This is a genomic window from Bacillus sp. GC_Bacil_1 (genome assembly GCF_026540675.1).
Taxonomy (GTDB): domain Bacteria; phylum Bacillota; class Bacilli; order Bacillales; family Bacillaceae_G; genus Bacillus_A; species Bacillus_A cereus.
The window spans coordinates 288,042-345,712 of sequence record NZ_JALNUG010000002.1; the positions used below are offsets into that span (position 1 = coordinate 288,042).

The following is a 57,671-nucleotide window of genomic DNA, read 5'->3' on the forward strand; positions in this document are numbered from 1 at the left end:
TTTAATTTCTCAACAATTTCCTTTTCCCCTTTTAATGCAACCCCTTCTGAAACTAATTGTGGTAACGACGGTCTCCCTCGATCACAATCCATTTTGAAAAAGGCTTTATATGTTGTAAAATTATGAACAAACACCTCAACAGGCCATCCATTACTATAGAAAGATTCTCTATAACAAGAAGTTAAACTTTGGTCAACTATTACAATATCAAGATCAGATGTTTTTGTCGCTTCTCCTCGTGCAACGCTTCCACCGAGTAAAGCTACATCACAATTCGGAAATTGTGATGTAATTATGCTTTGTGCTGCTTCAATTGGTTTCATAGCCGTTCCTCTTTTCTTATTTCATTTTCTTTTTTTCAGCTCTTTCTCTCGCTTTTTTTATATAGCTTTCTGCATCTGGTGTTTTACATGATGTTGTACCGTGATCAACCTCTACTTTTCCAATTTCACGTGCAATTTCAATCGCTTGTCGCTCTAAGTCTTCATTACGAATTCCTATTGCGATTAAAGCACTATTCATCGCTTCTTTTTTTCTATTTTTTTCATTATGTATATTTTCTTTAATCTCTTCTAAGTATGGAGAGAAGAAATCATCATGTAACGCTTTATTTTTAATCGATATATTTGCTAATAAAGACCAGCCAGCTCTTCCAATCCATTCATCATTAGACTTTGTCCACTCTTTCATTCTTTCTATTGCAATTGGCGAAGTACATATAGATGTCATAAAAACATCCATTAAACAGTAATAATCAACATCCTGAACCCAACTATTAAGCTGTTCTGCTGTTATATTCTTCGGGTCTAAAATATAAGTTGCTAATGTCATCGCGTCCATATTTTTTGTTTCCCACAATTCAACTGCTAAATCGTGATCTTTTTTTATTTTCTTTTTTAACAATTTTAGATTCGCAAAACTAACTCCGAATAATGGCTCTTTCGCTCCGTGGTTTTTATACGTTTTTCGATTTTGTTCTGTTCCATATTCCTCTAGTTGCTGCATTACTTCCTCAAGTAACATATACCCACCTCTTTATCTTTTATGTTGACTGTATATATGTATGTACGATATATTCTACATTACTTTTTATTTTTCCTATATTTATTTTTAAAATACGGTATGTGAAATTTCTAAACATTGCACAGCTATACCATTAAAAAACTGTACATGTTAAACATACAGTTTTTTGATGGTATCAATTTTGCGTAGAATAAGATATAAACTACGAAAGAACTTTTAATGGTCCTCTCAATCACCTATTTTTTCAACTAAATTTTTTACATCTGACCACTCTTCTATTGACCCTGCGTCCGGAAAAACTGTAACTACATTAAAATTCGCACCTTTTTCTTTCCCAATTTGTTTAGCTGCTAATAAATTCGCTGCCGCAGAAGTTCCTATTTTTATACCAGTATCTTTGTAAAAACGTGCCATTTCATACAGGGTATCTTCATATGAATAAGTCCATTGTTTTTCTATCAAATTTTCTTCCTGTTCTATGAAATGTTGTTTCCTTCCTAAGCCGAACCCACCTGATCCAGCATATTTCTTTAAATCATTAGGTGGTTGTTCCGAACCATAAGGCAATTCAGCAGGCATTACTAAATGTAGTTCAACATTTTTTGTATAATTCTTTATTGCTGTATAGACTCCCATTAGAGTTCCACCAGTACCAGCAGATGCTACCCATGCATGTATTGGTTTTCCATTCATTTGTGCAATAATTTCTCGCCCTGTACCTTCTATATGACTTACTAGATTTGCATTATTATAATGTTGGAATAAAAAGTATAATTCTGGCTTTTGTTTGCTAATCTCTATTGTTTTCTCAATTACTGCGTAGAACCCTTTACATTTATCAACTAAGATTACGTTAGCACCATAACGATCAAGTTCATTTAATAGAGATTTACCGGTTCCAGAACTTAAAACTAACGTGCATTGAATCCCTAAATAATTACAAATACACCCAATTGACCTCGCTAAGCTTCCACCACTATACTCTAAAATATTTTGTTTTTTGTCCGCTTCTTGTAAATATTTATTAATCATTCCAAGTGCCGCCCTATCCTTAATTGACCCTGTAGGGTTATGCCATTCACATTTAGCATAGATAGAAAGATCCTTCGTTTCTTCGCATTTTAATTTCATGAGAGGTGTATTTCCAACATGTTTAGAAAACTCTTCAAAATGGTTTACTATCATACTTTTATACCTCCTTCATAAATTATGTTTATTACATTTGTTCTTAGCCAAAATACTTTCTACATTTTAATAACTCTCTCAATAAGATCTTCTTATATAAAAATCCCTACAAACACTGTAGGGATTTATGTCTAAATCATTTTGATACACTCTATTTCATATGAAAATAGTTTCTTTATTCAGATGCATTCATAAGCACAATTCTCCAACCATCTGGATCCTCTATTGTGGTTCCTTTCTCTATCCAATACGGGTTTTCTGGTTCCACCTCATGATAGCCCATATTACTTAATCGATTCACTATCTTTTCAATTTCATCTTTATTAGGCATATAAAAAACTAGTAAATTATCTTTTGTCGGTGCCGGACATGGACTTCCATTAACATGTGTAGTAAACTCCAAATGATACTCTTCATCTGGTAAGCCAAACATAACCCCATCATATCCTTCATGATTGTGAAATTCCCCTATACGTTTTAAACCTAATCCTGTTTCATAAAAACTTATCACTTCTTCAAATTTATCTGTTGGTCTTGCAATTCTAAATTGAACCCAATTCTTCATGCAAATCTCCTCCTTTTCATTTTCCAAAGCTTTATAGTAATTAGTATAGGTTACATATATTCCCTTTAACATCCCTCATTAGTGTGAACTTCCTAAGTTGAAAGACCTATTAGTTAATAAACAATAGGACTTTAGTATAAAATTCATATAAAATTAGTTATATAAATGTAGAGATGAATTACAAGCTATTACGTATGAAATAGTTCTCCTTGCAGGGCCTTTATATACCGATCAGCAGATCTTTGTACAGCTTTATTCGCATCTTCCACCACACCATGAAATGCATTATATAGTCGACTAAATTGGATATCTTTTACCTTCTCTGCCATATCTCTAACTTTATTCGCTGGTAATGGAATGAGATTGGGATAACTATACATAAAACTTACCCATTTTCGATCCGAAACTACTTGTATAATATCACCTGATAACAAAATGCCTTTCCCTTCATTACCGTCTTTCCAATGTATAACAGTTCCCCCCTTAAAATGGCCTCCTAAGCGATGCAATGTAAGTTCTTCCGATAATATCAGATGCTCCCCAGACCAAAATTTAATTTGCTTACTCGGACGAACCACCCACTCTTTATCATCTTCATGAATATAAATAGGTACATTGAATGTTTCCGCCCATTTAACTTGTGTAGAGTAATAATGTGGATGAGAAAGTGCTATTGCTTGAATACCACCTAAATCATATATACGTTGTATCGTTTTATCATCTAAATAACTAATGCAATCCCACATAACATTTAGAGTTTTACTTTGTATTAAAAATGCTGTTTGTCCAATCGCAAATTTAGGTTTAGTAGTAATGCTATACAAACCGCTTTCTTCTTTTATTATTTCGTTTTTGTATAAATTGCTATTTTGCATCGTTTCTAATGTTGTCCATGACTGCCCAATTGGATTAACATATTGTCTTTCCTCATTACAAATTTTACAGCGAGAAGGTGCTTCTTCATTTTCGGGATACTGTACTCCACATGTAGTGCAAATATAATTATCCATATTCCCACTCCTTTTTTCATGTAATTGTTTCTTTACCAATATTTTAATAAAAAACAAAAATATTCGAATCAATAATTGGAACGAAAATGAAATGATACGAAAGTATGATTAGTCTCCTTTCGTTTTAAGACTTTAGCCTAAGTACTATATTTTTCATTTCTTCTTTCTGTGAAAGTTGCATATCGTTTTTAATAGAAATTCCAAGTAAATTAAACTTTTACCCATTAAGTAAGTGAATACACCTTTTCAAAATAAATGAACCTATTCATAGATTTCGTCACACCTTTGACACAGTTGCACTAAGCGATACACATTAGGGGTATAGTATATTTAAAGTAACGATAAAAGAATATTCAATAATTTTATCTTCCTTATCGTTACTAGATTCAATTCGTAACAAATAAAGGAGAGGTTTTAATGGAAATCGTTATTATGCTCTATGATGGAATTACTGCATTAGATGCTATTGGTCCATACGAAGTATTTGCTGCAGAAAGCAACAACAACATAAAATTTGTTGCTAAAACGAAGGGATTAATAAAATTAGATTCGAAAATGGGCTATTTACATGCTGATTACAATTTTAATGAAATTACTTCAGCAGATATTTTTGTTATTCCTGGATGTCGTCCGCCTAACTTTACACAACTTATGAAGGATGAAGAAACTCTTAATTGGATTCTCCAAACACATAAAACGACAAAGTGGACTACAACTGTATGTACGGGCTCCTTAATCTTAGGTGCTACTGGTCTACTAAATGGTGTTAAAGCTACTAGTCATTGGAGCTGTTTTAACTTACTTCGTTCTCTCGGAGCTATTCCAACTGAAGAGAGATTCGTGCGCCATGAAAAAATTATAACAGCTGCTGGTGTATCTGCAGGTATTGATATGGCCCTTCAGTTAATAGCTTGGGAATTTGGAGATGAAAAAAGCAAAGCAGTTCAACTCATGTTAGAATACGACCCTCAGCCTCCCTTTGATACAGGTTCTCCTAAAAAAGCGCATGCATCCTTATTAGAAGATTTAAATTTGATGATTGAAAGTTTAAATAATAAAGTTTAAATTCATCCTATTTTTCAAAACTGCAATTGATATAAAATCTTGCATACTTTTGAGTAAACTTTTTTACACTTGTAAAAAAGTTTTTTTGCATTTCCCTACCTATAATTGCTAATATAGTAGAGTAGAACTTTTATAGAGAGAAGGAAAATTATGCACAATGGAATTCGAATGACAACTTTAGTAAAAAGGGCTATGTTAGTTTGTGCGGGGGTATTATTCACATACGAAGCGGCTTTGGGATCAGTACATACTGCTCTAGCTAGTACAGAGGATGAAGCAAAATCTGTTCAACTTGTAAGTGAGATTCAAACATCTCTTGCTCCGAAAGAAGCTCCTAAACATTATAACGGGCAAGTTAGAAAAGTCGCTTATTTAACATTTGATGATGGTCCTGGAAAATACACAGCTGAGCTTTTAGATATGTTAAAGAAAGAAAATGCAAAAGCAACATTCTTCCTAATTGGTTCAAACGTAAAAGCTTTCCCTGATCTTGTAAAACGCGAAGATGCTGAAGGCCACTACGTTGGGATGCACAGTATGACTCATAACTACAAGAAACTTTACACAGAAGGTCATTACGTAGATGAAATGAAGGAAGACCAAGGCTTAATCGCTGGTGTTTTAGGTAAATCACCAGTATTAACTCGTCCATCTTACGGCTCTATGCCAGGATTAAACGAAGCTCTTCGCAACAAAGTTGTAGAAAATGGCTTAAAAGTTTGGGATTGGACAATTGATTCTTTAGACTGGAAATACAACAAAATGCAAGTTGATGCTGCATCCGCTAAAATTGTAGAGAACGTGTTACATGGTGCTACAAATCCAACAGAAGTTATCCTTATGCATGATATTCATCCACAATCAGTAAAAGCAGTACCTGGAATTATTAAAGGACTGAAAGAAAAAGGATATGAATTAGAAGCATATAATGAGAACGAACATTTCCCATTAAACTTCTGGCATGATAATCGTATGTAATGAAAAGACTTGATTCCCTTTAGCTGGGAATCAAGTCTTTTTGTCGTTTTGGGAATTACTCTTCGTATATTCGACTCAAATTCCCCCTTCTCTAATATCAATAAAAATTCAAAATCACATGTTATACTAAAATTTAGTTTAAATAAGTAGGTGCCATATGATCGTATATACAGTACAAACTGAAGAAGCTTGGAAACAATTTAAGAAACTTGGTTATTTAGAAGGTAATAAAGAATTCATCGATCCAGACGATTTATATTCATATGACTGGATGGTGCGCGTTGCTAAAACAAGATTGCCTCATTACGAAGGTAACTATCCTATTTGGGTCTGGGAAGCAAATAATTACCCAAATCGAAATCATAAAGCTTGGGGTAGAACAAATTCAAAAATGGTAATTTTAACACTAGATGTACCGAAAGAATGGGTACTATGGAGCTATTTTGACTATTGGTGCTGTGCTATGACTGATGGATCAATATATTTACATACAAAAATAAGTGTACTTTAGATGAATGGTATACATATATGGATAAAAAATACGAGATAATATTTGATTTCGATTATTTATTATCTCATCCTGATTGGTGTCTAGATAAAGAGGATTCGTTAGAAAAACAAGGTGTTATCGGCAACATTCCCCTTTCCTTCGTAAAAAAAGTAAGGCGTTTTCGCGCTAAGGAAGATACATCTATTAATGAAATCAGAAGTGATAACTGGGATAGTAGAAAAGAAAACCGTATTAAAAAGATGAATCGAAAATTAAGAAAAAGAATCGAAAAACAAAAAAGATTGCAAAAGCGACTTATACGAAATTAAAACAGATTTATCAAAATATAGTAAGAAATTATGGATTGAATATAAAATTTCAACCCTTTTTATATTATCAACACTTTAGCACATATTAACCATAAGGAGTGATATGTATATGGAGTTTCTCTCATCTGAATATTTGTCTGCCTTGCTTGCCATCATTGTAATCGATTTAGTGTTAGCCGGAGATAATGCCATCGTAATTGGATTAGCAGCAAGAAGATTACCGAAAGACCAACAAAAAAAAGTTATTATATGGGGTACTGTCGGGGCAATCGCTATTAGAGCCCTCGCTACCTTAGTTGTCGTTTGGTTATTAAAAATACCTGGTTTACTCCTAATTGGCGGTATACTTCTTATATGGATCGCTTACAAGTTGATTGCTGAGGGTAAAAATCATGATATTAAAGCCGAAGAAGGATTTTGGTCTGCTATTAAAACCATTATTATCGCTGATGCGTTAATGGGCATTGATAATGTACTCGCTGTTGCAGGAGCTGCCCATGGTAACTTTTCTTTAGTAATCATTGGTCTATTAGTTTCTATTCCTGTAGTCGTATGGGGCAGTACATTGATTTTAAAATGGGTGGATCGTTTTCCTGTCATCATTACGATTGGAGCAGCGGTTTTAGCTTATACTGCTGCAAAAATGATTGTAGATGAGAAATGGTTTGCTGGATTTTTCGAAAGTAACCCTTTCATTAAATGGGCATTTATCATTATTATCATCGTCGGTGTAGTTTTCTTCGGAAAAGCAAAACAAAAAGCAACAGCTAGTTCTGTCTAATAATGATGGTATATTTACAAATAAAAAGCGCTATTCATATGAATAGCGCCTTTTATTATTTAGCTTCCCCTTCCGGAGTCGTTTTTACCTTCGTTTTGTTTTTATCACGATTGTTATAGTTATACTTCGAACGATCTACTGGAGTGAATCCTTCCGGTGTGTAGAATCGTAATAAGTCACCATTTACGACTTGGTCAGAGTATTTTAGTGAGTTTTGAACCATTTGTTCATTTTTCTTTATTTCATCTGTAAATTCTACAGGTTTTCCAGTTGTTGTATCATAGTATTTGCCGTTTAGTGCAGTAACAGTTGGGCTTACGTAGTTACCGTTACGGAACGCAACGACTTGTTTATGCTCTGGTGATAATAAATCTGAACCGAATTGAACATAGTTTTTCGTATCTGTACCTAGTAAGTGTAATAACGTAGGAAGAACGTCAATTTCACCGCCATATTGATGTTGTACGCCACCTTTCACTCCTGGTACACGAACGATTAAAGGTACACGTTGTAACTGTGCATTTTCAAATGAGTTCATTTCTTTACCCATTACTTTTGACATTGCTGCGTTATGATTATCTGAAATACCGTAATGGTCTCCGTACATAACGATAATTGAGTTATCATATAAACCAGATTGTTTCAAGTAATCGATGAAGCCTTTTACAGATTCATCTAAATAGCGTGCTGTTTGGAAGTACGTATCTACTGATGAATCACCTGTTGTTGCTGGTTCAATCGTTGCTTCTGCCTTATCGATTGGATAAGGGAAATGGTTCGATAACGTAATAAACTTCGTATAGAAAGGTTGTTTCAACGTTTGTAATAACGGAATAGATTCATTAAAGAACGGTTTATCTTTTAATCCGTAGTTTACTACGTCTTTTTCATTCATATCGTAGTATGACGCATCAAAGAATTTATTAAAACCAAATGATTTATAAATATCGTCACGGTTCCAGAATGTTTTGTAGTTACCGTGGAATACTGCTGATGTGTATCCTTGTTGTCCTAAAATAGCTGGTGCTGATTGATACGTATTATGAGATTTCGTTGTAAAGACAGAACCTTGCGGTAAACCAAACATTGAATTCTCTAACATAAACTCCGCATCAGATGTTTTCCCTTGTCCTGTTTGATGGAAGAAGTTATCAAAGTATAGTGTATTCGCATCTTTTGTAAATGAGTTTAAGAACGGTGTAACTTCTTGACCATTTAATTTGTAATCAATTAAGAAGTTTTGGAATGACTCTAAATGAATATAAATTACGTTCATTCCCTTTCCTTTACCGAAATACTCAGGATTTGGACTTGCATAAGTTGATGTTAAATAATTTCGTACTTCTGTCATATTATCGCCATCAGCTAATGCTCGTTCTGTCGATGCTTTCGCACTTTGAATTCCATCATAAATTGTGTAGTTGTATGCCCCTAAATATTTCACAATATAATTACGGTCAAACGTTCTTGTTAATAATTCAGGACGGTCAGACTCTGCAAGACCTAAGTTAACACTGAATAATAAAATACCTGCTACAAATACTAGAGATAATTTATGCTTCGCAACACGAATTGGTTTTGGATTTGCAAATTTTGTTGCGACTAACACAATTAATATAATCGTGTCTAAAAAGTATAGTGGATCATAAAGATGTAGCAACGCAAGAATACTACCACCTAAATCTCCAAAGTTATTCGTTTGTGTTAATGTCGGGAACGTAATAAAGTCACTGAAAAAGCGATAGTATACTACGTTTGCGTATAAAAGAATCGACAATAACAAGTTGATAACGATTAACCAAATATAAGATCGTTTCCCTTTTGCAAATAATGCAAGTCCTAAAAATAGAACTGCTGAACTAAGCGGGTTGAAAAACAGCAAGAATTTTTGGATTGTGTTTGAAATTCCTAAATTAAATTCCGTTACATACGCGGCATATGTTTTGAGCCAAAATAAAATAACGGCAAACAGAAAGAATCCAAAATGATTGCTTAACACACTTTTGCTCTTTAATAAGAACTGTTTCATTTCTCCACCTCTTTTAATCATCCAAGGCTTATTTTTTATAAGTCTGTCTCTCTATTCAAATTTTCTTCTTCAAATAGATTATCTTTATTTAACTATATGAAGAATATTAGTAATTATAATTTGAAGCTAGTATTTATTCAACTATTTCTTTTTAAACATTTTGACCTTGGTTTCTATTTAACAAAATAAATTTGTAACATTTCCTGTTTCTCCCAAGATTCATCCACTAATTATGACATCCCATACTATATACCTTTATAAACTCATTCGCAAACTATTCTATCTCCAATTTTGGTACATATTTCACATGACAAAATAATGTTATTTAATTATATCGCTCATCTTACATTTCCCTACTTCAACTAAATCTTAAAGTCATTACATCTCTTCCGTACATGAAAAATCCTCATGTTCATTAATATTATATTTGAATAATTATTCATTTGCCCCACCAGTGGTGTTATGTTTTCTCGACAAAAAAACTCGCTCTAAAAAGAGCGAGTTTTTTCATGATATATTATTGACCTTTGTACATTGCATCTACTTGTTTTTGAAGCTCTTCATTTTCTAAGTACTCATCGTAAGTTGCCTCTTTATCGATTACACCGTTTGGTGTTACTTCGATAATGCGGTTTGCAATTGTTTGTACGAACTGATGGTCATGAGATGTGAATAACATTGTACCTTTGAAAGCAATTAAACCGTTGTTTAATGCAGTGATAGACTCAAGGTCTAAGTGGTTCGTTGGATCGTCAAGTGTGATTACGTTCGCACCACTTAACATCATTTTAGATAACATACAACGAACTTTTTCGCCTCCAGATAATACAGAAACGTTCTTCTTAACTTCTTCACCTGAGAATAACATACGGCCTAAGAAACCACGTAAGAAGCTTTCTGACTCATCTTGTGGAGAGAATTGGCGTAACCAATCAACTAAATTATAGTCACTGTTCTCAAAGTACTTAGAGTTATCTCTTGGGAAGTAAGATTGAGATGTTGTAACACCCCATTTGAATGAACCGCTATCTGGCTCCATTTCACCCATAAGGATTTTAAATAATGTTGTCATCGCGATATCGTTACGACCGATAAATGCAACTTTATCACCTTTATTTAAAGTGAAGTACACATTATCTAACACTTTTTCTCCATCAATTGTTTTAGAAAGGCCTTCAACAGTTAATAAGTCATTTCCTATTTCACGCTCAGGTGTGAAGCCAACGAATGGGTAACGACGTGATGATGGTCTAATATCATCTAATGTAATTTTATCTAATAATTTTTTACGAGAAGTTGCTTGTTTCGCTTTAGATGCGTTTGAGCTAAAGCGTGCAATGAAGTTTTGTAACTCTTTTACTTTCTCTTCTTTTTTCTTATTAGCATCTTGTGTTAATTTTAAAGCTAATTGGCTTGACTCATACCAGAAGTCATAGTTACCAACATAAAGTTGAATTTTACCGAAATCAAGATCAGCCATGTGCGTACATACTTTATTTAAGAAGTGACGGTCATGGGATACAACGATTACTGTATTTTCAAAGTTCATTAAGAAGTTTTCTAACCATTGAATCGCTTTTAAGTCCAAGTGGTTGGTAGGCTCATCTAGTAATAGAATATCAGGTTTACCGAATAATGCTTGAGCAAGTAATACTTTTACTTTCTCTGCACCAGTCAATTCTGATAATTTTTTGTCATGAAGATCTTCACCAATACCAAGACCTTTTAGAAGGATTGCAGCTTCTGACTCAGCTTCCCAACCGTTAAGCTCAGCGAACTCACCTTCAAGTTCTGCAGCACGCATTCCATCTTCATCACTAAAGTCTTCTTTCATGTAAATAGCATTTTTCTCTTGCATTACTTTGTAAAGTTGCGTGTGACCCATAATTACTGTTTCTAATACTGGGAACTCTTCATATTCGAAGTGGTTCTGTTTTAATACTGCTAGACGCTCACCTGGCGTAATATGTATATCACCTGTTGATGGTTCAATTTCTCCAGATAAAATCTTTAGAAATGTTGATTTACCAGCACCGTTTGCTCCGATTAAACCGTAGCAGTTACCTGGCGTGAATTTTATGTTAACATCTTCAAATAATTTGCGATCCGCGAAACGCAAACTAACGTTACTTACTGTAATCATTTGTGTCCTCCTACTAATACCGCTTATTTCAGCGTTTTCTCACCGATTGTCTTAAAAAATCGCATATTACGACTCAATTATTGTAGACTATAGCTATTATATAGTAGAAGCTGGATGAATAGCAACGGTTGATTACTATTCATCCCTTTTCTATCTTGAATAAAATGTACGTTTTTAACGAAATAATATTATATAGAAGCATATTTCATAATGAACAGAGATATGAAAGATGAAAAATTCGCAAAATATAAAGATGTGATGGACAAATTTATTAAATAAGAAGAATCCCCTTTTAAAAGGGGATTCCTTTACTTTCTTTCACTTAATTTTTTCGTATAATTCTTCATTTTATTCGTTAACCCTATTAACGCAGGTATCAATATTGGCATCACAATAATAGCTAATAATAACAGTGCAACACCAACAACAGATGCTACTTGTATAAGCGTCAATACACCTGAAGGGATTAATGCAGCAAATGTACCACCTAAAATAAGTGCCGCTGATAATACGACTCCTCCTATGTGACGAGATGCATTTACAATTTTCGTTGCTGGGTCCCCCTCTAGCTCATTGTATCTCATCATTACGAAAATGCTATAATCCACACCTAAAGCGACTATCATTATAAAACTAAAGAATGGTACATTCCAGCTCAATGACTCTACGTTTAGTATGTGTGTACTAATTTGTTCACTTATACCAAGTGATGCAAAATAAGCTAATATTAAAGATCCAATAATGAAGATTGTATTTAAAAATGACCGTGTAATAACGAGTAATACAACCGCAATTCCAATTAACATAATTGTAGCTGTACGTAAGAAATCTTGGCCCGTTACTTCTTTTAAATCAACGTTTCTTGCTGTTGTACCGCCGATCGCTTTTTTTGTTGATTTTAATTCTGTACCATTTAATGTACCGTCTATCGTTTTATTAATTTCTTCAATGATTGGCATCGCTTCTTTTGAATACGGATTTACGTCTAAAATGATTGTCATTTTAGCAGTCTTTCTATCATGTGACATGTACGTATTCAATGCTTTTTGGAAATCTTCTCCCTCTAAAACTTCTTTTGGAATATAAAATTTCTCAGAGCTTTTTGATTCATTCAATTCTCCTAAATATTTCTGAGCATCCCCTAGTCCGTTACTTACCTTTTCGAGCCCTTCTGTACTTTTAGATAATCCTGATTGTAATTGCCCCATCTGTTCTTGCAAGTCTTTCAGCCCGGTTAATAACTGGCCTTGCCCATCATTTATTTTTGTTAATCCGGTTTGTAACTCAGATGACTTGTTCGCAATTTGTTTAGAACCTGAAGCACCTTCATCTAATCCATTTTTAAGATCAGCTGCTCCTTTTTGTAATTTAGTAACTCCATTGTTCATTTCTTTTAAACCGTTATCCACTTTCAATAACGATTGATTCGCTTCTTTAAATGAGCCCATCGCCGCTTTATGATGCGTTGCGAATTGATTTAATTCATTTGAAAGCACACCTAATTGCTTCTGAGCCTCTTTAGCAATTCCTATCGTTTGTAGTATGTTCGGATCATTTGCTAATTCTGGTTTCGTTTGAATAAAATTGGTCATTAACACTTCAATTTGTTCATAACCTTTTTTCGCACCATCAATTGCTTGAGAAATACTTCCAAAGTATTGATCGTAAGAGCTTAAACCTTTTTCTAACTGTGCATAACCAGCATGAAGTTGTGAAGTTGCATTAGATAAAACATTTATATTTTCATTTACTGAAGTTAATCCACCCTCAATTTGTTGCGCACCTTGTGCTCCGTCATTTATACCACTTGATAGTTGATGTAAAGCTGTTCCTAATGCCGTTACACCGTTTTTCGCTTCGTTTGTTCCATCAATTAACTTTTGAACGTTTGCAAGACTATTTGAGTCTTTACTACCCATTTTATCTTTCGCAGCAGTTAACCCATCATTAATGTCCTTTATACCACCATTGGCATCTCCTAACCCCGTATTTAGTTCTCCAGCTTGTTTATTTATATATAGTTCTTTTATCCTTTCCCCAGTTGGACGCGTCGGTGAATATACTTCTGACACACCTTTCACTTTCAAAATCTTATCAGTTAGTTCATCTAAAGTTTGAAGAGAACTCGCCTCGTCTAACTTGTTATCCGATTGAATGACTAACGTACTTGGTGAAGAAAAACCAGGTGGAAAATGTTCTTCTATTACGTTAATCCCCTTTTTCGATTCATATTTATTATCTACTTCAAATAAATCATTGTAATTTAGTGTGTTAGAATATTTCATTAGGAAAGGAATCGATATCACAAATACAATGATTAAAGCTACGAATGGTCTTACTACTGAGTTTTTCGCAAGAAATCCCCATAAACGACTATCCTCATGACCTTTAAATGTTTTTACTGGATAAAACATTCCTTTTCCTAAAAGCACCATAAAAAATGGATTTAACGTAGTTAATACGAGTAATAATACTGCGACACCAATTGCTACGGCTGAAGTAGACTGATATAATTTAAAACTCGCTAAAGCAAGAGATGCAAAACCAATTAGTACTGCTATCCCACTATATAAAACGGTTTTCCCTGCCGATTTAAACGTTTCTTTCGTAGCTAAAAATGCATTTTCTTGTTTACTTAATTCTTCCTTAAACCTTGTATATAATAAAATGTTATAGTCTGTTCCAACCCCAAACAGGACAACAACTACAAACACTTGTGTAAAGTTAGAAAACGGAAAATTAAATTGATCTACTAGATGGGCAATAATCCCCATTGAAACTAAATATGATACACCCACTGTAAGCAGAGAAACGATTGGAACAATTGGTGAACGAAATACAATGATTAATACAACTAAAATGAAAATGATAGAAATAACTTCTGTCTTTTTCACTCCCTCTTGAGAGGATGTAAGAAAATCACCCGCTATTAAATCACTTCCTGTTAAGTACGTTTTAACTCCCTTCGGTTTAATTTTATTATGAAGCCCATTTGCAATTTTTGATATTTCACCATGTTTTTTATCTACAGAAATTTGCGTTAAAATGGTCGTATTGTCTTTAGATATCAATTGTTTTTCCAAGTCTTTATTATCTAAATGTGAAACAACTTCCTTAATTCCTAATTGCTCTTTTTCATTTTGTAAAGCGTTGATTGTTTTTATTATTTCATCTTTTTGCTCAGTTGTTAAAGCTGCTTTACTTCCACTATTAAAAACAGCTATAACATCATATTTTTCTGTCCCGTCTTTATCCATCTCTCTTATCATTTTGTCAGCGATACTACTTTGCTCTGTATTCGGAATCGTAATATGCCCTTTTTCTTTCACTAATTTATCCATATTAGGCATCGTTACGATCATTGTAATAGTAATAACTATCCATAATAGAAAAGATAAACTTCTCCAATTTTTTAGCTTACTTATTTTAATCATCTCCCGTTTTGAAAGTATAATGTTAGTTCCGGAATGAATATTCATTCCTATTATTTTGAAACTATTTTTAGGAATGAACGTTCATTCCTATCATTCTATTGATTTATTCTATAGACCCTATTAAACTAATCTTTTCTGGAATGAATGTTCATTCCTTTGGTTGCACAAATACCCTCTCCTACTTTCATTTTTTAAATCTATTTAGGAATGAATATTCATTCCTGTCCTTATAAAGCTATAGAATCAAATGATTCTAATAGCATTCCAAGAGCTTTCTTCCAATTCTTTTACTAACTCTTTTGAGTATTCTAATTGCCCTGTTGCAATTACTTTCGTTAATGCTTCTAGCGGCTGATATACAATAATAATTAAAGCAACTGGAGGCAATGGACGAAGAAAACCTTTTGCGATTCCACCTTCAATAATATTCATAAAGAAGCCTATAAAATCGTCAAATATTTTCTTACTTTGTTCATCAAGAAAATAACTGTCACAGTGAGAATTTGTAAATAAAAAAGCGTCCACATTGTTTCTCGCAAATTCAAATAAACGGTTGTACGTATGACTAAACTGTTCACGAATATTTGCTTCAACAGGAAAATCTGTTTTTATCATTTCAGAAAGCTCTAACATACTTTTTGAAAATAATGAGTTAACTAGTGCCTCTTTATTTTCAAAATAGCGATAAATAGTACCCGCACCGACTTTTGCCTTTTCAGCGATCATTGGAATTGTCGTACCATCGTAACCACGCTCTGCAAAAAGTTGCATCGCAGCATCAAAAATATCCTCTTGTTTGTTTTTAGCCATTTTTTCCACCTCTATTTTTAGGAATGAAAATTCATTCCGTTTTTAATTATAAATTACAAGGACTAAAAGTCAAGTGCGTAACTACGTATAGTTGCAATTTTAATCCCTTGTTTGTGAATCAATTTATATCAGCGGTTTTTAGAATACATCGACTTACCGACAAAAACGAGAACCAAAGAGAAAACCGTCCCAAATTTTGTTTGGGACAGCCCCATTTCCTATTTAAAGCTTAAAAGAAATCATAAATAAAAGCTTTACGTACTGGAACTATATTCTCAAATGCTTGTATTTCCTCTTCGCTTCCGCTAATGAATTCTAGTTCATTAAGTTCTAACGGACGCTTGTAGCCAAACATTATTGTAGATAATGCGTTAATATCCAGCTTAATTCCTTTATCTATTGTTTCCTCTTTCATAATTGTTATTTCATGATTCGCAAGCCTCACTGATACGTTGTTCCACGGAGCAAATGCGTCTGTAATGTGTAGAATCACTTCTTGCTGTACATTGTTCCAGCTCAACTCATATTGTTTTAAGAACTGCTCTACATCTACAATTCTTCCCATAAAATATGGTTTTATTTCTGTCTTCACGCGTGGCTCTTGCAATGAATATAGCAACGGTTCGTTTTCACTTACTGTCATTTCAAGTTCTTTAATCATAGAATCATGCTGGCAAATAAAGTTCCACAGACCATTTCGTGCTTCATTATGCAGTGGTACAAATTCTTCTACTGTCATTTTATAGTTTTCTATTTTGTATAACATGTAACCGGCTGCCTTTTTATTTTCATCATAGTAAATCGCTAATGTTAAATCATCATAAACCGCTTGAAACCACCAGTTCTTCTCTCGAACTAACATACCTGAAAAACGTTCTGCAAATGCTTCATAGAGCTTCTCGACTTCTTCTGGATGATTTTCTTTATTGAAACGTTTCACAGTGCCATTTACTTGTTTTTTCATCACTAAATCGCTCTTAGTCATATGACATGTGACTAAATTCGCACAAAGTTCCCAGCCGTATTTACGGTAAAATGAAACCGCAAATGGATGTAACATAGAGACTGTATAGCCATCTTTTTTCATCGTTTGAAGTGAATATTGAAGTAGCTCTTTTACATACCCACTTCTTCTATACTCAGGATACGTCGCTACCCCTGCAACGCCACCCATTTTAAATTTTTCTTTACCTATGTAAATATGAAACGGAATAAGATGTAGTTTTGCTGCTAAGTCTTCCCCTTCCATAATGCCGTATATTTCATGACTTTCCTTCATCTTTGTAAGTTGCTGCTGTAATCGTTCCTCATCTACTTTATATTGAAAAGCGTATTCTGATAAACATAATGCTTCTCTGAACTTATCTTCTTTTAATTGTATGACATTCATATAATTCTCCTCCATTCCCTGTTTGAATTGTATCACAATTCTTTCTATTGTAGTTCGGTAAGTGAAATTAGAAAGACGTTTTAACAAAAAAAGCAGATACATCACGTATCTGCTTTCCATCCTTATTATTTAGCTAACTTTTGAAGTTCATCAAAGAATGTAGGATATGATACACCTACTGCTTCTGCATCTTCAATAATTGTTTTTCCTTCTGCCAGGCAGCCAGCAATCGCAAGCATCATTCCGATGCGATGATCACCATAACTATTTACTGTATTGCCTTTTAGAGCTGATTTTCCGTAAATGATCATGCCGTCATCAGTTGCTTCTATGCGAGCTCCTAGTTTCGTTAACTCAGCAACGACTGTATCAATACGATTTGTTTCTTTTACTTTTAATTCGTGTGCATCTTTAATTACTGTAATTCCTTCCGCTTGCGTTGCCGCTAATGCGATTACAGGAATCTCATCGATTAATTTAGGGATAATATCTCCGCCAATTTCAATTCCTTTTAATGAAGATGTTTCAATTGTAATATTTGCAGCTGGTTCTGATGCCCCTTCGTTAATTAGATTTACAGTGAACGTAGCACCCATTTTCTCTAAAACATCAATAATACCTGTACGAGTTGGATTCATTCCTACATTTTGTAATACTAGTTTACTATTTGGGATGATTGCACCTGCTACTAAGAAAAATGCTGCTGATGATACGTCACCTGGCACTTGAATGTCTGCTGCTGTTAATTTTTGTCCACCTGATAACTTCACTGTTTTCCCTTCGCGAGTTACTTTAACACCAAATGCTTCAAGCATTCTTTCCGTATGGTCGCGTGAAATATGTGGTTCTGTAACAGCTGTTACACCTTCTGCACGAAGACCTGCAAGTAAAATAGCTGACTTTACTTGTGCACTTGCAACAGGAGAAATATATTCAATTGCTTTTAAATCTCCGCCACGTATTGTTAGCGGTGTAAATGTTCCTTCTTCTCTGCCGTCAATGTTTGCACCCATTTGTTTTAATGGGTTTGTTACACGTTTCATCGGTCTTTTTGCGATTGACTCATCACCTTGTACGCAAGAGAAAAATGGTGTGTTAGCTAATATACCTGACATTAATCGAATTGTTGTACCAGAATTACCAACATCTAATACAGCTTTCGGTTCCTGTAAACCTTCTAATCCTTTACCAAATACAGTAACTTCATCACCGTTTTGCGTAATTTCTACTCCCATTTCTTTAAAACATGAAATCGTACTTAAACAGTCTGCACCGGGCAAGAAACCTTTAATTGTTGTTTTCCCTTCTGCAATCGAACCGAACATAACAGCACGGTGTGAAATGGATTTATCACCTGGGATTGTAATATTGCCATTCAATCCGTTATTAACAGGTTGTATTGTTCTTTCTTTCACGTTTTTCACCTTCTCATTTAAATTGTTTCATAAGTTTGGTATTCTTCTTCTCCAAGCGCTAGCTTTGCTTTCATACGATCTTCTTCCCTTTGGAAACTAATACGTAATACCCCAAGCAGTCCTTCACGCGCTTCTAATATTTGCAAGTTCGTAATACTAATTTCCTCGCGCGCTAAAATACTCGTAATATGAGCCAATGCCCCCACCTTATCTAATACATCAACGTATAAGTCGTGATAGGCAGGAATTGCACCACTCTTTCTTACTGGTAAAGAATCACGGTATTCTTTCGCATCTGCAAAATAGTTTTGAATCTCGCCTGCATCTCCGGTAGAAACTGTCTTATATAAACCTTCCATTTCAGAGATCCACTCTTTTAATAATACCATTAAATGCTCTCGATTTTGCTTTACAATATCACTCCACATTTTCGGACTACTAGATGCGATACGTGTAATGTCTTTGAAACCTCCAGCAGCGAGTTGATGAATGAGTGGATTATCTCCTGCATGTTTCTCAACTTGCTTTACTAAACCTGCTGCGATAAGATGCGGGAAATGACTAACAATCCCTGTTACATAATCATGTTCTTCTGTATTTAAAACAAGAAAATGAGATCCTGTTCCTTTTAACCATACTTTAAGGTCTTCCACTTGTTCATTTGGTATATGATTCATCGGTGTTAAAATGTAAAATGCATTTTCAAATAAATGCGCCTTTGCGCTTTCAACTCCCGTTTTATGAGAACCCGCCATCGGATGTCCCCCAATGAAAGAAACTTCCTTTGAAAATAAAGCTTCCGCTTCGTTCATAATAGACCCTTTTGTACTACCAACATCAGTCACTATAACATCTTCTCGTAAACGGAATGACGCAAGTTTGTGTAATAGCTTCTTCGTTTCTTCAACTGGAGAAGCAAAAATAATTAAATGTGCCTCTTCACATGCATGCTGTAAATCAACTGCTACTTCATCTACTACATGTAATTCTTTTGCACGCTCTACTTGCTCTTTAAATATATCGTAACCTGTTATCGTTACATCGTGCTCTTTCTTAATCGCTAATGCGAGAGAGCCTCCGATTAAACCAGTTCCAATTAAAACTACCTTTTTACGCATTTGCCTCATCTCGAGACTTTCTTTTTTTGTTTTCAAAGTGTTGTTTTAACACTGAAATCACTCCTTCATTTTGCTCCCTTGTTCCAACTGTAATACGGACACCATTTGGGAATGGACGAATAATAAACCCTGCATGTGCACAAGCTTCATAAATCTCTCCAGCATTCTCTACCGGTAAGAAGATGAAATTAGTTTGTGACGAATAAAATGGTATTTCGTTTTCCTTACAGAAACTCTCGTATTGCTGTAATCCTTCTGTATTCACGTGAACTATTTCTTCAATAAACTCGTTATCACCAAAAGCAATCGTCGCTGCTTTTTGCGCTAATGAAGATACGTTAAATGGTAAACGTACGACATTTAATTTCTCAATTAGCTCTTCCTGTCCGATCGCATATCCAACGCGGAAAGAAGCTAATCCGTATGCTTTAGAAAACGTTCTAAGTACAAGAATGTTTTTATGTTTTTCTAAAAGCGGTAATGTCTCAGGGAAATCTTTTGCTGTTACGTATTCATAGTACGCTTCATCAATGACAATTAACGTATTTTCACTAATGCCTTCAATAAATTGAGTTAATTTTTGCTCATTCACATATGTGCCCGTCGGGTTGTTCGGATTACAAATCCATACGATTTTCGTATTATTATTTACCGCTGACAAAATTTCGTCTAAATCGTATACACCGTTATTTAAAGGAATTTCTTTCACTTCACAGCCTTCAATAATCGCATGATGACGGTATTGCGGGAATGTTGCACCTGCTGTTACAATGTTATCTCCCGCTCGTAATACGGCGCGACTTATTATTTGAATGATTTCATCTAAACCACTACCACAAAGTACTTGTTCCATTTGCACATGCAACTTATCCGCGATTGCTTGACGGAGCGTCGTAGCACCTCCGTCAGGATATAAAGCATGTTCCAACCAAGATTTTTGCAACTCTTCTAAAACTCTCGGTGAACAACCGAATGGATTTTCATTCGATGCTAATTTCACAAACGAATGATCTCCGTACACTTCTTTCATTTGTTCTGGTGATTTACCTGGTTTATATGGTTGTAATGATGATAGTTGATCTTTTACTTGCACGTTAAACCCACCTTTTTATTAAAATTCTTTTGCGTAGTTATTGTGTTGCATAATGTTTTGTTTTAATAATTCCATACGATCTTTTCCGAATTGTTCGACTAGTGCATCTGCAAGTTCCCATGCTACAACAGATTCAGCTACTACACCCGCTGCTGGTACTGCGCAACTATCAGATCTTTCAATACTCGCTTGGAATGCTTCCTTCGTATCAATATCAACGCTTGCTAACGGTTTGTATAATGTAGGAATTGGCTTCATAACGCCTCTTACGACAATTGGCATACCTGTTGTCATACCGCCTTCTAAACCGCCGGCATTATTCGTTTTTCTCGTGTATCCTTTTTTTTCATCCCACAGAATTTCATCATGCACTTTACTTCCTGGTTGTCTTGCCGCTTCAAAACCTACGCCAATTTCAGCACCTTTAAATGCATTTATACTCATAATTGCACCAGCAAGTTTTGCATCTAATTTACGATCGTAATGAACGTAACTACCAACGCCAATTGGCATACCTTCTGCAATAACTTCCACAATACCACCGATTGAATCTCCGCTACTTTTTGCGTTGTCAATCGCATCCATCATTTCTTGCTCTACTTCTTTATCTAAACATCGAACTGGTGAGTTTTCAGTTATCGTTTGAATTTCTTCAATCGGTAAGTTTGAAATATGTTTTGCTTTTACTCCACCAATTTCAAGAACATGTCCTGCAATTTTTACGCCTAATTCGCTTAAAATTTGTTTTGCAACTGCACCAGCAGCTACACGAACTGTCGTTTCTCTTGCAGATGAGCGCTCTAATACGTTTCTTATATCACGATGACCATATTTAATTGCTCCATTTAAATCCGCATGTCCTGGACGTGGTTTTGTAATTGTACGTTTCATGTCTTTACTTTCTTTTTCAGAAATTGGCTCAGCACCCATTACTTTCGTCCAATGTTTGAAATCATCATTTTTTACGATTAACGTAATCGGTGATCCAAGTGTCATCCCGTGACGAACACCACTTACAATTTCAACTGTATCTGTTTCAATTTGCATGCGTCTTCCGCGTCCATGACCTTTTTGTCTTCTTAATAATTCTTTATTAATATGTTCCGCCGTAAGTGTCAAACCTGCTGGTACACCTTCTAAAATAACTGTTAACTGCGGTCCATGTGATTCTCCAGCTGTAATGTATCTCATTTCTCTTGCCCCTTTACTATTTTTTTGTACAAAAAAGTCCCTACTGAGCGCTCAGTAGGGACGATGTTTATCGCGGTACCACCCTAGTTGTAGACAACTGTCGTCTACCTCTCTTCTTCTTTAACGATCGTTTGACCGTCTTCCCCTCCATAAGTTGTCGAGAAAGATGCTCCAAGGCTGTAATTCATGCTTACCTTTGTACTGATTCACACCAGCCATCAGCTCTCTTTAACAGTGAGATAAGCACTACTGTTTCCTCTTCAACGCATATATGATATGGAATTAAGATAATTTATTTTTGAAACCTTTTAACTCATCCATGAATCTATGGAATTCTGGAATGTCCATTTGTTGTGCAGAATCTGACAATGCAACTGCTGGATCTGGATGAACTTCAGCCATTACTGCATCTGCGCCAATTGCAAGTGCCGCTTTCGCTGTTGGTAATAATAAATCTCTGCGTCCAGTTGAATGTGTTACATCAACGATAACTGGTAAATGTGTTTCTTTCTTTAAAATTGGTACTGCAGAAATGTCTAATGTGTTACGTGTTGCTCTTTCGTATGTGCGGATACCGCGCTCACAAAGAATAATTTGATCGTTACCTTGCGCAATGATGTATTCCGCTGCGTTAATGAACTCATCAATTGTTGCTGCTAATCCACGTTTTAATAATACTGGTTTGTTAACTTTACCTACAGCTCGTAATAAATCGAAGTTTTGCATGTTACGTGCGCCAACTTGAATTACATCAACGTAGTCTAATGCCATTTCAACATCGTTCGGATTTAAAATTTCACTAATAATTGCTAAGTCGAACTCGTCTGCTACTTGACGTAAAATTTGAAGTCCTTCTACTCCTAAACCTTGGAAATCGTATGGAGATGTTCTCGGTTTGAATGCACCACCGCGCATTAATTTTAAGCCTTGGTCTTTCATCGCTTGCCCTACTTGACGAACTTGCTCTAAGCTTTCTACTGCACAAGGTCCCATGATGAACGTTTGTGTTCCGTTTCCAATCAATTCACCTTTTACATCAACGATTGTATTTTCTTGTTTCTTTTTACGTGATACTAGTAACGCTTTACGGTTATCATCTTCTTGTAACTCTAAGCTTGCTTTGAAAATCGTTTTGAAAATATGTTGAACTGTTGATGTTTCGAATGGTCCTTCGTTATGCTCTGCAATCATATCAAGTACTTCACGCTCACGTACTGGATCAAAGCGTTTCGTGCCTTGTACTTGCTTTTGCTCTCCAATTTTTTGAACAATTTCACCACGTTTGTTTAAAAGGTGTAATAGTTGTAAGTTAATTTCATCTACCTGTTTACGTAATTGATCTAATTCATGATTTGCCATTTGGAAATCCTCCTCTAATGTTTTAAAAGTATAGTAAGAGAATAAAAAATTCTCTATTTTCTGAACTGACTAATTATACAAATTTATAGTGGAATCGATACCTCTTCTTATTTTAAACTAATAATTTGTACAAAGACATGAACTACTAGTTAAAAACCCACTTTTTTGTACAAAAAAGCCCTACTGATTCAATCAGTAGGGACGATATTTATCGCGGTACCACCCTAGTTGTAGACTTCTTTCGTCTACCTCTCTTCATTGTTAACGATCATCTGACCGTCTTTCCCTTCATAAAGACAATACTATCTTTACTACGAAAAAGATGCTCCAGGACTGTAATTCGCTCTTGTTTTTGTACTGGTTCGCACCAACCACCAGCTCTCTGTTACAGGGAAACAACAACTACTGCTTTTCCTTTCAATGCATGACTATTTTATTTTCAAATTGGACCACTAAAATACAAAAAGTCCCTACTGAATAAATCAGTAGGGACGATATTTATCGCGGTACCACCCTAGTTGTAGACTAACTTTCCGTCTACCTCTCTTCACTGTTAACGATCAATTGACCGCTTTTTCCTCATAAAGACAAACTATCTTTATTACGAAAAAGATGCTCCAAGACTGTAATTCATGATTATCCCTGTACTGGTTCACACCAACCACCAGCTCTCTGTTACAGTAAGACTAACCACTACTGTGATCTCTTCATTGCACTTTGTTTATTCAAATGTTTTTGAAATTGAATAAGTATGATTCGTATTATAGAACGCTTTTCAAAACACTGTCAACAACTTTTTATATATTTTTTAATTTTCCACTTTCGTCCTATAGTTCTTCTTGTAAATCACCCATTACAATTCCTATGCGAATTATTTCGTTTTCTAGTAAATGTAAAACACATTCCTCTACTTCATACTGAACTAATAATTCTTTTATTTGTATGATTTCTTTTTCAAATAAAACGGCTTCTTGACATGTTTGTAGTAAAATAAAAAACACATTTGCAAACATTTCTTTATGCGCTTTCATACTTTCTTTTTTATGAAGCATTTCAATCAATAACTGCTTCATTTCCTCACCTGTACATTTACCATTTACACTTGAAAATGCACGAGACATAATATATAATCCTTTTTCTAATATTTCATCCATGTATAAAATAATACGTAAAAGCATTACATATTCTCTCGCTGTTATCTCACCCATTTTTGGTCGTTCTCGCAAAAATACACTGAGCCAAGCTGTCCAAAATTTTTGTTGTTCTTTTACACTTAATGTTTTGACGTAATAGCATAAAAACTGCATAAATTTAATTTTATTTTCTTCATTTTCTAGTATGAGTAAAGGGTATAACCAATCTGTTTTTTGCTCCCAATATAGTACACATTTAATAAATACAAAGCTAAGCCACTTCAAGAAAGCTTCCCTCGTATGCGGATGTAATACTTCCAAATGTTCTATCGCATACTTAATAAAACGCTTCATTTCTGTAAATAAAGGTAAATTTATTTGCGTGTAACATAAACCAGCCCATGCATATTCCGTAATTTCATTTTGTTTTTTTAAATCTAAGTATGGTAACAAATATTTTCGGCACCATTGCTTTTCAATATGATATAGAAATGTAATATCTGCTATTAAACGAGCAAACATAAAGTTTGTTCGTACTGAATTAACTCTTACTTGTTCTTCAAATAAAAATAAATATTCATATACATTACGATCGTATAAATGATCATATGATAACAACTTTAATAATACAGCCGTCATTTTTCCAACAGGATGCTGAATTGATTCATTGTAAAAATCTTGTTTTCCAAGCTTAAAATCCGTATCACTCTTCATAACTTGAGGAAACACTGAAAAAGCAAAGCGTTTTACAACACGTATACTATTCTCTTCTAACTCTTCTAGTCGATTACTAATTTCATATAGAAAACTACTAATTAACCAATGAAAAGCAGTATTTCTAACAAATTTCTGCAATAACGGAATAATTTTTTGGATTTGATCATTTGTCAATCCTCTGTTATTTCTCCATTCTCTAATACAAACAAACCATACTTCATTACTTATTTCTTGCACTCCTACTAATTGATATGCGAATGAAATACTCCACTCTGTATTCAATTTACATGCTTTTGATAACATCTCTAAAAAATGGCGTTGTTCAAAAACACCATCTTGCGAAAATTGCCGAACTTGCTTCATAATTTCAACATCTTTCAGCTGCAATAATCCGTCAGCTGTTACATTACAAGTAATACTTTGCGCTGCATCCTCTTTCTTTTGTACACTGTATCGTTCAGAATGAAAATGAGGATGCTTTTGCTTCATTAACTCATACCCATTTGCCGTAGATGGGCTATTTGAATCACACTTGAATAATAAGTCTAATACGAGACATGCATCAAATACCCTCTCTTCTGTAAGACGCTTTATTACAGTTCGAGTGACTTCTTCTTTTGTTTTTTCTAAACAATGTGAATAATGACTTTTTAAAAGTTGGAAAACTTCATGTTTATAAGTGAAATCTAAAAGAAGTCCTTCCTGTAACAACCATTTCATTTTGTCATCTACACGAACAAAAATATTTTTATTCATCGCATCAATTGCAATTCGCTTTTGAAGTACACTATTTGCTTCTATCATTTCTGTAATATAATAATCGGCTTTTTTCTCATTGTTTTCACATAAATAAGTTAGACACTCTTTTACAATTTGTATTAAAAATGCAAGATCATTTTGATGAAATTCTTTTTCTACATCTTCTTTATTTCTTTTTTTCAGTGCCGTTTGTCTTAACGACAACATTCTCAATTTTTCTAATCCAATCATCATAATTGGAACAGCATAATAGGCGATATATGGCCTCATCTTTTCATTCCAAATTTGCTCCACATGAGAAAATGTTGATACTGGTAAGCGACTCGATTCCTCGAGTTCTATTGCTTCTTGCGTATCATTTCCCCATTTTCTTACACGTTTCAACTTCAGCTTTCCGTCTAAAATAAAAGTTAGTAACAATAACGCAATTTCCTTATGCTCAGGAAAAGAACATTTTTGCAGTAACTTAGAAATCTTTTCTATAGAGCTACTATCTTTTTCAGCAGTTTCTAATAAAAGGAGTGTCCACCTGGCAAACAACAATGGGTCCATCTTACTCTTCGTTTCGTTTAAGTAGTTACAAATTGTTCTCCATAATAACGGTGATATTTTAGAATAGTTTTTATAAATTAATTGAAATAATTCTATCTGATGACTAAAAAGAAATTGTTCCACTAACCATTCTGCAAGTAATTCATCTACTTCATTATAGTTTGGCGTAAGCATAAACAAATTTTGTAATTTACCTTCTGCTTCTAACCATTCGACCCATTCATAATCGTGAGCAAATTCCACAAAGTAACGAACTGTTTCAATTTTTTTAATTGATTGCTTTATGTATGATAATTGTTCCTGTTCTACTGACGGGGGAACCGTTACAATATCCCGAATACGCATTCTTTTCGTAATATAATTATCACCCATTAATTCCGCCCAGCGTTTTACCGCTTTTACGAGAGATTGATGATTATTCACTTTATTCGGATACACAATCGGTCTTATCCCTAAATGTTCCCAGTGGTACGTATTTTCTCCTTGTGCGACAAAAGCAAATCGTCTTGTACTTGGTGGTAAACCAGTTGCTAAATATTTCATTACTGGGTCATTATGACTATATCCAACGAATAAAACGGTGTAATTTGAGAATAGATCGACTAAAAATCTTCTCGCCCAACCTTCTGTTAAATAAGCCCTTCCAAAATCACCGTCTGTTAAAATTAAAGCCTCTTTCTCCTGTTCTACATTACCATGTATATAAGCAAGACCTTTAAAAGCTCTCCCAGTCGGTAAAGCTGGAGCGTAATAAACATTGATATCTCTATTTATTTCTTTAATTGCAGTTGTAAAATGTTGATCAAAATTTGTTGTTACAATGCGGATATCTGTATCTAAAGGAAATAACCTTGGAATTGCATAATGCAATGGATTCGGTTTTGATTTCTCTATATGAACAAGATCTCTTGCGACTTGATGTACATCTTTTGTTTTCGCAATTTTACCAAGATAATAATCATGTGGTTCTGTTATTTCACGCTTTTCGACATATAACGTTTTTGCAATTTCATCAACTAAATCATCAAAATTCGGTAAGTTTGATTTCCCTTTCATAGAAACTCCCGCTCCAACAAATAACACTAATTTTCCTTGCTCAATGTGATCAATTAACTCATCTGGAATTTCTACTTCTGAAGTAATCCACATCCTGGATTCCCCCTTACCTAAAAATGTCATACACTCTCATTTTACTATAACATTTTTTCATTATTTTTATAATATTTAGACTAAATTCCAAACATGAAAAAGTTTTATGTAAATAAATCCGTTACAATGTATGAACTACAGAATTTATTGAAAAACTATGTATAAATCGGAGGTGTAAATTTTGAATGATTTCACAGTAGTGCTTATCAAGTTTATATCGTGCATTATCGCATTTAGCATTGGGCTTGCTTTATTTTTCCCTGCAACGTTTGTTCAAATTATTTCATTCAGTCTCTTTGTTACAATCGTATCCTACATGTTCGTTGATAAAATTATTTTAAATCGAATTGGCAATACTGGTGCCATTATGTCGGATTTCTTATTAACATATTTAAGCGTATGGATTTTCGGTAATATTTTATTAGACAACTATATGCAAATTGCATGGGGGAGTATCCTTTCTGCCATCGTCTTCACTTTATCTGAAGTAATCGTTCATCGCTTCTCTAACTCTCATACAAGGCACAACAATGATAACATTCGTATTAATCGCCGCTTTGCATATGGTACGGAGTTTGCTGAAGAACAAAATATATTGGATAAAGACAAGAAGAAGTAACATTTTAATGCAGGAGCGCCCTTTTTAATTATGTGGTGCTCCTTTATTGTATATTTTTATTATGGTACGTGAAATTATATAAACGATTATTTCAAAATATCGACTTACCAACAATATTTGACGCTATTTTTCTAATAAAAAAACTGCCTCTTATTTAGAGGCAGCCACTTTCAAGTCTTTTAATGCAACAACATCCGCAAACGCTCCCAATACTGCGTTATGATGTTTCACAATATCTTCAGCACGTAACACTTCTGCATCAAATGTACTATGCGCATCACTAACTAACGTTACTTTATATCCTTCACTACATGCTCTGCGCGTTGTCGTATCTACACAATACTCTGTTTGCATTCCCGAAAGAATAACGTGTTCAATTCCTTTCTCTTGTAACACTTCGCTTAAGTTTGTCTTATGGAATGAATCTGGCGTCGTCTTTTCAACAATATCATCCCCTTCTTGCGGAGCGATGGTCGGATGGATTCGCCATCCATCCGTACCTTTTTCTAACGGATTATCTTTAGGACCATTATGTTGGACATAAATAACTGGAATATCATTTGAACGACATTCCCCAATAAGCTCTTGCAATGTTTGTAAAAATTTTTCCCCATTATGTACTGGCATTCCAGCTGTATACATACCCGCTTGTACATCAATTACGATTAATGCTTTTTTCATTTTCCACAGCTACCTTCGTTTATATAAGCCATTTCATATTCATTATAATTGTTTATATTCCATCATCCAACAATCTTCTAGTTTCCCCTCATGCAGCTCATGTTCCTTTAAAATCTTTACTTTTTTAAATCCGCATTTTTCATAACACTTTATCGCTCGTTCATTATTTACTTTCGGATCCATTGCGATTGCTTCTGCTCCCATTTCACCCATAATGTATGTAATTGCTGCCTGAACGAGTTTTTGTCCAATTCCTTTTCCCCAATAGGCTGGTTCACCGATAAATTGATCCATTCCCCATACATTTTGTGATTCTTTATAGCCATATATCGCTTTCCACTCTGAATCAACTGGGTACATTTGTATGTAACCAATCGGAACGGTATCAAATTCTATTAAACATCTTTTTTCATTATTGTTTGGATTATGTATAAAATGATCAAGCACCTTTTCTACAGATTGCGGATTATCTCGTCCTTCGTAATACTGCAGGACTTCTGGGTCCGTTAACCATTTAGAAATAATAGATACATCATCTTCCATTACGTATCTAATCAATAACCCTTCTTTTTGAAATAGCATATTATACCTCTATTATTCTTTTATATTTTTTCTTGATATTATATCTTTCATTGCACCTACTAATGCATATGGTAGTAATGTAATCGCAAAAAATGCTGTAAATACGTTAAATTGCGGGATTGTATAGAGTGTGAACCATTCAGTGAAAAATTGAGAATTTAATATTCTATTAAAAAACTCTCCGCCTGGCCTAAAGTTTGGTGCCCACGCAGTTATTTCACACAAAATAAACAGTAACTGAACAATAAAAAATGCCCCTAGATAACGAAACCAAGTCCGTTTCCATATAGGTTGTGCATTTTTTAATATATCCCCCATCTAATCCCCTCCTTAAATATCCATCATATTAATTATACACTTTCCTCACTTTATTTGTTAAAATTTTCTATATAATTAATACCGTTGGGGGAATACATTATGTCTAAACCTATACTTACATCCACTTTAATCATTCTTAGAGGAAACTCCGCAAGTGGTAAAACAACGATTGCAAAGCAACTACAAGAACATTTCGGACAAGGTACACTTTTAGTATCACAGGATGTTGTGCGTAGAGATATGCTTAGAGTACACGACACAATGGGTAATTTATCACATGATTTACTATTTGAAATTACAAAGTACGGAAAAGGAAAATGTGAATTTATTATTTTAGAAGGTATATTGGACAGTCGTAGGTATGGTGAGATGTTAAAAGAATTAATTCGTTATTTTGATGAAAATGCATTTACATATTATTTTGATTTATCATTAGAGGAAACTATTAGACGACATAACACAAGGGACAAACGATATGAATTTGGTGAAGATTCCCTCCAAAAATGGTATAATCCGCACGATACAATTGAGGTTTCCAGAGAAACTATTTTTACAGATAACTTTACGCAAAAAGATATATTTGATGCGATTCTTAATGATGTTGCGATACAAAAACAAGACTAATATAATATGTTAGTCTTGTTATGTACTTTGTGTTTCCGTTTTTATAATTGAACAATCTTTACATAAATAATAGTATATATTCATTTCCCCAAACTGGAAATCAACTACTGAAATAAGTCCGCGTTCCTCGATATCTTGTGTAATTGTAGCAACATACTTCATCTCTTTAGAACAAGTTGGACACGCCAAATGCTCTGGAAGATCCGCATATAATGGTGCCCCTAATAATCTACATACATATTCAGAACCGAACAAGTCAAAAGCTTCCCAGTAACTATCTTCATCTGTAGGTATATCTTCATTTTTCATATTTATAAGCTTTACCGTTGTTTTTGGTAATGAAACTGGTAACTTATCTTCCTCTTCCATTATCCATTCTTCTGTATTTTGCTGCTTTATGATTTGAACTGTTTTACCTCCATCACTTAACTGAAAATATTGCGGTTCCCACACCATCGCGCAGTTCAAGCATGAAACGAATGGTAAAATATTTAGTTCATTACTTTTAAGTTCAGCAAGTCTCCCATCTTTTAAATCAAAACAGAGAATTTGATGGATCTTCTCACCGCATAACTTACATACTGGCAAATTACAATCTTGACCGCCAAAGTAATGATTATATGAACCTCTTCCTTCAATTACTCTATACCCTTTCCGCTCATTACAATGTGCGCCATATAATTCTATTGTCATATTCTATCCTCGCCTTTATAAGAATGATTCACAAAATGATAATAATTAAGACTAAAAAACATCGTCTTCCTGAATAGTTTCCATAATAAATTCTTTTAAACTCGGAGATATTTCTCCCATTTCGTCATCCGCGTGATACCAAATATATATTTTATCATCCATTTTTCCATTATTTATTTTAAAGCACAATTTATCCCCTGAACCATCGTCACCAATTATGATAAGATTTTCTGGTATAGACTCATCTCTCATGTCAATGTTTTGTCTAACAATATCATCCCAAGTTTTCGTTACATTTCTATTATCTTTAATCGGATATAGTATCCATTCCCCTATTTCAGCATTATTAACTAATTTAATAAGATCCCTATATTGATTTGGGAAAGCAGCACCTAGCTTTTCTTCCGTTTCTTTTATTTGCAACTCCAATACACCTTGTTTCTTTGTTTCAATATATTCTCTTACTTCTTTCATGAAATACACCTATCCTTTGAACTTAATTACACTATTATGAGTGAAAGTGTTTAGTAAACGATTTGATCCGATTTATATATTTCATTATACGTTAACCCTTCGTTTTCAACATACTATTCTTCTCTACTTCTCAATAACCTTCTGTTCTACTTCCTTACCTCATTCTTAATAGTTTTTCTAAACATGAGACAATTTTTATGTTTTATTACAGGTTTATTAATAAGTCATTTAAAAATCCTATTATACTTCCACTAAAAAAATAAAAGCCAGCCTCAATAAAGAGAACTGACTTCTATTTGGATCATTATAGTTACTATAAAATTTTTACTTTAACAGTTTTTCTTCCCCAATTCATAGCTTTACTTTTTGACCCCATTAATACATCAATACGATTACCTTTAATTGCGCTTCCAGTATCACCAGCGATAGCTTCTCCATAACCTTCTACCCATACTTTAGATCCTAATGGGATTACTTTCGGGTCAACTGCGATAATTCTCATATTCGGATTTGCCGTTAAATCATGCCCCATCGCAGTTAAAACGCGTCCACCATATGTACCATTTTCACTTGGATCAGCAGTATACGCTGTCGCTACTACCGTTAATTCACGTTTAGCAGACTGTATGTTGTTTTTTGATACTTCTTTCGCTCTCTCTTCTTCTTTAGCCTTTGCTATTTCTCTTGCTCTCTCTTCTTCTTTTGCTTTTGCTATTTCTCTTGCTTTTTCTTCTTCTTTTGCTTTTGCTATTTCTCTTGCTTTCTCTTCTTCTTTAGCTCTTGCTATTTCTCTTGCTTTCTCTTCTTCTTTTGCTTTTGCTATTTCTCTTGCTCTCTCTTCTTCTTTTGCTTTTGCTATTTCTCTTGCTTTCTCTTCTTCTTTTGCTTTTGCTATTTCTTGTGCTTTTTCTTCTTTAGCTTTTGCTATTTCTTGCACTTTTTCTTCTTCTTTTGCTTTTACTTCTTCTTTAACTTTTGCCTCTTCTTTAGGCTTTACTATTTCTTGCGCTTTCGGTTCTTCTTTAACTTTTACTTCTTCTTTAACTTTTGCCTCTTCTTTAGGCTTTACCATTTCTTGCGCTTTCGGTTCTTCTTTAACTTTTACTTCTTCTTTGACTTTTGCCTCTTCTTTAGGCTTTACTATTTCTTGCGCTTTCGGTTCTTCTTTAACTTTTACTTCTTCTTTAGGCTTTACTATTTCTTGTGCTTTCGTTGTTTCTTTCGCTTTTGCTACTTTCTGCGTCTTTACTTCTTTCTTTTCTTTAACTGATTTTTGTACTTTCGCTACTTGCTTCGTTTTCTCTTCAGTTTTCTTTTCAGTTGGTGCTGTACTTGATAGGAAAGAAACGTTTGCATAAGCAATTTTTCCTTTATACTCAAATTCCAACCATCCGTCTTTTACTTGATGCGTTGATTCAATTACATCATCTTTTTTTAGTCTGCCAAGAATTTCTGAATCTGTGTTTGCTTCGGTACGTACATTTAACAAATTCGCCGTTACATGATACACATCTTTTGTAAACTCCGAACTTACAAACACTTCTTTACCGTTCAATTCAATTTTTGACCAGCCATCTTCGGTATTGATGACTTTTAACTCTTGCCCATTCTTTACTTTTTCGACCACTTTTGATTCTGTAGTCGGTTTTTCACGTACGTTAAGTACATCTGCTGTTACGATTGTTTCTGCGGTAGCAGTTGTGGTAAACGCCCCCAATCCAAAAATAGTTGCTGTTGCTGCGCCAATTACTTTTTTCATATTAGCCTCCATTATATTTTTTTGAATTTTATCAAATGTCTCTGTAAAATTGTATAATTTTACATAATATCAAAACATTTGCAACGGTATATTAATACGGCTTAATATACTGTTATTAAAACTCCTCACTTCAATACTAACAAATTCTTATTTCTAATTCTATATATTATAAATCTCCTTATCTTTTATAAAAGCTTCATGCCCTTCTTCACACTAAATAGTTGTTGCAATTCCCGCCAAAAATAAACTTACGATTGCTAAAATTTGAGTAGCGACTATAGCCCCTCTTAAATGAAACTTATAATCTTTATATCCTTTCATACCTGCCGTACTAGGAATCACAACAAACCTTGGAGTAATCCAGCAAAAAATTAGCCAATCAATTATAAGTAAATCTACTAAATTGAAAATCATTAAAATACCAAAAGTGTGTAAATAAGCATCAATATACAATAATTTTTCATGCTTATGTAATATATATGTAGAAACGAAAGGACAACCGAAAAGAATAGCATTGTATACAATATTAAAGTAAATGGTTTGCTTTTTTTCATGAATCGATTTTGGAAAAACTACTTTTTGAATATCTTTTGGATAATCAGTTAATGAAAGTCGAGGATTATAATATAAGGACCCTAAAATCATTACGGATAGTACAATAGACATGATGATACCAACGTACATCATTTGCTCAAATTGATTCATATGCTTCATTCACCCTTTTCTGTAATTACTATGTTAATCATTCACTTAATTACACATTGTATGTACGTACATAATCAAAAATTAACATCTAGCTTTAATAGTGAAGCAAACAGATGTAAACCTACTAAAAGCAATGATCGATCCAAATAATATCCCTTCTCGCAAAATTTTACTAAGCGTAGGTTTTACATCGGAGAAAGTTTGTGAGATTGATGGATTACCTGGGGAAATTTTGAGCACATACATATAATTACAAAAAGGCAGTGCTACTTAAGTAGCACTGCCTTTTTCTTTATTGGAATAATCCTTTTCCTTTATTCATTTACTTATAAAGTATTGTCAGTTCTTCTTTATGTTCTGTATTTCCACATTATAAATATTTCACGTCAAGGAGAGATGACTGAAATGAATAATCAAAAAATTGAACTTACTGGTCGTATCGTTACACCTAATGATCCTGATTATAATTCAGCGCGTGAAGAATTCAATACATTCTTCAACAAATTTCCGTTAATCATTATTTTTGCTCAAAATACGCAGGATGTAGTAAACGCTGTTCGCTGGTCAAGGCTACATAACGTTCCTATACGCATGCGCTCTGGACGTCATAATTATGAGGCATTATCCGTCAGTAATGCTGGTCTTGTAATTGATGTAAGTGAAATGAAGCAATTAGAAATAGATCACAATAATGGAACTGTAACTATCGGGACTGGATGGAGAAATATTTCTTTAATTGAAACACTTGCAGCTGAAGGATTAGTTGTGCCGAGTGGTGTTTGTCCTACTCCCGGGATTGCAGGTGTTACTTTAGGTGGCGGACATAGTATTCTCTCTCGTCCGTTTGGATTAACTCTCGATCATTTACTTGAATTAGAAATGGTAGACGCGAATGGTTGTATAATACGCGCTAACGCCAAGTGTAACTCCGATCTCTATTGGGCTTCGCGCGGTGCTGGTGGTGGTAACTTTGGAATATGTACTTCGTTTAAGTTTCGAACACATAAAATTAATACGGTAGGATTTGCAGAAATAAGCTGGGGGATATCAGATTTAAAACCTGTATTAACCTCTTGGCAAGAATATACGCTACCTTGCGCTAATAAACGACTTACAACTACTCTTTTTATGTTTGCAGGATTAGAACCATCATTATTAATGCAAGGTGTATTTCTCGGTTCTGTACAAGAATTGCAGTCGCTACTACAGCCATTACTAGAAGCCGGTTCACCACTGCAAGTAACTATCGAAGAAATACCATGGGCAGAAGCAGCAGCGAAAATAGCTGAGAAGCAACCTGCAACACCTTTACCATTTAAAAGTGTTGGTCCATATGTATATGAACTATTACCAGAAGAAGGACTATCCATTATCGATCACTTTATTAATAATGCACCTCCCTTTTCCACCACCTCCGTATTTTTCCACGGATTAGGCGGTGCTGTTGCTGAGGTGCCAAATGAGGCGACTGCTTACTTTTACCGAAAAGCACTATCAAACATGTCAATATTCGCTACTTGGGAGCAACCAGAAGGTGCTGGCGGAAGTATTCGATGGGTTGAAGACTTCCGTTTGGCAATGCTTCCATTTACAAAAGGTGTCTATGTTAATACTCCTGACCTATCCATTAAAAATTGGCCAGATGCATACTTCAGTTGCAACTTTGACCGATTAATGGAAGTAAAAGCAAAATATGATCCGAAAAATGTCTTTAACTTTCCGCAAAGTATTCCGCTTTTTTAAACTATATATTCCACCTAGTATATCAAAATATAAAACATCCATTTTTTAAATGGGTGTTTTATAAACTAAGTTTACATAATATAATTATTAGTTACTTTTTTTGCTAAATATCTATTCAACAATCCAAAGTAACACTTTCTCAAACTCTTTTTTGGGCAACATACTTTCTTTTATATAGCCATTCTTTTAATTGTACTTCATCCAAAGTTTCGTTCCCCTCTCGTAATCTTTCACACTATATTCGCTCGTTTTTCACAAAAGGTTCATTTTACATGAAAATTTATTTATTACAATAAAAATATAAGGTATATTTTTAAGAAAAAGAGGATTTCAAGAATGAATCAAGAAGATAAAATTTACGCTGAAAAAGTGTTGGAAAATCTATTCATCGGATCACAAGTTGATGGATTACAATTTGGTATTTCTCCAGCCGCTATAAAGATTCATTTCACAAACTTTCACGACTCAGTTGATTATGACGGACAATTATATATCAATATCGAATCCAAATGGTGTTTATTTAATAAACCTCAAAAAAGATACCCATTAAATGAAGATGAATTTGAAGTTTATTCTGAGGAAGAAGAATATGAAAGAATATTTAAGATAAGAAGACAAAAAGTTACCGATATACGACTCGGCTTAGAAAGCCCTCATTTAATTATTACATTAGAGAGTGGACAAATTATTTTTGTAAATGGTTTTCATGATTATTATGAATGTTGGCAATCTGGTGTTCTATGTGAGCAATGGCTTGTAGTCGCTGCACCTGGGAATGAAATCGCCACTTGGGCTCCCGATGAGTTTATCGATAAATAAACTGTCTTCACGAAGAAGAACCGAAGATATTTTATGAACTACATAACTATTTCTATTACACTTAAACGAATGACCATTTTACTTTAATAGAACTCACTTTATTAAAGCTGAAAGGATGATAATGATGGCATGTGTCCATGATTTTGGAATAATTGACGATTTTACTTCTCAAAAAAATTACGAAGATTATACACCAGAGAAATATCATTGTATTTCTGTTGATGATGATATTATCAGTAGCTTAAATCGAAATTTATCAATTATGAAAACCTACTTTCATACAGTCAAAAATCAAGAACACGGTTTAGCTCATTACGGTATTACAATTATCCCGCCTGAATCATTAGCAATTTTCTATGAAACAGTTACATCTTCAAAGTTCTTCAGAAAATATGATGAGCTGAATGAGTTAGCTTCAAAAATTGTACAAGCCGCAGCAGAACAGAAGTACATGATCCATTATGGGGTTTAAATGTAATTCAAAAAATGCTTAGGATTTCTCCGAAGCATTTTTTGTATGTTACTAATAAATTTATTTCCTTAACCATTTAGTCCATGATTGAGCCTATGGCCCCACCTTTTACAAGTGAGGGCGCCCCTATTAATCTAAATAGGCGTCTCATTTCCAATCTTCCAGCTAAACCATTTCCCATGCCCTTCTGTTTCTCCAACCGTTTCACGATATTCGTTTCCGTTAATATAATAATCAATATGAAGGTCACGATCCCACATGTTGTTATAAAGGTGGAATACATCACGTTTTGCGCCAATTTCTTGTATTTGTTTTTCTAACTTATGTTTTACTTGTTCTGGTATTTGATTTGCGACGTGTGTATGGAAAATACAAATAACAGCTTCTTCACTTATTTGTTCAATAATAGATGATAATAGCTCTACACCGTCTCCTTCTATGAATTGGACAGATTCATTTTTTACTAAAGATGCAGCTTGATCAAACATCTCAAGCCTTTCTTTATGTTCTGGCCAAATTAAAGCACGTAACCATAAATAATCTTCCTCATTATGTAAATCATTCACATGTAAGTCCAGTCCGATTCTTTCTACGACAGATGGGCCTTCTTTTAGAAAATGCGGTACATTCTCCCCTCTTATTTCAGAAGTTACATGCACATTTGAATTTATATTTCCGTACATTTCATCCGTCCCGTACGAATAACTATATTGGTCCCAGAACAGTTGCAACCCAGAACTTGTCCCAATTTCAATTAACGCTAACGGCTTCTTCACTTTGTTAAATATGTAGCAGAAACTTGGGTATAAGTATGCACACCGTCTTACTTCATTCGTTTGAACGAGTTTCGTTTGTAACAATGTAATGATTTCTTCTCGGTACTCTTTACAGAAATCTTTAAAATGATCAAAAGCTTTATTTAAATTTGTATCGGCATTTTCAACTAAACTACTATAATACGTTTTTAAATGATGTTCTTTCCCTGCTAACAATAAATAATGTACTGCACCTAATAGTAAGTTTGGGACTGGTTGACCTACCTGAGCACAGGACGATAGTGTAAGTACTTCCTCATCTTCAGCAATTTTCATTGATAAATATTCATATAAATCACTTGACCCTTTACATTCCTTTATTGAAAAGTTTCGAAATAAGTTTGAAATTTGTTCTTTTGTACACATTAGAGTCCCTCCTTTTTATTTTTCAGAATAATCTTACCATTACAGAAAGAATAATCCTATAAAAAGGTACTCGATTTAGTCACTTAAGGATACGTAAGCTTTTTCGAGATAATTTCAAACTGTAATTTTTTTCTATTTATCACCTTAAAAGAGCTTGTTAAATAAGATTTTTAGCGAATAAAACGTTAAATAGTTTAAAATTATCAGATAACACTAGATATTTTAGTCTATTAATTATTATAATAGAGTATGAGATGGTTATATAATTGAGACAAAAAAGGTATACACCTAGGTGGGGCCTAGGCGGTGTTTCTCTTTTACGGCTTAGACATAGAAAACACCTACACTTTTTTGCCAATATAGGGGATGGAGAGATTATCATGAGCAACATGCAGCAAAAAACAGACGTTATCTTAATTGGTGCAGGAATTATGAGTGCAACGTTAGGCTCATTACTAAAAGAATTAGCACCAGAATGGGAAATTAAAGTTTTTGAAAAACTCGCAAGTGCCGGGGAAGAAAGCTCTAACGAATGGAATAATGCAGGTACAGGGCATTCTGCGCTATGCGAACTGAACTATACTTCCGAAAAACCTGACGGATCTATAGATATTAGTAAGGCTGTAAAAGTGAATGAGCAATTCCAGCTTTCAAGACAATTTTGGGCATATCTTGTAAAGAGCAAATTAATTCGTAATCCACAAGATTTTATTATGCCACTACCTCATATGAGTTTAGTACAAGGGGAAAAAAATGTTGAGTTTCTAAAAAACCGTTTTGAAGCGCTTTCAAAAAATCCACTGTTTCAAGGTATGGAATTTTCCGATGCTCCTGAAACATTAAAAAAATGGCTTCCACTCATTATGGAAGGCCGCACATCTAATGAATCGATGGCGGCAACGAAGATTGACTCTGGAACAGATGTTAACTTCGGTGCATTAACACGTATGTTGTTTGATTACTTAAAAACAAAAAATGTCGAGCTAAACTACAAGCATAGTGTTGAAAATATTAAGCGCACGAAAAATGGTTTGTGGGACGTGAAAGTACACGATATGAATAGTGGTAAAATTGAGCATCATACTGCTAAATTCGTCTTTATTGGCGGCGGTGGCGGTAGTCTACCTCTACTTCAAAAGACTGGTATCCCTGAATCAAAGCATATCGGTGGATTCCCGGTAAGTGGACTATTTATGGTATGTAAAAACCAAAAAGTTGTAGAGCAGCATCATGCGAAAGTGTACGGTAAAGCTAAAGTTGGCGCTCCGCCAATGTCTGTACCTCATCTAGATACGAGATATATAGACAATAAAAAAGCTTTACTGTTTGGACCATTCGCAGGCTTTTCACCTAAATTCTTAAAAACTGGTTCAAATCTTGACTTAATCGGTTCTGTAAAACCGAATAACGTCTTAACGATGTTAGCTGCTGGTGTAAAAGAAATGGGACTTACAAAATACTTAATTCAGCAAGTTATGTTATCGCACGAAAAACGTATGGAAGAATTACGCGAATTCATTCCGAACGCGAAAAGTGAAGATTGGGATATTGTAGTTGCTGGACAACGTGTACAAGTAATTAAAGATACTGATGCTGGCGGTAAAGGAACACTTCAATTTGGTACAGAAGTAGTAAGTGCAGCTGACGGCTCAATCGCCGCATTACTAGGTGCATCACCAGGTGCTTCTACTGCTGTTCACGTCATGCTTGAAGTATTAGAAAAATGTTTCCCAAGCCGCATGGTAGAATGGGAAGAAAAAATAAAAGAAATGATTCCTTCATATGGCATTTCACTAACTGAAAATCCAAGATTGTTCCAAGATCTTCACACTTCGACTGGTCGTACACTTGGATTAAACGAAAAAGAAACTGTTCATAATTAATGAAGAAATAAAAAAAACGTCCGATATATTCGGACGTTTTTTTTGTCTACTAAAAATTATACTTATCAATATTATCTTTCGTAAATACAACTCGTTCTGGCAATACGATAATTCCGTTTCCTTCTGCCTCATAATCATATCCTTGAATGGAGTTTGGCTCTACTTTCACTTTTCCGATTCCTTTTACTTCAAAGCTATCCCCTACTTTTAACTTCTTTCCTTTTACAACAATCTCATTTGCTACATAAGTTGCCAACGCACCTTGCTGTTTGACATCCCATAATCCGAATTGTTGTACTGTTCCTCGTTTTACATAATCACGCATAACGTTCGGTGTAGAAAATCCAGTTACCACTACTTTTTTATCCATTTTTAAGTTTTCAGCTGCTTGCGCCATGGCTGGGAGTGCTGTTGCATCTGGACAAATAACTGCGTTAATATCTGGATACGTTTTTAATATGTTCTCCCCTACGGATAAAGATTTTTGTGCGTTATTTTCACCGTACTGCGTCGTTACAATTTCCCAGTTCGGATATTTCTTTTTAATAATTTCTTTCGCTTTCGTTACCCATTGGTTTTGATCCGTTACTGTTGGACTAGAATAAAAGAACGCTACTTTCCCTTTATCTCCAATTTGCTTGGAAGTCATTTCAATTAATAAGTTAGCAAGTTGGTCTGGTGTCCCTTGACTTATATAAAAAGAACGGTCTTTGGGATTCACATCAGAATCCCACGTTAAGACAGTCATTCCTTTTTTCTTAGCACGTTGCAATGATTGCGATAAACCATCAACTGATGTAGAGGAAACCATAAGTGCATCATAATTTTGGTTAATAAAATTATTTATATACTTTACTTGCCCTGATACACTCGCTTCAGACGGCCCATCATATTTCACTTGTACGCCTAGCTTATCTCCCATCTCCTTTGCTCCTTCACCGCCCGATGTAAAGAAGCCAACTCCAGTTAATTTCGGGATAAATGCAAATTTCACATCATCCGCTTTTTTCTTATCTGCCGTTTGACTAGAACAAGCGATTAAACCTATTAAACAAATACATACAATCAATACAATCCCTAGTTTTCTCTTCATGACATTTCCCCCTTATGCCAACTCTGTCTTTTCCCCGCTAAAAATTGATGTAATTTGAAATGTCTCATAATAACTGAAAGAATAAGGATAATACCTATTACGACATTTGATTGTTCATTTGTTAAGCCTGTCATTTGTAGGCCATATTGCATAAGGCCTATAAAAATACTTGCAAGTACAGTACCGAAAATACTTCCTTTTCCACCTGTAATAAGTGTCCCGCCTAATACGACTGCTGTAATGATTGGTAATATTGTTTCACTTCCTATATCAGCACGTGCAGAACCGAAATATGCAGTTAAGAAAACTCCCCCTAATCCACCTCCTAACCCAGAAAGTATGTAAGCAATGATTACTACTTTCTTCGTCTTAATCCCGGTGTATTTTGCTGTATTTTCATTCGCACCTGTTAATTTTACGTAGCGTCCATATATCGTTCGGTGAAACAAAATTGTGTATACAATTGTTAATGAAATAAGTAACCATAATAAATTGGGTATTCCTATAAAACTACCATTTGCTAGTTTTACATAAGTATCAGGTAAACCGCTTATCCCTTCATATCCAGAAGCACCCGCCCCTCCTGAAATGACAAGCGCAATTCCTCCGTATAAAAACATCGTTCCGAGTGTAACGACTAGTGGTTCTACATCTGTCATTTTTATAATGAGTCCATTTAAAGCTCCTGCTAAACAACTAATTATTAGGGCGATTATGACAGCAAACAAAATAGGTATTCCGTTCATCCAAAGTACACCAATCAAGATCGAAGTGAGCCCCATTATTGATCCGACCGATACATCAATTCCTCCTGTTACAATAACGAAAGTCATTGGTATCGCCGCAATTGCGATAAATAGGAAATCATTTGTACTAAAAAGGAGATTACTAATATTTAAGAAATCACTATTTATAAAACTAAAAAGGATGAATTCTATAAGAAGTAATACAATTAGAACCCCTTCCCATCTATATAAATACTTCATAGATTCATCCTCCTTTTTGCCTTCCACTTTTTCATAACACTATCTAATATGATGATGAGTAATAATAAAAAGCCTGAAATGGCATTATTCCAAAATGCCGGTATTTTTAAAAAGACGAGTGAGCTGCTTATTGTTTCTAAAAATAACGCTCCTAATGCAGCTCCAAATATAGAACCTGTTCCTCCTTTTAAATGAATTCCTCCTAGTACAGCGGCTGCGATTACTTGTAATTCTAATCCTGTACCTGTTTGATTTGGGACGAACCCGATATTCATAACAAATATGCAACCAGCGAGCGCAGCGCTTATGCCTGAAATCATAAACGCATATATCTTCACTTTATTAACAGGTATACCAATAAGCCTCGCGCCATCTTCATTATCACCTACTGCATAAAAGTATCTTCCCAATGGCACTTTTCTTAAAAAGAAGTATAGTAGTAGTAAAATAATAAAAACGAACCATACAGTTATAGGTAAACCAAGAATGATGATAGATGACAGCTGCTTAAAATCGTTTGGAATATCTTCAATCCACTTCCCGCCTGTGAAAATTAACATTGCACCTCTAACAATTCCTAACATGCCTAATGTCATAATAATGGCTGGTACCCGAAACTTCGCAACTCCAATACCATTTACGAAACCGATAATGGCCCCAAGTATAATAGCTACAAATATCGACAAGAATGCACTATCCCCATTCGTTAACATCATTCCGCAAACTGCTGCACTTAACCCCATGCTTGAACCAACTGATACATCTATATTTTTCGTAAATAAGACGAACGATTGGCCAATTGCTAGCACGACTAAAATAACGCTAGATTTCATCATTAAAGATAATGAATTAAATTGAATAAAACTAGGGTTTATCATTCCTACAATAGCTATATACATTAGTAGTAACAGTATGATAGACGTTTCATGCATTTTTAACATACGTTTCATTTCGCTACACCTCCGTTTGCAAGGCGTGTAACTTCATTCACACTCAGTTGTTCTTTTTCCATATGAGAAACAAATCGTCCATTTCTCATTACATATACACGGTTTACTAATTGAACAATTTCTTCAACATCTGAAGAGATTAATAAAATTGCAAGTCCTTCCTTTTTCATTTTTTCTATCGTCTCATACACTTCAAGCCTTGCTTTCACATCAATTCCGCGAGTCGGTTCATCAAGAATAATAATTTTCGGATTACATGCGAGATACTTCGCAAGTACGACTTTTTGCTGATTTCCTCCCGATAAAGATGCGAGTTCTTCATTCATATTCTGTACAACAATTCGGAATTGTTCTATAAACAAATTAACTAAAGCGCTTTCTTTTTCTTGATTTATAAAAAAGCGATTATTTTGCTGTAAACTTGCTGCTGAAATATTTTCTTTAACAGAAGCAATTGAGAAAATTCCATTCCTCGCCCTATCCTCTGGCACATAAACTAGTCCTTCGTCTAGCCTTTTATGCAAAGAACACGTATCAATTGATTTTCCATCTAATAAGATAGACCCTGATTTTATAGTTTTCAATCCAAATATCGCTTCTGCTAATTCCGTTCTGCCAGATCCTATAATGCCAGCAACACCTACAACCTCTCCCGCATGTACAGTGAATGATATATTTTCGAATGCGTGACCATTTATATCAACCACTTCTAATATTTTTTTCGTCTTTGCTGTCTCTTGAACTACTTCTATTTTCTCTTTCTGTTTATATCCTTTTGGCAATAGTCCTTCCATCAGCATGTCATATGTATAGTCACATACATCACCTTGGCTTACAACCATTCCATCACGTAGTATTGCTACTTTGTTTGCAATTTCAAAGATTTCTGGAAAACGATGCGTAATATAAATCATCCCAATTCCTTTTTCTTGCAAGCTTTTCATCAGCACAAAAAGACTCTTAATTTCATGAGTTGTTAATGTCGATGTTGGCTCATCTAAAATAAGAATCTCAGCGTCTCGTATTAATCCTCTAATGATTTCTACTAACTGTTGCTGCGCAATGGATAACGATCCTCCCTGTTCATTAAGATCAATATCCCAACTTAAACTGTTAATTAATTGCTGAACTTTTACTTTTAGTTTCTTTCTATTCCCCTCTAATCCAATACATATATTTTCTTCAATGGTCATATGAGGAAAAATGAGCGGTTCTTGTGGTATTAAATAAATCCCTTCTTGGTGTGCTTCTTTTGGATTTGCAAACTGCTGTCTCTTTCCTTTCACATACATTTCTCCACTATCATACGAATATAACCCCGTTAATATTTTCATTAATGTCGATTTCCCGGCGCCATTTCCACCAACTAAAGCGTATATATCACCATGCTCTACTTGTAAGTTCACTTCCTTTAGCACAAGTTGATTCGAAAACGCCTTACTCATTTTCTTCACTTGTAATAAGGGCACATTCTCCACATGATGTCACCTGCCTTTACCCAGAACATTTTTTGAGAAAATGATTATTTGTTCTACTTGTTTTGTAGCATTGTATATTCCTTTTTTCATATCTAGAACACTTTTTTCAATGTACTATTAATCGTTTCAACTGGAATAAACAAAATATGTGACACATATGTTTAAGCATTGGTCAATTGTTGAAAGGGATGAAGAGTATGTCACAGCTGAACTTTGAAGAAAATTTATTAACTAAAGTAGCCTGGTACTATTATAAAGATCAATTAACACAACAAGAGATTGCTTCACTTCTTCATATTTCAAGAAATAAAGTCGTCCGGTTATTAGATAAGGCACGCAGTGAAGGTATCGTTACATTTCACGTAAAAGGAACCGGTTTGCATTGCTTGAGCATTGAACGTGACTTAATGAAAAAGTTCCACTTAAAAGATGCTTTCATTATCCCTACTCCAATAAACAATTATGCTACTTCTCTCGGAAAAGCCGCTGCACAATATTTAGAGACTCATCTCCAACAAGGTGATTTACTCGGCATCGGCTGGGGTGAAACGATAAGTAAAATGCTAGAAAACATTCATTTTGAAAGTTCTATTAATCTTTCATTCGTAACGCTAACAGGCGGAGTAAACCACTATCTTTCAAGAAAACAAAACTATTTACACTACATGCAAGGTGATCTTCATATTATTCCTACTCCTTTTCTAGCATCTTCTACTGAAATGGCACGAAGTATTTTATCAGAACCAAGTGTGAAAGATATGCTTCATGTCGCTTCACTTGCACATACAGCAGTTGTCGGTATTGGCGGGTTATCTCAAGACGCTACAATTGTAAAAGAAGAAAAATTAACGCTACGTGAAATGACATATATTCGAAGTCAAAACGGGGCGGGCGATATTTTAGGACAGTTTTATAATACGAATGGTGAGTTATTAGAGCTCTCGCATCATAATCGTCTAATTGGCACACCACTTATGATTCTTCGCAACATGAAGCATGTCATTGGTGTGGCTGGAGGTACACAAAAGATAGATGCCATTTATGGGGCTTTAAAAGGGAAATTTATTCATACATTAATTACTGATGAAGAAACTGCGCTCTCCTTATTAAGAAAGGAAGGTGATTCTTAATGTCTACTTTATTAGCTTTCGATGCTGGTACAGGAAGCATTCGAGCTGTTCTTTTTGATTTACATGGCAATCAAATTGCAGTAAGCCAAAAGGAATGGGTTCATAAAACTGATCCTCGTTACCCCGGTTCTATGAATTTTGATGTAAAAGAAAACTGGCAACTTGTACAACAGTGTACGAAAGAAGTTCTGCAAAAAAGTAATATACTTCCCTCTTCTATTCAAGCTATTAGCGCTACAAGTATGCGAGAAGGTTTTGTTTTATATGATAAAAATGGGCAAGAAATATGGGCATGTGCAAATGTTGATGGCCGTGCATCCGCTGAAGTTAGTGAGCTAAAAGAAATCCGCTCACATCTTGAAGAAGATTTATACAGAAAATCTGGGCAAACTTTTTCATTGGGTGCTTTACCACGTCTACTTTGGATTAAAAAACATGAACCAGACGTCTACAACAATATTCACTCCTTTACGATGTTAAATGATTGGATTTTGTATAAATTAAGCGGCGTACTGCAAATCGATCCTTCCAACGGTTGTACGTCTGGAATCTTTGATTTACAAAATAGAAATTGGGATAACAATGTCGCTAAAGAGTGTGGTATATCTTTGCCATTTTCACCAAAAGTAAATGAAGCTGGCACTGTGATTGGTAATGTTACAAAAGAGTGTGCAGCACTAACTGGTTTACTTGAAGGAATTCCTGTCGTCGCTGGCGGCGGTGATGCTCAAATGGCAGCACTCGGGACTGGAGTCGTAAAACCAAATCAAACTTTAATATGCGGCGGCAGCTTTTGGCAACAGGAAGTGAATATTACAGAGTCAACAACGGATCCAAATGCGGCAATTCGAGTAAATTGTCACGTCGTTCCGAACCTTTGGCAATATGAAACGATTGCCTTTTTCCCTGGCCTCGTTATGCGTTGGTTTCGAGACGCTTTTTGCCAAGAAGAAAAAAAGCTCGCTGAAAAACTCGGTTTAGACGCTTATGAATTATTAGAAGAACAAGCGAAAGACGTACCTGTCGGTTCATATGGTATTATCCCTACTTTTTCAAACGTTATGAACTACATTTCTTGGCGTCATGCCGCACCTTCATTCTTAAATTTAAGTTTAGACGCTGACAAATGCGGAAAAAAAGAAATGTTCCGTGCTATTGAAGAAAATGCGGCCTTCGTTACACTTGGAAACTTAAAACTAATTGAAAATCTTACTGGTACATTCCCTTCTGAAGTCATTTTTGCTGGCGGTGCCGCTAAAGGGAAACTATGGCCACAAATTCTATCAGACGTACTCGGCATTCCTATAAAAGTACCCGTTGTGAAAGAAGCAGCTGCTTTAGGAACTGCAATTGCTGCTGGAGTTGGCGCTGGCATATATACATCTATGGAAGAGACTGCCGAACAATTTGTACAGTGGGAAAATATATTTGAACCAATCACTGAAAATCACGAGCTATACAAGGAATTCTATGAAACATGGAAAACCGTGTATAGCAGTCAGCTCGCTTTAGCTGATAAAGGACTTACAACACATATGTGGATTGCGCCAGGTGCACTGTAACTCATTTACATAAAGGAGTGAACTGTATGTTAAAAGCGAATGAAAATGATTTCTCCTATCGCTTCGGTGATAACGGGCCGAAATATTTAATACAAGGCCCGAATATTGATCTTGGTCTTGTTGTCATTCAGCCTGGGCAAGAGTTTCAAAATCATTACCATACAACGTGTGAAGAAGTTTTTTATGCGTTAGAAGGTGAAATAGACTTCTATGTAAATAACGAAAGAGTTCCGATTAAACAAGGTGATGTCCTGCAAGTTCGCCCTCATGAATCTCACTATCTAATTAACCATTCTGACAAACCTTTTAAAGCTGTTTTTATAAAGTCACCACATTTACCAAATAAAGATACGGTACAAACGGAAAATCCAACATTAACGAAGGAGTGATTTTGAATGACTTGGGGATTTAAAAATCGATTAAATACAATTTTACCTGATGGTAGAGCGGTTATGTTAGCAATAGATCACGGCTACTTTTTAGGGCCAATTCACGGGCTAGAACAACCACTTGAAACAGTTAAAAACTTACTTCCTTATACAGACTCCCTCTTTTTAACACGCGGTGTACTTAGCTCCTGCATTCCTGAAAACTGCAGCACACCGATGGTTATGCGTGTATCCGGTGGCGCTACTGTCGTCGGTAAAGATTTAGCGAATGAAACAATTGTTACACCTGTGAAGGAAGCAGTGAAGCAAAACGCAATTGGCGTTGGCGTTTCTGTTTTTGTCGGATCAGACTATGAAACACAAACTGTTACAAATCTCGCAAATGTAGTTTCTGAAGCTCATGATTACGGCCTACCAGTACTAGGCATTACCGCAGTCGCAAAGGAATTACAAAAACGTGAAGCTCGCTTTCTAGCACTTGCTTCCCGCGTATGTGTTGAAATGGGTGCTGATATTATTAAAACGTATTACTGCGAAGGATTCGAAAAAATAACGAGCACATGCCCTGCCCCAGTCGTCATCGCGGGCGGCCCAAAACTAGATTCAATTGAAGACGCATTAAACATTACGTACAATGCATTGCAAGAAGGAGCAATTGGAGTAGACATGGGCCGAAACATATGGCAATCTGAGCACCCAGCTGCGATGATCCAAGCAATACATGGCATTGTGAAAAATGGATTGAATGTGAAAGAGGCACTTGAACTTTATGATGATGTGAAGAATTAATGTGAAAAGACAGACTATTTATTAGTCTGTCTTTTTTGTTAAAATAAAGTAAAGGAGGAATGATTATGCGAAGAATAACTTTCGAACGTCCTACCGATCATTACGATGAACGCTTATACTCTATTGATGAAAAAATTTGCGCCCTATTAAAAGAACGAAAAGAACTTTCAGGTGATGACCCAGGTTTTCCACATGATGAAGCGATTTATAAATGGGCTAAGCAATACGAATTTTATCCAGACTATCTAAACTCATTATTCTCTTCCATGATGGATGAAGAAGAATTTAAACCTCGCGTTGAACCAACTGGCTTCAAAAAACATGTACCTGTTTTTAAAACTTATGAACATAATGGCGTCATGTATACTGTAACTTTTATTCGGCAATATGCAAATGCTAGTGTAGTTTATTTATATAGCGATTGGGATTCCACGGATGAAGATTTTATTGAAAATAAGCCTCATAGTTTCTTCCAATTATCAATAGATGATACATACGATTGCTGGTCAGAAGGTGGTGGCGGCACCGATGGACATATGAATCATCAATTCGTTATATCTCCTGTCCTTCCTGATAATTTGTCTGGAATAAGCTTACGATTTAAAGAACTCAGTATGCCGTTTAGGAAAGATCAAGCTGTGCTTGAATTTGAAATTCAGATAGACAAATAAGGTGAGACTATAATCAATCCACAAATAGTAAGATAAATAAGGTAATAAAATAAACAAGCCCCTTTCCAAACTGGATAAGGGGCTAAATATACACCTTCAAATGATTACTCTTGGTGATTACTATTAAGCTTTGAAATTTTCTTACCTTCTCTATAATCAAGACAAGACACTTCAATTAATAAGCCATTAAATACTGTAAAATAAAAACCATAACTACTACCTCGCATCGAATAAGGTTCCTTATCTATTTCAATGCCGCCTGCTACTAAACGATTATACGCTTGATCCACTTCATTTGTAGTTTCCACTAAAAAACCAATATGAAAAGCTTCCGGATACGTAACTTCCTTATTCCCTTTAAATGCTTTTGGATCACTTAGCACAAGTATAAATCCACTCTCATCACTCATAACTACAAGTGCTTTCCCTTTTTGTTCCAAAAATTGAAAATCAAAAAATGTTTCAAAGAAATGTCTCGCTTCTGATAAGTCATCAACACATAAATTTAAATGATTCAGCTTCATGTACTCATCTCCTTTTAAACAGAAGGGATATAGACTCATTTTCATAACCCTTAAATATGTAAGGCAAGATATTCAAGCGTTCCATCTAAGACTATGCTTTATAAGTCTAATATTTTTTTCTATATCCTAGAACATTTTTTTAATGAATGAAAGATTTCCTATCATTTACATCCCCCCAGTAATAAAAAAGAGGATACATGTTTGCTTCTACAACATGTATCCTCTACTTATATATTACGACTGCTGATAAGCCGCTTTCGATGATTTTACATAATAAACTGCATGATCCACATTAATAATATGATCTGGTTTTGGTTTACCACGGCCTGCTCTATGCCCAGCTAAATGTTCTTCACTTGTTTCCCAGTTTTTCCATGCTTCTTCAGATTCCCAGCGAATCATTACGACAACTTCTTCGTCGCCGCGTCTTACTTTTTTCACAAGAACACTTAAATCGATGAAGCCTTCAAATTTTTCAATAATACCTTCTCCAGTGAAACGTTCTACAACTATATTTGATGTACCTTCTTTTACTGTAAATGTTTTCGTTTCGATAAACATATATCCCACTCCCTCTTTGTTATACGAATACTAGTATTCTTCTATTATAATTGATTATGATAATTATTTTCAATTGTAAAGTTTTAATTTTTTGAATTATGCTGATTTCTTTTCTATCGCCTCATCTAAAAATTTGAAATATGGAAGTAACATCCCTATTAAAGATGTAACACATATAATTGCACCGATGATTACATATAGCACTCTTACTCCCCACATTTCACTCAATATTCCCCCTACTAACACCCCTAATGGCATAGCGGATCGTATAAAAAATAAACGCACTGAAAATACTTGTCCTATCATATTATTTGGGACGGTTTGTTGGCATATTGTCGTGTTATGAACATTGAAAAATGCAATACAAATCCCTGCTATTACTTCAATTATTATTGCAATGATAATACTATGATTGAATCCTAATGAAATGTATGTGAGTCCCCCTATAAACAATCCTCCGAGCATAAGTATACGCCGGCTTTTATATGTTACTTTTCCGACTAATACTGAGCCAATTACGTAGCCAAGTGGAAAACCTGCCATGAAATAACCGTACTCTGCATATCCCGCTGACAGCTCGTCTTTTATATATGGAAGATTTGTAACCATCGTTACCCCTACTCCAAACTGTACGAAAGTAAGAAATATACCGAGCCAAACGATGATTGGTTTTCTAAAAAAATATGTAAAACCTTGAAGAAATTGTTCTAACCACGTTTTCCGAATAGGTTGCGACGTTCTATTTTCTTTTATATAAAATAAGAAAGTGCCACTAACAAATAAACATATGCATACGAAAGATAATGTAAGTTCTGTTCCAATCAAATGAATGACTACTCCGCCTAATACTGGCGCAAGAAACATCATAAGGCGAGTCATCCCATCAATATACGCATTTGCATCTTGAAGTTGTTCTTTCCCTACAATGCTCGGTGTAATCGCTTGACTTGCAGGTGTATAAAGTGGTGTAATAAGTCCCACTACAATTTGAACAACATAAATGTGCCAAACTTCTATACTACCCGACACTAGCATCACCAAAGGTAATAAAAATATGGACGCTCGTATCCATTGTGAAAATATCATAATCCACTTCCGGCTCCATTTATCAATAAATGGGCCACTTATTAATTGCAATATGAGTGATGGGATGAAATATAATAGCCACATACTACTTAAAGCCATTTCCGATCCTGTTAATTCATATACTAGAATTGAATTACATAACGTTCCGAAAGCCCCTCCTAATTCTGAGATTGCACTACCAATCCACATAAAAAAGAAAGAACGACTTTTCAATACACTCTTCACTATAGCTCACCAACTTTTCTCTTAAATTCCTCCCTTTATGTACATTCTTGTTGCATATTATCTATTCAAAAACGCTTCTAATTCTTTTGCTAACGACTGTACTGCTTTCTTCCTTAATACATATTTTCCGTCATGTATATCAACTAACTTCGCTGCACGTAACAATTTCAAATGATGGTGTACTGTCGATTTACCAAGCTGCAATCTTTCCGTTATTTCCTGTAAAGTACGTTCTTTTTCAAACAACATTTTTACAATTCGCAATCTCGCTTCATCCCCAAGAGCCTTATGTTTTTGAACTAAAAAATAATTCGGTTCATACGAATCTTCAGGATGAATGCTTTCATTCGCAACTGGATAATGAAATACTTTCGTATCTTCAATATCTGCTTCAATATTCCACGGTCTGTACGTCATTTGCGGAATAAGAAGTACGTGATGAACACTTGGCTCTGGCATATAGTTCACTCCGCCAGTCGCCCATTCGACAAACTCTTCCGGCTTCATCTTTTTATTCATTTCATTTTTTGCTTCATAATCTCGTTTTAATATAGAAAGTATTTCTTCTTCCTCTTTCTTAATTACACTCTCATACCAACCTGTCATAACAGCAATTAAATGAGATTTCAGCACTTGGACATCAACATCACATATAAAACGAATATACGTAGAGAAAAACTGATGTTCTTGTGTCAGTTCCATTAGTTCATGTATTGCAGTTACGTTTCCACTTGCCGCTAAAGTTCTTTTTTCTTGGTACTTCTCTCCTAAAAACGGTAAACATATATACTTCAAACCTTCTTCTGAAAGTAAATCAATTTTAAAATTAAACTGCGATAAATCTTGAAAATCCTCTTCATACAATAACTGAAGCAATGCTTTCCACGTATTATGTTCTTCTACAAACTGTAAGTGTTCTTCCATCTCATCTGTTAATGATTGTCTAATTCCTTTCCATTCACTTTCAGTCTTTTCAAGAGTATCAATTAACCTTTTATGAGTAATTGCTGCAATGCCAAGTGCACATTCGAAAAGTATCGAATATTTCACCTGAACGTTGTATGTTTCCCTCTTTTTACTCTTTATGTGATAGACCTCCATTTTTATCCCCTCCTTGTTTGCTATGTATTAAATTCTATCTTTATCGAATTTTACCTTCTATTCTTTTAGAATTTACAAAAATATAAATTAAACCACATTCATTCTAAATTAAGAAGAATAAGAGCTTTTTTATATACAAATAATAAAGCTCAAGGAGTGGTTGACATGCATTTCATATTAAATATGTTAGGGATTTTCGTTGTCATATTAATCGTTTTCTTATGTTCGCCTAATAAAAAACATATAAAATGGAGACCAATTGTAATACTCATCATATTGGAGCTTTTTATTACGTGGTTTATGTTGGGCACAAAGCTAGGCAGTATTATCATTAATAAAATTGCGTCATTTTTCAGTTGGCTACTGGCATGTGCGAATGAAGGAATTCGATTTGCATTTCCTTCCGCTATGGACAGTCCACACATTGATTTCTTCTTTAGCGCGTTACTTCCTATCATTTTTGTTATCACGTTCTTTGATATTCTTTCTTATTTTGGAATCTTAACTTGGATTATTGATAAAGTAGGTGCAGTTATTTCAAAGATTTCTCGTTTACCAAAGTTAGAAAGTTTCTTTTCGATTCAAATGATGTTTTTAGGAAACACCGAAGCACTTGCGGTTGTTCGTGATCAATTATCTGTTTTAAAAGAAAATCGATTATTAACTTTTGGAATTATGAGTATGAGTAGCGTTAGCGGATCCATTCTTGGTGCTTATTTATCAATGGTTCCAGCAACATATATTTTCAGCGCAATCCCATTAAACTGTATTAACGCATTAATTTTAGCCAATGTATTAAATCCTGTGGAAGTTTCGAAAGAAGAAGACGTTGTTTACACACCTTCAAAACATGAAAAAAAGGATTTCTTTTCTACTATTTCAAACAGTATGTTAGTTGGGATGAATATGGTTATCGTTATTTTAGCTATGGTAATTGGTTATGTAGCTTTAACAGCATGTTTAAATGGGATTTTAGGATTTTTTGTAACGGGGTTAACAATTCAAAAAATCTTCTCCATTATCTTTAGTCCTTTTGCATTTTTACTCGGTTTATCAGGCAGTGATGCTATGTATGTAGCTGAATTAATGGGGATCAAAATAACGACGAATGAATTTGTTGCAATGATGGATTTAAAATCAAACTTAAAGTCGCTACAACCGCATACGGTTGCGGTTGCAACGACATTTCTAGCTTCTTTTGCTAACTTTAGTACAGTAGGTATGATTTACGGAACTTACAATTCATTATTTGGCGGAGAAAAATCATCAGTCATCGGTAAAAATGTTTGGAAGCTTCTTGTTAGCGGGATGGCTGTTTCTTTATTAAGTGCTATGCTCGTTGGGCTATTTGTATGGTAAATAATTTTTATAATAAAAGACACTCAGGCCAATTGAGTGTCTTTTATTATTATTTTCGAATTTGTCCATTTCCACGAATCACATATTTTGTAGAAGTTAATGCTGGAAGCCCCATTGGTCCTCTTACGTGTAACTTTTGTGTACTGATACCAATTTCCGCTCCGAATCCAAATTCGGATCCATCTGTAAAACGAGTCGATGCATTATGATAAAGTGCCGCGGCATCTACAGAAGTAAAAAACTTGCTGACGTTTTCCTCATTTTCAGTAATAATTGCTTCAGAATGCATAGATCCATACGTATTTATATGATGAATCGCTTCTTCAACAGTGGAAACCACTTTCACTGCTAGTGTAAGAGATAAAAATTCTGTCCCCCAGTCTTCTTCTGAAGCAAGTACAATTGAAGAATCCATTGCAAATGCTTTTTGATCACCACGTAGCTCCACGCCTCTACCTTTCAAAGAAGAAAACAACTCGCTACCATATTTCTCTGCCCACTTCTCATGAAGAACAATCGTTTCAATCGCATTACATACAGATGGACGCTGCGTTTTTGCATTTATAATAATATCCAATGCCATTTGTTTATCCGCTGTTTCATCAATGAAAATATGACAATTTCCCGCACCTGTTTCAAGTACTGGAACAGACGCTTCTCTCACAACAGTATCGATTAATTGTTTGCCACCTCTTGGAATAAGAACGTCTAGATAATCCTTCATTGTAAACAACTGCTTTGCGCTATCTCGCGTTGTATCTTCTATAAGCTGGACGCTTTCTTGAGGTAAGCTTGTTTGTTTGAGCGCCCTGTGAATAACGGCAACGATCGCTTTATTAGAATGAATAGCAGAAGAACTACCACGTAATATGACTGCGTTTCCTGTTTTCAAACAAATTGTAGCAGCATCCACTGTTACATTCGGTCTTGCCTCATAAATCATCCCAACAACACCAAGTGGTACGCGCATTTCCTGAATAGATAGTCCATTTGGCCTTTCCCATGCACTTACACATTCTCCTACAGGATCACGTAATTCAATTAGCTGCTTAATCCCTTCTGTCATATCAACAATACGCTGTTCATTCAGCATAAGGCGATCAATGAGAGAATCAGAAAACCCTTTTGCCTTACCTTCTTCTATATCCCGTTTGTTTTCCTCTAAAATATAAGCTGTTTCACTTATTAATTGATTTGCAATTGCAGCAAGTGCTTCGTTTTTTTGATTTGTAGATTTTAGTACAAGTTCCCTAACAACCTCTTTTGCTTTTATCCCCTTTGCCAACACTTCATTCATTTTTATTTCCTCCTTTTTAAAGTGAAACCCAATGATCCCTATGGATGACTTCATAACTATGTCTCTCGCCTCTTACTTGAATATCTTGGCTTTGCATACCTTTTACATCTCTTAGTTCCTCTGCACTATATGTGCATTGTCCTTTTCCTATTACGCGCCCTTGTTGCGTTACAACCTCTACAACTTCACCCACTTGGAAAAATCCTGATACATTCGTAACACCAGCTGGAAGTAAACTCTTACCATGCTGAATGATGGCAGTAGCTGCCCCAGCATCTACTTCAATTTGTCCGCTAACAAGCGAATGCAAGGCAATCCATTGCTTGTTCATCTTCATTTCTTTTTGAGGAGCATTACCGACATACGTTCCGTCACCCTTACCCTTCAAAACATCTACAAACTTTTCCTGTCCACGTCCTGTTCCGATAAATACACTCACACCAAGAGAGAGTGCTGTCTTTGCAGCATCGATTTTTGATTTCATACCGCCAGTCCCAAGTTTTGAGCCAGCATCTCCTGCAAGAGAAGAAATTTCTTCCGTAACTTCAGGAAGAAAATAATATTTTTTTGCATCCGCATTTTTCTGAGGATTTTTGTCATATAACCCGTTCACATCTGTAAAGATCATAAGCATATCCGCCGAAACAAGCCCGCTTACTAAAGCTGACAGCATATCATTATCACCGAACGTCAGCTCCTCTAAAGAGATGGAATCATTTTCATTAATTATTGGAAGAGCGGAACGGTTTAATAATTCTCCTAACGTAGCGTAAGCATTACTATACTGTTCTTTTCTAGAAAAATCACTTCTCGTCAACAAAAGTTGCGCAGTAACGATGCCATATTTACGGAATTCCTCCGTGTACGCCTGCATTAACAAACTTTGTCCGACAGCTGCTGCAGCCTGTTTCCCTTTAATCGTTACAGGTCTGCTAGGATATCCTAGCGCTGAAAACCCTGCAGCAACGGCTCCAGATGTAATTAACACAACCTCGTGCCCATCAGCTTTCAACCGAGCCAATGCGGCAACGTGATCTGAAAGCTGTTCTGTAGAGATGCCTACATGACTATCTGCCAAGGAACTACTTCCAATCTTTACAACAATTCGTTGTTTTTTCACTTTTTTATCCCCCAAGTCTAAAATCAAAGTTTTTATAATTTACACTTCATTCACTTTGCAACTATATCTATTCTCATCAATGCTGCACTGAATTATTTAAGAGCAAAATAAAAATGACCGCTTCGCCCTTAATAAAATAAAAAGGACGAAACGGTCATTGTTCCGCGGTACCACCTTAATTGATATACATAGATATCCACTTGGTGCCTATAACGCAGGCGAACGCCTAAACTTTCATTTAAGACTCAGGGATAGGTTCGATACATTCTATACGAGGAATCTTTCAGCCGGTGAATTCCACTCTCTTTCGCAAGAAGACATATGTACTAATTCCCTTCAACGATTTTCAATCTAATTTTTTTATATTATGCGATATAGTTCGATTCGGTGTCAAGAGGTATTTTTAAAAATAAATAGAGCCACAAGTTATTTGTATGAAATTATCGCCCTACTGAATGAAAATACAAAATGATATAAGTTTAACTAATATTCATAAACATAAAATCTTAAATTATAGTGTATATATTTACATAATGTCGAATATAATTAATTTTTATCTTTTAGTGTTGCAAAAAGGAATATATTCTCTTAGAATGTTTCTTTATATTGCACAGGGATGTTATTATTATTCTAAGAAAATAATATCAAACCGATATAATTGATTATAAAAGGAGCAAGATTGAGTTATTATGGATAAACAAATTGGATTCATCGGTTGCGGAAATATGGGAATGGCTATGATTGGCGGAATGATAAACAAAAATATAGTGTCTTCAAATCATATTATTTGTTCAGATTTAAACACTGCTAATTTAAAAAATGCTAGTGAAAAATATGGGCTAACTACAACTACCGACAACAATAAAGTAGCTAAAAATGCTGATATTTTAATTTTATCAATCAAACCAGACCTATACGCATCAATAATTAATGAAATAAAAGAAGTAATCAAAAACGATGCTATCATCATTACGATCGCTGCTGGGAAAAGTATTGAAAGTACTGAAAATGCCTTTAATAAAAAATTAAAGGTTGTAAGAGTAATGCCTAATACTCCTGCTCTTGTTGGAGAAGGAATG

The 57,671-nt window shown here is 34.8% G+C and carries 50 protein-coding genes, 2 pseudogenes and 4 other annotated features (2 of these 56 cut by a window edge); of the genes and pseudogenes, 18 read left to right on the forward strand and 34 right to left on the reverse strand.

Annotated elements, in window-relative coordinates; translation table 11 throughout:
* The 5 genes from OXT04_RS04615 to OXT04_RS04635 form a co-directional block, all read right to left on the reverse strand.
* On the reverse strand, positions 1–323 hold the 5' end (the start) of the coding sequence (locus tag OXT04_RS04615) for a nucleotidyltransferase domain-containing protein (RefSeq protein WP_016512664.1). 379 nt of this gene lie to the left of the window's left edge; the window shows 323 of its 702 coding nt (coding positions 1–323); its start codon is at positions 321–323; its stop codon lies beyond the left edge, outside the window.
* 16 nt (positions 324–339) lie between these two features.
* Positions 340–1,023: a DNA alkylation repair protein gene (locus tag OXT04_RS04620; RefSeq protein ID WP_000923452.1), complete on the reverse strand. Its 684-nt coding sequence runs from the start codon at positions 1,021–1,023 to the stop codon at positions 340–342.
* Between the two features lie 228 nt (positions 1,024–1,251).
* Complete coding sequence (locus OXT04_RS04625) at positions 1,252–2,208, reverse strand: PLP-dependent cysteine synthase family protein (protein ID WP_075720272.1); 957 nt, start codon at positions 2,206–2,208, stop codon at positions 1,252–1,254.
* A 175-nt stretch (positions 2,209–2,383) separates the two neighbouring features.
* The gene (locus OXT04_RS04630; RefSeq protein WP_000800670.1) at positions 2,384–2,773 is read right to left on the reverse strand and encodes a VOC family protein; all 390 of its coding nucleotides are present in this window, start codon (positions 2,771–2,773) and stop codon (positions 2,384–2,386) included.
* 188 nt (positions 2,774–2,961) lie between these two features.
* Entirely contained in the window at positions 2,962–3,783 is an 822-nt protein-coding gene (locus OXT04_RS04635; RefSeq protein ID WP_000371021.1) for an MBL fold metallo-hydrolase, read from the reverse strand.
* Between the two features lie 417 nt (positions 3,784–4,200).
* Here OXT04_RS04635 and OXT04_RS04640 point away from each other — a divergent pair, with 417 nt between their 5' ends.
* The 4 genes and pseudogenes from OXT04_RS04640 (at position 4,201) to OXT04_RS04655 (ending at position 7,426) form a co-directional block, all read left to right on the forward strand.
* A complete protein-coding gene (locus OXT04_RS04640; RefSeq protein WP_267413446.1) occupies positions 4,201–4,848 on the forward strand; it encodes a DJ-1/PfpI family protein in 648 nt (215 codons plus the stop codon).
* Positions 4,849–4,998: 150 nt separating this feature from the next.
* Positions 4,999–5,826, forward strand: coding sequence for a peptidoglycan-N-acetylglucosamine deacetylase (locus OXT04_RS04645; RefSeq protein WP_000551449.1), 828 nt, complete (start codon positions 4,999–5,001; stop codon positions 5,824–5,826).
* A gap of 157 nt (positions 5,827–5,983) precedes the next feature.
* Positions 5,984–6,645: pseudogene (locus tag OXT04_RS04650) on the forward strand (DUF3841 domain-containing protein).
* Between the two features lie 109 nt (positions 6,646–6,754).
* Complete coding sequence (locus OXT04_RS04655) at positions 6,755–7,426, forward strand: TerC family protein (protein ID WP_000395169.1); 672 nt, start codon at positions 6,755–6,757, stop codon at positions 7,424–7,426.
* A 55-nt stretch (positions 7,427–7,481) separates the two neighbouring features.
* On the opposite strand, the gene ltaS is transcribed toward OXT04_RS04655, so the two are convergent.
* From ltaS to OXT04_RS04710, 11 genes are all read right to left on the reverse strand, one after another.
* Positions 7,482–9,455 carry a lipoteichoic acid synthase gene (ltaS, locus tag OXT04_RS04660; protein WP_000808748.1) on the reverse strand — a complete coding sequence of 658 codons (1,974 nt, stop codon included), beginning with the start codon at positions 9,453–9,455 and terminating at the stop codon, positions 7,482–7,484.
* A gap of 517 nt (positions 9,456–9,972) precedes the next feature.
* Entirely contained in the window at positions 9,973–11,598 is a 1,626-nt protein-coding gene (locus OXT04_RS04665; protein WP_000633860.1) for an ABC-F family ATP-binding cassette domain-containing protein, read from the reverse strand.
* Positions 11,599–11,906: 308 nt separating this feature from the next.
* Positions 11,907–15,023 carry an MMPL family transporter gene (locus OXT04_RS04670; RefSeq protein ID WP_267413704.1) on the reverse strand — a complete coding sequence of 1,039 codons (3,117 nt, stop codon included), beginning with the start codon at positions 15,021–15,023 and terminating at the stop codon, positions 11,907–11,909.
* 252 nt (positions 15,024–15,275) lie between these two features.
* Positions 15,276–15,842: a TetR/AcrR family transcriptional regulator gene (locus OXT04_RS04675; protein WP_267413459.1), complete on the reverse strand. Its 567-nt coding sequence runs from the start codon at positions 15,840–15,842 to the stop codon at positions 15,276–15,278.
* A gap of 229 nt (positions 15,843–16,071) precedes the next feature.
* Positions 16,072–17,232, reverse strand: a complete 1,161-nt coding sequence (locus OXT04_RS04680) for a GNAT family N-acetyltransferase (protein WP_001100911.1) — start codon at positions 17,230–17,232, stop codon at positions 16,072–16,074.
* Positions 17,233–17,357: 125 nt separating this feature from the next.
* Positions 17,358–18,647: a 3-phosphoshikimate 1-carboxyvinyltransferase gene (gene aroA, locus OXT04_RS04685; protein ID WP_267413463.1), complete on the reverse strand. Its 1,290-nt coding sequence runs from the start codon at positions 18,645–18,647 to the stop codon at positions 17,358–17,360.
* 17 nt (positions 18,648–18,664) lie between these two features.
* A complete protein-coding gene (gene tyrA, locus OXT04_RS04690; protein WP_001228133.1) occupies positions 18,665–19,765 on the reverse strand; it encodes a prephenate dehydrogenase in 1,101 nt (366 codons plus the stop codon).
* Complete coding sequence (hisC, locus tag OXT04_RS04695; RefSeq protein ID WP_267413465.1) at positions 19,758–20,858, reverse strand: histidinol-phosphate transaminase; 1,101 nt, start codon at positions 20,856–20,858, stop codon at positions 19,758–19,760. The genes tyrA and hisC overlap by 8 nt, the downstream gene beginning before the upstream one ends.
* Before the next feature lie 18 nt (positions 20,859–20,876).
* Positions 20,877–22,049 carry a chorismate synthase gene (aroC, locus tag OXT04_RS04700; RefSeq protein ID WP_182812935.1) on the reverse strand — a complete coding sequence of 391 codons (1,173 nt, stop codon included), beginning with the start codon at positions 22,047–22,049 and terminating at the stop codon, positions 20,877–20,879.
* Positions 22,050–22,102: 53 nt separating this feature from the next.
* Positions 22,103–22,322, reverse strand: a binding site (T-box leader).
* A 9-nt stretch (positions 22,323–22,331) separates the two neighbouring features.
* The gene (locus tag OXT04_RS04705) at positions 22,332–23,408 is read right to left on the reverse strand and encodes a bifunctional 3-deoxy-7-phosphoheptulonate synthase/chorismate mutase (RefSeq protein ID WP_001273575.1); all 1,077 of its coding nucleotides are present in this window, start codon (positions 23,406–23,408) and stop codon (positions 22,332–22,334) included.
* A 194-nt stretch (positions 23,409–23,602) separates the two neighbouring features.
* Positions 23,603–23,838, reverse strand: a binding site (T-box leader).
* Between the two features lie 54 nt (positions 23,839–23,892).
* Positions 23,893–24,128: a binding site (T-box leader), on the reverse strand.
* 107 nt (positions 24,129–24,235) lie between these two features.
* Positions 24,236–27,718, reverse strand: a complete 3,483-nt coding sequence (locus OXT04_RS04710; RefSeq protein WP_157812368.1) for a DUF4020 domain-containing protein — start codon at positions 27,716–27,718, stop codon at positions 24,236–24,238.
* Between the two features lie 181 nt (positions 27,719–27,899).
* Between OXT04_RS04710 and OXT04_RS04715 the strand changes: the two genes are divergently transcribed.
* Entirely contained in the window at positions 27,900–28,337 is a 438-nt protein-coding gene (locus OXT04_RS04715) for a YndM family protein (protein ID WP_000997702.1), read from the forward strand.
* A gap of 150 nt (positions 28,338–28,487) precedes the next feature.
* Here OXT04_RS04715 and OXT04_RS04720 read toward each other — a convergent pair whose 3' ends face one another.
* Genes OXT04_RS04720 through OXT04_RS04730 form a run of 3 tightly spaced genes read right to left on the reverse strand, consistent with a single transcriptional unit; the run spans position 28,488 to position 29,918 of the window.
* On the reverse strand, positions 28,488–29,018 hold the full coding sequence (locus tag OXT04_RS04720) for a cysteine hydrolase family protein (protein ID WP_000709530.1): 531 nt from the start codon (positions 29,016–29,018) through the stop codon (positions 28,488–28,490).
* Between the two features lie 42 nt (positions 29,019–29,060).
* On the reverse strand, positions 29,061–29,600 hold the full coding sequence (locus OXT04_RS04725) for a GNAT family N-acetyltransferase (RefSeq protein WP_000898782.1): 540 nt from the start codon (positions 29,598–29,600) through the stop codon (positions 29,061–29,063).
* Between the two features lie 12 nt (positions 29,601–29,612).
* Positions 29,613–29,918, reverse strand: coding sequence for a YfzA family protein (locus tag OXT04_RS04730; protein WP_000502337.1), 306 nt, complete (start codon positions 29,916–29,918; stop codon positions 29,613–29,615).
* 99 nt (positions 29,919–30,017) lie between these two features.
* Here OXT04_RS04730 and OXT04_RS04735 point away from each other — a divergent pair, with 99 nt between their 5' ends.
* The gene (locus OXT04_RS04735; protein WP_000042586.1) at positions 30,018–30,542 is read left to right on the forward strand and encodes a kinase; all 525 of its coding nucleotides are present in this window, start codon (positions 30,018–30,020) and stop codon (positions 30,540–30,542) included.
* An 18-nt stretch (positions 30,543–30,560) separates the two neighbouring features.
* Here OXT04_RS04735 and OXT04_RS04740 read toward each other — a convergent pair whose 3' ends face one another.
* The 4 genes from OXT04_RS04740 to OXT04_RS04755 form a co-directional block, all read right to left on the reverse strand.
* Entirely contained in the window at positions 30,561–31,235 is a 675-nt protein-coding gene (locus OXT04_RS04740; protein ID WP_267413484.1) for a hypothetical protein, read from the reverse strand.
* A 51-nt stretch (positions 31,236–31,286) separates the two neighbouring features.
* Positions 31,287–31,709, reverse strand: a complete 423-nt coding sequence (locus OXT04_RS04745) for an SMI1/KNR4 family protein (protein WP_097821879.1) — start codon at positions 31,707–31,709, stop codon at positions 31,287–31,289.
* Positions 31,710–32,022: 313 nt separating this feature from the next.
* Positions 32,023–33,468: a cell wall-binding protein EntB gene (gene entB / locus OXT04_RS04750; RefSeq protein WP_267413491.1), complete on the reverse strand. Its 1,446-nt coding sequence runs from the start codon at positions 33,466–33,468 to the stop codon at positions 32,023–32,025.
* A gap of 213 nt (positions 33,469–33,681) precedes the next feature.
* Positions 33,682–34,173: a hypothetical protein gene (locus OXT04_RS04755; RefSeq protein ID WP_016512657.1), complete on the reverse strand. Its 492-nt coding sequence runs from the start codon at positions 34,171–34,173 to the stop codon at positions 33,682–33,684.
* 97 nt (positions 34,174–34,270) lie between these two features.
* Here OXT04_RS04755 and OXT04_RS04760 point away from each other — a divergent pair.
* The 4 genes and pseudogenes from OXT04_RS04760 to OXT04_RS04775 form a co-directional block, all read left to right on the forward strand.
* A pseudogene (locus OXT04_RS04760) lies at positions 34,271–34,423 on the forward strand (GNAT family N-acetyltransferase); the annotation flags it as partial.
* Positions 34,424–34,578: 155 nt separating this feature from the next.
* Positions 34,579–35,916 carry an FAD-binding oxidoreductase gene (locus OXT04_RS04765; RefSeq protein ID WP_267413498.1) on the forward strand — a complete coding sequence of 446 codons (1,338 nt, stop codon included), beginning with the start codon at positions 34,579–34,581 and terminating at the stop codon, positions 35,914–35,916.
* Positions 35,917–36,252: 336 nt separating this feature from the next.
* Positions 36,253–36,735 carry a hypothetical protein gene (locus OXT04_RS04770; RefSeq protein ID WP_016512655.1) on the forward strand — a complete coding sequence of 161 codons (483 nt, stop codon included), beginning with the start codon at positions 36,253–36,255 and terminating at the stop codon, positions 36,733–36,735.
* Between the two features lie 121 nt (positions 36,736–36,856).
* Positions 36,857–37,207, forward strand: coding sequence for a hypothetical protein (locus tag OXT04_RS04775; protein WP_003270899.1), 351 nt, complete (start codon positions 36,857–36,859; stop codon positions 37,205–37,207).
* Positions 37,208–37,341: 134 nt separating this feature from the next.
* On the opposite strand, the gene OXT04_RS04780 is transcribed toward OXT04_RS04775, so the two are convergent.
* Entirely contained in the window at positions 37,342–38,388 is a 1,047-nt protein-coding gene (locus OXT04_RS04780; RefSeq protein ID WP_090977735.1) for a DUF2332 domain-containing protein, read from the reverse strand.
* A 380-nt stretch (positions 38,389–38,768) separates the two neighbouring features.
* On the opposite strand from OXT04_RS04780, the gene OXT04_RS04785 reads away from it, so the two are divergent.
* Positions 38,769–40,271, forward strand: a complete 1,503-nt coding sequence (locus OXT04_RS04785; protein ID WP_023522282.1) for a malate:quinone oxidoreductase — start codon at positions 38,769–38,771, stop codon at positions 40,269–40,271.
* Positions 40,272–40,320: 49 nt separating this feature from the next.
* Here the strand turns inward: OXT04_RS04785 and lsrB are convergent, their stop codons facing one another.
* The 4 genes from lsrB to OXT04_RS04805 are packed head-to-tail and all read right to left on the reverse strand — an operon-like array spanning position 40,321 to position 44,778.
* Entirely contained in the window at positions 40,321–41,364 is a 1,044-nt protein-coding gene (gene lsrB / locus OXT04_RS04790) for an autoinducer 2 ABC transporter substrate-binding protein LsrB (RefSeq protein WP_000823652.1), read from the reverse strand.
* Positions 41,361–42,350 (reverse strand): ABC transporter permease, encoded by a 990-nt coding sequence (locus tag OXT04_RS04795; protein WP_139213292.1) that lies wholly within the window; start codon positions 42,348–42,350, stop codon positions 41,361–41,363. Before OXT04_RS04795 ends, lsrB begins: the two co-directional genes overlap by 4 nt.
* On the reverse strand, positions 42,347–43,300 hold the full coding sequence (locus OXT04_RS04800; RefSeq protein WP_088115448.1) for an ABC transporter permease subunit: 954 nt from the start codon (positions 43,298–43,300) through the stop codon (positions 42,347–42,349). The genes OXT04_RS04795 and OXT04_RS04800 overlap by 4 nt, the downstream gene beginning before the upstream one ends.
* Positions 43,297–44,778 carry a sugar ABC transporter ATP-binding protein gene (locus tag OXT04_RS04805; RefSeq protein ID WP_110496969.1) on the reverse strand — a complete coding sequence of 494 codons (1,482 nt, stop codon included), beginning with the start codon at positions 44,776–44,778 and terminating at the stop codon, positions 43,297–43,299. Before OXT04_RS04805 ends, OXT04_RS04800 begins: the two co-directional genes overlap by 4 nt.
* Positions 44,779–44,957: 179 nt before the next feature.
* Between OXT04_RS04805 and OXT04_RS04810 the strand changes: the two genes are divergently transcribed.
* From OXT04_RS04810 to OXT04_RS04830, 5 genes are all read left to right on the forward strand, one after another.
* The gene (locus OXT04_RS04810; RefSeq protein WP_002005323.1) at positions 44,958–45,908 is read left to right on the forward strand and encodes a sugar-binding transcriptional regulator; all 951 of its coding nucleotides are present in this window, start codon (positions 44,958–44,960) and stop codon (positions 45,906–45,908) included.
* Positions 45,908–47,470 (forward strand): autoinducer-2 kinase, encoded by a 1,563-nt coding sequence (gene lsrK / locus OXT04_RS04815; RefSeq protein ID WP_000105702.1) that lies wholly within the window; start codon positions 45,908–45,910, stop codon positions 47,468–47,470. Before OXT04_RS04810 ends, lsrK begins: the two co-directional genes overlap by 1 nt.
* 26 nt (positions 47,471–47,496) lie before the next feature.
* On the forward strand, positions 47,497–47,859 hold the full coding sequence (locus OXT04_RS04820; protein ID WP_000909986.1) for a cupin domain-containing protein: 363 nt from the start codon (positions 47,497–47,499) through the stop codon (positions 47,857–47,859).
* Positions 47,860–47,865: 6 nt separating this feature from the next.
* Positions 47,866–48,648 (forward strand): 3-hydroxy-5-phosphonooxypentane-2,4-dione thiolase, encoded by a 783-nt coding sequence (gene lsrF / locus OXT04_RS04825; RefSeq protein WP_000219782.1) that lies wholly within the window; start codon positions 47,866–47,868, stop codon positions 48,646–48,648.
* Between the two features lie 65 nt (positions 48,649–48,713).
* Complete coding sequence (locus tag OXT04_RS04830; protein ID WP_142306414.1) at positions 48,714–49,319, forward strand: hypothetical protein; 606 nt, start codon at positions 48,714–48,716, stop codon at positions 49,317–49,319.
* A 104-nt stretch (positions 49,320–49,423) separates the two neighbouring features.
* Here OXT04_RS04830 and OXT04_RS04835 read toward each other — a convergent pair whose 3' ends face one another.
* The 4 genes from OXT04_RS04835 to OXT04_RS04850 all read right to left on the reverse strand — a co-directional run bounded on the left by OXT04_RS04835 (position 49,424) and on the right by OXT04_RS04850 (position 52,816).
* Positions 49,424–49,843 (reverse strand): VOC family protein, encoded by a 420-nt coding sequence (locus OXT04_RS04835; RefSeq protein ID WP_000773089.1) that lies wholly within the window; start codon positions 49,841–49,843, stop codon positions 49,424–49,426.
* Positions 49,844–50,077: 234 nt separating this feature from the next.
* Complete coding sequence (hmoA, locus tag OXT04_RS04840) at positions 50,078–50,404, reverse strand: heme-degrading monooxygenase HmoA (protein WP_000469496.1); 327 nt, start codon at positions 50,402–50,404, stop codon at positions 50,078–50,080.
* 96 nt (positions 50,405–50,500) lie between these two features.
* Positions 50,501–51,715 carry an MFS transporter gene (locus OXT04_RS04845; protein WP_000843855.1) on the reverse strand — a complete coding sequence of 405 codons (1,215 nt, stop codon included), beginning with the start codon at positions 51,713–51,715 and terminating at the stop codon, positions 50,501–50,503.
* A gap of 57 nt (positions 51,716–51,772) precedes the next feature.
* Positions 51,773–52,816: an ArsR/SmtB family transcription factor gene (locus tag OXT04_RS04850; RefSeq protein WP_000454535.1), complete on the reverse strand. Its 1,044-nt coding sequence runs from the start codon at positions 52,814–52,816 to the stop codon at positions 51,773–51,775.
* A 165-nt stretch (positions 52,817–52,981) separates the two neighbouring features.
* Between OXT04_RS04850 and OXT04_RS04855 the strand changes: the two genes are divergently transcribed.
* Complete coding sequence (locus OXT04_RS04855) at positions 52,982–54,175, forward strand: NupC/NupG family nucleoside CNT transporter (RefSeq protein ID WP_000545482.1); 1,194 nt, start codon at positions 52,982–52,984, stop codon at positions 54,173–54,175.
* A 49-nt stretch (positions 54,176–54,224) separates the two neighbouring features.
* Here the strand turns inward: OXT04_RS04855 and OXT04_RS04860 are convergent, their stop codons facing one another.
* Both OXT04_RS04860 and proB read right to left on the reverse strand, forming a co-directional pair.
* Complete coding sequence (locus tag OXT04_RS04860) at positions 54,225–55,472, reverse strand: glutamate-5-semialdehyde dehydrogenase (protein WP_001006624.1); 1,248 nt, start codon at positions 55,470–55,472, stop codon at positions 54,225–54,227.
* A 16-nt stretch (positions 55,473–55,488) separates the two neighbouring features.
* Entirely contained in the window at positions 55,489–56,592 is a 1,104-nt protein-coding gene (gene proB / locus OXT04_RS04865) for a glutamate 5-kinase (protein ID WP_097822376.1), read from the reverse strand.
* Positions 56,593–56,730: 138 nt separating this feature from the next.
* Positions 56,731–56,941 (reverse strand) — a binding site (T-box leader).
* A gap of 340 nt (positions 56,942–57,281) precedes the next feature.
* Between proB and proC the strand changes: the two genes are divergently transcribed.
* Positions 57,282–57,671: the start of a pyrroline-5-carboxylate reductase gene (proC, locus tag OXT04_RS04870; protein WP_000360722.1), read on the forward strand. It continues 429 nt past the right edge of the window; only the first 390 of its 819 coding nucleotides appear in the window; the start codon lies at positions 57,282–57,284; the stop codon falls past the right edge of the window.

Excerpts from the sequence above, each read along its gene's own strand:
- OXT04_RS04820 (WP_000909986.1), top strand. The coding sequence starts at position 47,497 with ATGTTAAAAGCGAATGAAAATGATTTCTCCTATCGCTTCGGTGATAAC.
- OXT04_RS04735 (WP_000042586.1), top strand. The coding sequence starts at position 30,018 with ATGTCTAAACCTATACTTACATCCACTTTAATCATTCTTAGAGGAAAC.
- lsrK (WP_000105702.1), top strand. The coding sequence starts at position 45,908 with ATGTCTACTTTATTAGCTTTCGATGCTGGTACAGGAAGCATTCGAGCT.
- OXT04_RS04710 (WP_157812368.1), bottom strand. The coding sequence starts at position 27,718 with ATGTGGATTACTTCAGAAGTAGAAATTCCAGATGAGTTAATTGATCAC.
- OXT04_RS04835 (WP_000773089.1), bottom strand. The coding sequence starts at position 49,843 with ATGAAGCTGAATCATTTAAATTTATGTGTTGATGACTTATCAGAAGCG.
- OXT04_RS04680 (WP_001100911.1), bottom strand. The coding sequence starts at position 17,232 with ATGAATGTCATACAATTAAAAGAAGATAAGTTCAGAGAAGCATTATGT.
- OXT04_RS04775 (WP_003270899.1), top strand. The coding sequence starts at position 36,857 with ATGATGGCATGTGTCCATGATTTTGGAATAATTGACGATTTTACTTCT.
- OXT04_RS04860 (WP_001006624.1), bottom strand. The coding sequence starts at position 55,472 with ATGAATGAAGTGTTGGCAAAGGGGATAAAAGCAAAAGAGGTTGTTAGG.
- OXT04_RS04740 (WP_267413484.1), bottom strand. The coding sequence starts at position 31,235 with ATGACAATAGAATTATATGGCGCACATTGTAATGAGCGGAAAGGGTAT.
- OXT04_RS04720 (WP_000709530.1), bottom strand. The coding sequence starts at position 29,018 with ATGAAAAAAGCATTAATCGTAATTGATGTACAAGCGGGTATGTATACA.
- OXT04_RS04765 (WP_267413498.1), top strand. The coding sequence starts at position 34,579 with ATGAATAATCAAAAAATTGAACTTACTGGTCGTATCGTTACACCTAAT.
- ltaS (WP_000808748.1), bottom strand. The coding sequence starts at position 9,455 with ATGAAACAGTTCTTATTAAAGAGCAAAAGTGTGTTAAGCAATCATTTT.
- lsrB (WP_000823652.1), bottom strand. The coding sequence starts at position 41,364 with ATGAAGAGAAAACTAGGGATTGTATTGATTGTATGTATTTGTTTAATA.
- OXT04_RS04725 (WP_000898782.1), bottom strand. The coding sequence starts at position 29,600 with ATGCTATTTCAAAAAGAAGGGTTATTGATTAGATACGTAATGGAAGAT.
- OXT04_RS04645 (WP_000551449.1), top strand. The coding sequence starts at position 4,999 with ATGCACAATGGAATTCGAATGACAACTTTAGTAAAAAGGGCTATGTTA.
- aroC (WP_182812935.1), bottom strand. The coding sequence starts at position 22,049 with ATGAGATACATTACAGCTGGAGAATCACATGGACCGCAGTTAACAGTT.
- OXT04_RS04625 (WP_075720272.1), bottom strand. The coding sequence starts at position 2,208 with ATGATAGTAAACCATTTTGAAGAGTTTTCTAAACATGTTGGAAATACA.
- OXT04_RS04630 (WP_000800670.1), bottom strand. The coding sequence starts at position 2,773 with ATGAAGAATTGGGTTCAATTTAGAATTGCAAGACCAACAGATAAATTT.
- OXT04_RS04780 (WP_090977735.1), bottom strand. The coding sequence starts at position 38,388 with ATGTGTACAAAAGAACAAATTTCAAACTTATTTCGAAACTTTTCAATA.
- entB (WP_267413491.1), bottom strand. The coding sequence starts at position 33,468 with ATGAAAAAAGTAATTGGCGCAGCAACAGCAACTATTTTTGGATTGGGG.
- OXT04_RS04770 (WP_016512655.1), top strand. The coding sequence starts at position 36,253 with ATGAATCAAGAAGATAAAATTTACGCTGAAAAAGTGTTGGAAAATCTA.
- OXT04_RS04755 (WP_016512657.1), bottom strand. The coding sequence starts at position 34,173 with ATGAATCAATTTGAGCAAATGATGTACGTTGGTATCATCATGTCTATT.
- OXT04_RS04620 (WP_000923452.1), bottom strand. The coding sequence starts at position 1,023 with ATGTTACTTGAGGAAGTAATGCAGCAACTAGAGGAATATGGAACAGAA.
- lsrF (WP_000219782.1), top strand. The coding sequence starts at position 47,866 with ATGACTTGGGGATTTAAAAATCGATTAAATACAATTTTACCTGATGGT.
- OXT04_RS04830 (WP_142306414.1), top strand. The coding sequence starts at position 48,714 with ATGCGAAGAATAACTTTCGAACGTCCTACCGATCATTACGATGAACGC.
- OXT04_RS04640 (WP_267413446.1), top strand. The coding sequence starts at position 4,201 with ATGGAAATCGTTATTATGCTCTATGATGGAATTACTGCATTAGATGCT.
- OXT04_RS04855 (WP_000545482.1), top strand. The coding sequence starts at position 52,982 with ATGCATTTCATATTAAATATGTTAGGGATTTTCGTTGTCATATTAATC.
- OXT04_RS04665 (WP_000633860.1), bottom strand. The coding sequence starts at position 11,598 with ATGATTACAGTAAGTAACGTTAGTTTGCGTTTCGCGGATCGCAAATTA.
- tyrA (WP_001228133.1), bottom strand. The coding sequence starts at position 19,765 with ATGCGTAAAAAGGTAGTTTTAATTGGAACTGGTTTAATCGGAGGCTCT.
- OXT04_RS04730 (WP_000502337.1), bottom strand. The coding sequence starts at position 29,918 with ATGGGGGATATATTAAAAAATGCACAACCTATATGGAAACGGACTTGG.
- hmoA (WP_000469496.1), bottom strand. The coding sequence starts at position 50,404 with ATGTTTATCGAAACGAAAACATTTACAGTAAAAGAAGGTACATCAAAT.
- OXT04_RS04655 (WP_000395169.1), top strand. The coding sequence starts at position 6,755 with ATGGAGTTTCTCTCATCTGAATATTTGTCTGCCTTGCTTGCCATCATT.
- OXT04_RS04705 (WP_001273575.1), bottom strand. The coding sequence starts at position 23,408 with ATGGCAAATCATGAATTAGATCAATTACGTAAACAGGTAGATGAAATT.
- OXT04_RS04635 (WP_000371021.1), bottom strand. The coding sequence starts at position 3,783 with ATGGATAATTATATTTGCACTACATGTGGAGTACAGTATCCCGAAAAT.
- OXT04_RS04850 (WP_000454535.1), bottom strand. The coding sequence starts at position 52,816 with ATGGAGGTCTATCACATAAAGAGTAAAAAGAGGGAAACATACAACGTT.
- OXT04_RS04745 (WP_097821879.1), bottom strand. The coding sequence starts at position 31,709 with ATGAAAGAAGTAAGAGAATATATTGAAACAAAGAAACAAGGTGTATTG.
- OXT04_RS04785 (WP_023522282.1), top strand. The coding sequence starts at position 38,769 with ATGAGCAACATGCAGCAAAAAACAGACGTTATCTTAATTGGTGCAGGA.
- OXT04_RS04795 (WP_139213292.1), bottom strand. The coding sequence starts at position 42,350 with ATGAAGTATTTATATAGATGGGAAGGGGTTCTAATTGTATTACTTCTT.
- OXT04_RS04675 (WP_267413459.1), bottom strand. The coding sequence starts at position 15,842 with ATGGCTAAAAACAAACAAGAGGATATTTTTGATGCTGCGATGCAACTT.
- OXT04_RS04800 (WP_088115448.1), bottom strand. The coding sequence starts at position 43,300 with ATGAAACGTATGTTAAAAATGCATGAAACGTCTATCATACTGTTACTA.